This window comes from Pantoea sp. CFCC18177, assembly GCF_059412425.1.
Genome location: NZ_JBNBPL010000019.1, coordinates 57,408 through 105,253, shown reverse-complemented (window position 1 = coordinate 105,253; position 47,846 = coordinate 57,408). Strand labels below are relative to the sequence as shown.

Below are 47,846 nucleotides of genomic sequence, written 5' to 3'. Positions count from 1 at the left end.
ATCGGCACCGGTCCGTTAAGGCAGACGAGTGAAGTGAAGGTACCGCGTAGCGGCGCGAGGACCGCCAGCCCCGGTGCGGCCCCAGACGGCGTTATCGTCAGTCGTTTAACTAGCCATAAATGGCGACCATCAGGGCAGCAAACGCTGCGGATGACTATAAACCGTGGCGCGTCCCGGCTTGCTGAACCCCACCAGCGTCAAATTGCACCGTTCGGCGACTTCAACTGCAAGCTGAGTGGCGGCAGAAACCGCAAATAAAATCTCCACGCCACACATTGCCGACTTCTGCACCATCTCATAGCTGGCGCGGCTGGAGACCAGCACAGCGCCCTGCTGCCATGGCTGCTGGCTGCGATGGCCGAGCAGTTTATCCAGCGCCACGTGACGCCCAACATCTTCACAGCCACCCTGCAATTCCCCCTGCGACGACATCCACGCGGCGGCATGTGTACAACCGGTAAGATTGCCAATCGGCTGGTAGTTACGCAGTTGCGCCAGACCGATATCCAGCCTGGCTAAATCAAAGGTTTGGGTAAACGGCAGCGGTTGCAGCGGCTTGCCAATCTGATCGAGCTGCTCCACACCGCATACGCCGCAGCCGGTGCGCCCCGCCATCGCACGGCGCTGCTCTTTCAGCGCCATAAAACGGCGGCTTGAAAGCTCAATCTGCACTTCGATGCCGTTGCAGCCCGGCACCACATCCATACCGAAAATCTCTTCGGGCTTATCAATAATTCCCTCGGACAGCGAGAAACCCAGCGCAAACGCCTCCAAATCATTGGGCGTTGCCATCATCACCACATGAGAAATGCCGTTGTACACCAGCGCGATCGGCACCTCTTCTGCCAGCCAGTCGGTTTCGACGCAGGCAATATCGCGTCGTTGTCGCACCGATGCCTGCACGGCGCCTTTGATCTCACTCACACTCTGGTGACTTTCTTGTGCTTTTGCTTTCACTTTGCTCGCCTCGTGCAACAACCACATAAATGCAGTGGTATTATTTCGCTGCTATTCTCTCACTGTTAGTTGGGTCATTGTCAGCCTCGTTCCAACGCTCAGAAAAAATAAAAATGTGTAGCCATGTCGAAAGGATATTCCATGAACGTCAGCCGAAGAAGCTTCTTCAAGATTTGCGCTGGCGGTATGGCAGGGACAACGGCAGCACTGCTCGGCTTCACACCCGAAGTAGCGCTGGCGGAAACGCGACAGTACAAACTGCTGCGTGCCCGCGAAACTCGTAACACCTGCACTTACTGCTCAGTGGGCTGTGGCTTATTAATGTACAGCCTCGGTGACGGCGCGAAAAACGCCAAAGAGACCATTTTCCACATCGAAGGGGACCCGGATCATCCGGTAAGCCGTGGCGCATTGTGCCCGAAAGGCGCAGGCCTGCTCGATTTTGTTCACAGTGACAGCCGCCTGCACTTCCCTGAATATCGTGCGCCTGGTTCGGACAAGTGGCAGCGCATCAGCTGGGATGACGCCTTTGACCGTATCGCCAAACTGCTGAAAGCAGACCGCGATGCCAACTTTATCGCGCAGAACGCGGCGGGCGTCACCGTTAACCGCTGGCTCTCTTCAGGCATGCTGTGTGCGTCCGCTTCCAGTAATGAAACCGGCTACTTAACCCAGAAATTTACCCGATCGCTCGGCATGTTAGCGGTCGACAACCAGGCACGCGTCTGACACGGACCAACGGTAGCAAGTCTTGCTCCAACATTTGGTCGCGGTGCGATGACCAACCACTGGGTCGACATCCGAAATGCCAACCTGATCGTAGTGATGGGCGGTAACGCCGCTGAAGCGCATCCCGTAGGGTTCCGCTGGGCGATGGAAGCCAAGATTCACAACAAAGCGAAATTAATTGTTATCGATCCGCGCTTCACGCGCACGGCATCGGTGGCAGACTTTTACACGCCGATTCGTTCCGGTACCGACATCACCTTCCTGTCGGGGGTCCTGCTGTGGCTGATACAAAATGACAAAATCCAGCATGAGTATGTGCAGGCGTACACCAACGCCAGCCTGATCGTGCGTGAGGATTATCATTTTGAGGATGGCCTGTTCAGCGGTTACGACGAAGCCAACCGGAAATACGACAAAACCAGCTGGAACTATGAACTGGGTGACGACGGCTTTGCCAAACGCGACGACAGCCTGCAACATCCACGCTGTGTATGGAACCTGCTGAAGCAACACGTCAGCCGCTACACGCCGGAGATGGTTGAGCGCATTTGTGGCACGCCTAAGAATGACTTCCTGCACGTCTGTGAACTGATCGGCGAGACCAGCGCACGCGACCGCACCACCTCATTCCTGTATGCGCTGGGCTGGACGCAGCACTCGGTAGGCGCGCAGAACATCCGCACCATGGCGATGATCCAGCTGCTGCTCGGTAACATGGGCATGGCGGGTGGCGGGGTCAACGCCCTGCGCGGTCACTCCAATATTCAGGGTCTCACCGATCTCGGCCTGCTGTCGCAAAGCTTGCCGGGTTATATGACGCTGCCCTCGGAGAAACAGACCGATCTGCAAACCTATCTCGCGGCAAACACCCCGAAACCGACGCTGCCGGGTCAGGTGAACTACTGGGGGAACTACCCGAAATTCTTCGTCAGCATGATGAAAGCCTTCTTCGGCGACAAAGCCCAGGCCGAGAACAGCTGGGGCTTTGACTGGCTGCCGAAGTGGGATAAGGGTTACGACGTCCTGCAGTACTTCGAGATGATGTCGCAAGGCAAGGTGAACGGCTACTTGTGCCAGGGCTTTAACCCGGTGGCATCGTTCCCCAATAAACGCAAAGTGATCGATTCCCTGTCGAAGCTGAAGTTCCTGGTCACCATCGACCCGCTCAACACCGAAACCTCGACCTTCTGGCAAAACCACGGCGAGTTTAACGATGTCGATCCGGCGAAGATTCAGACCGAGGTGTTCCGTTTACCATCAACCTGCTTCGCGGAGGAGAATGGCTCTATCGTCAACTCCGGGCGCTGGCTGCAGTGGCACTTCAAAGGCCAGGATGCGCCGGGTGAAGCGTTGAATGACGGTGAAATCCTTTCCGGCATCTACCTGCGTCTGCGTGAGATGTATGCGCGCGAAGGTGGTGCGCTGCCGGAGCAGGTGCTGAACATGACGTGGCACTACCAGACGCCAGATAACCCGGCATCGGAAGAAGTCGCCATGGAGAGCAACGGCAAGGCGCTGGCGGACGTGTTGGATGACAAAGGCACGGTGCTGGTGAAAAAAGGCCAGCAGCTCAGCAGCTTTGCGCAGTTGAAAGATGACGGCAGCACCAGCAGCGGCTGCTGGATCTTCGCGGGCAGCTGGACGCCAGACGGCAACCAGATGGCGCGGCGCGACAACACCGACCCGAGCGGGCTGGGTAACACGCTGAACTGGAGCTGGGCTTGGCCGCTCAACCGCCGCATCCTCTACAACCGCGCGTCTGCCGACCCGCAGGGCAATCCGTGGGATCCGAAACGGCAAATCCTCAAGTGGGATGGCAGCAAATGGGGCGGCATGGATATTCCGGACTACAGCGCCGCCGCACCGGGCAGCAATGTCGGGCCGTTTATCATGCAGCCGGAGGGCATGGGCCGCCTGTTTGCACTCGACAAAATGGCCGAAGGTCCGTTCCCGGAACACTACGAGCCGTTTGAAACGCCGCTGGGCACCAACCCGTTACACCCGAACGTCATCTCGAACCCGGCCGCACGCGTGTTCAAGGACGATCTGGCGGCGATGGGCAAAGCCGAGCAGTTCCCGTATGTCGGCACCACCTATCGTCTCACTGAGCATTTCCACTACTGGACCAAACACGCGCTGCTCAATGCCATCGCGCAACCGGAGCAGTTCGTGGAGATTGGCGAGAAGCTGGCGAACAAGCTCGGCATCGTGCAGGGCGATACGGTGAAAGTGAGTTCCAATCGCGGCTATATCAAAGCCAAGGCGGTGGTGACGAAACGCCTCCGTCCGCTGAATGTCGATGGCAAAGTGATCGATACCATCGGCATTCCGATTCACTGGGGCTATCAGGGCGTGGCGAAAAAAGGCTTTATCGCCAATACCCTGACGCCGTTTGTCGGTGATGCCAACACGCAAACGCCTGAGTTTAAGGCGTTCCTGGTTAACGTTGAGAAGGTGTAGGAGAACGTAGATGGCTTATCAATCACAAGACATTATCCGCCGCTCCGCCACCAATGGTTTCACGCCTGCCCCGCAGGCGCGTAATCATCAGCAGGAAGTGGCCAAGCTGATCGACGTCACCACCTGTATTGGCTGCAAAGCCTGTCAGGTGGCGTGTTCGGAGTGGAATGACATTCGCGATGAGGTCGGTCACAACGTCGGGGTATATGACAACCCGGCGGATTTGACCGCCAAATCCTGGACGGTGATGCGCTTCTCAGAAGTGGAGGAGAACGGCAAGTTAGAGTGGCTTATACGTAAAGATGGCTGCATGCACTGCGCCGATCCCGGCTGCCTGAAAGCCTGTCCCTCGGAAGGGGCGATTATTCAGTATGCCAACGGCATCGTCGATTTTCAGTCAGAACAGTGCATTGGCTGCGGCTACTGCATTGCTGGCTGCCCGTTTGACGTGCCGCGCCTGAATAAAGACGACAACCGCGTGTATAAATGCACGCTGTGCGTCGATCGTGTCACTGTCGGTCAGGAACCGGCATGCGTGAAAACCTGCCCGACCGGCGCCATTCATTTCGGCAGCAAAACCGACATGCAGGCACTGGCGGCAGAACGCGTGGCGGAGCTGAATACGCGCGGCTATGACAACGCAGGCCTGTACGATCCGGAAGGCGTGGGCGGTACACACGTGATGTACGTGCTGCACCACGCCAACAAACCGCAGCTGTATCACGGCTTGCCGGAAAACCCGAGCATCAGCCCTGCCGTCACCTTCTGGAAAGGCATCTGGAAACCGCTGGCCGCCATCGGGTTTGCCGCCACCTTCGCGGCCTCGGTGTTCCACTACGTCGGCGTTGGGCCGAACCGTGTGGAGGAAGATGAGGATGAGAACCTGCACGAAAAAGAGGAGCGCGAATAATGAAAAAGCGCGATCGTCTGGTGCGTTACAGCGCACCGGAACGCATCAATCACTGGATTGTAGCGTTCTGTTTTGTCCTTGCCGCCTTGAGTGGGCTGGGTTTCTTCTTCCCGTCGTTTAACTGGCTGATGCACATTTTGGGTACGCCACAACTGGCGCGGATTCTGCATCCGTTTGTCGGTGTGGTGATGTTTGCCGCTTTTATCATCATGTTCCTGCGCTACTGGAAGCATAATCTGATCACGCGTGATGACCTGGTGTGGGCGAAAAACATCCACAAAATCGTCCGTAATGAAGAGGTGGGTGATACCGGCAAATACAACTTCGGGCAGAAGTGTGTGTTCTGGGCTGCTATCATCAGCTTAATCATGCTGCTGGTGAGCGGAATTATTATCTGGCGTCCTTATTTCGCAGGCGCCTTTGCCATTCCGCTGATTCGCGCCGCTCTGGTGGTGCATTCGGTCTCAGCTGTGGCACTGATCGTGGTGATTATGGTGCATATCTACGCGGCCCTGTGGGTCAAAGGCACCATTACCGCCATGGTTGAGGGCTGGGTTCCCGCTGCGTGGGCGAAGAAACATCATCCACGCTGGTATCGCGAGCAGCGCCAACGCCAAACACAACAGGAAAAACGTCCCTGATGAGTATTCGCATCATCCCACAGGATCAGTTGGAGAAAGGCGAAAAAAGCATGGCGGAGCAGGTTCCGCCGCTGCTTTTTCCTCGGCTTAAGAATCTGTATAGCCGCCGTGCGGCGCGTTTGCGTGAACTGGCAGCGAAGAACCCACTGGGCGACTATCTACGCTTTGCCGCGGTGATCGCCCAGGCGCAGGAAATCGTGCTGTATGACCATCCTTTGCAGGTCGATCTGCACGCACGTTTAGCCCAAAGCGCCGAACAGGGTAAACCCCCGCTCGATATCCATACTTATCCGCGTGATGCGCACTGGCAGCGTTTGCTGCATTCGCTGATCGCCGAACTCAAACCAGAGATGAGCGGTCAGGCCCTGGCGGTGCTGGAAAATCTGGAAAAAGCCTCCTCCTCCGAGCTGGAAGGGTTAGCCAGTGCGCTGCTGGCGGGCGAGTTTGCCCAAGTCAGCAGTGATAAATCGCCGTTTATTTGGGCCGCGTTGTCTATCTACTGGGCGCAGATGGCGGCTCTGATCCCTGGAAAAGCGCGAGCAGAATACGGTGAGCATCGTCAGTTTTGCCCGGTGTGCGCCAGCGTGCCCGTCGCCAGCGTGGTACATATGGATGTCGGTCAACAGGGGCTACGTTATCTACACTGTAATCTGTGCGAAAGTGAATGGTATGTGGTGCGCAGTAAGTGCTCCAACTGCGAACAGACGCGTGATTTGCACTACTGGTCGCTCGACAGCGAAAAAGCGGCCGTGAAAGCGGAGAGCTGTGGCGACTGCGGAACCTACCTGAAGATGCTCTATCAGGAGAAGGATCCCGCGGTTGAACCGGTGGCGGATGATTTGGCATCACTGGTGCTGGATGCGCGTATGGAGCAGGAAGGGTTCGCGCGCAGCAGTTTGAATCCGTTTATGTTTCCCGGGGATTAATGCGATGAATGCCCGGTTGTACCTAAATGCGCACCCTACGAAACCGTAGGGTCACCGGGCAACCGTAGGGCCGCTATTTATGGCGACCGTCAACCAGGCAATTGAAATGTCATCGTTACGGCGAGCATCAACCAGGCGACCGTCATCAATGCCGTACACCACCCTTTAACACGGAGGCGTTCAATGAAACTGATTGGCAGCTACACCAGCCCCTTTGTCCGTAAAATATCAGTGATGCTGTTGGAAAAAGGTCTGGTGTTCGAATTCGTCAACCAGTCGCCTTGGGTTGAGGACAGCCACGTGCCGCAATACAACCCGCTGGGTAAAGTCCCGGCGCTGGTTGACGACAACCATCACACCTGGTTTGACTCCTCGATCATTGCCCAGGTGATTGAACTGCGCGGAGATGCGCCAGCCATGCTACCGGATGACCCGCTGCTCTCCTTAAAAATCCGCCAGCTGGAAAAACTGGCGGATGGCGTCAACGATGCCGCCGTCATGATCGTGCGCGAACAGATGCGCCCCGGCGCTCAGCAATCGGAAGAGGTGCTGCTGCGTAACCGTGAGAAGATTTTGCGCGGCCTGGATGCCCTGGAAACTGCGGCAGCACAGGGCGAATTGATCAATAACGGCACGCTGAATCTGGCGGATATCGCCACCGGCTGCATGATTGGTTATCTCAACTTCCGCCGCGTGCTGCCCAACTGGTGCGTCAATCGACCGGCATTGGTGAAAATGGCAGAAATGCTGTTTCAGCGGGAAAGTTTTGCCCGCACCGTTCCGCCTTCCTGCTAAGTTGCCCGATGAAAACCCTCTATACCCAACTGCCTGCCATTGACAGCCTGCTGCGCGATCCCGCGTTGCAGCCGCTGTTAATGCACTCTGGCACCGCTTTTACCACCCGCCAGCTGCGCGCCATGCAACAAGAGGCGCGCGATCACATTCAACAACATCAAATGCTGCCTGACTGGCATGCTAACTGGCCTGAAGAAGCACAGCGCCGCGTGCAACAGCAGCAACAGAGTGCGCTGCGGCCCGTCTTCAACCTGACCGGTACCGTTCTTCACACCAACCTTGGCCGCGCCCAGTTAAGCGAAAGCGCCATTGAGGCGGTGACCGCCAGCCTGCGCCAGCCGGTGACGCTGGAGTATGCGCTGGATGACGCCGCACGCGGCCATCGCGACCGCGCGGTGAGCGCCCTGTTATGCGAACTCACCGGTGCAGAAGCGGCCTGTATCGTGAATAACAACGCCGCTGCGGTGCTGCTGATGCTGGCCTCACTGGCACCCGGCCGCGAAGTGATTGTCTCGCGTGGAGAGTTGGTGGAGATTGGCGGGGCCTTTCGTATTCCCGATGTGATGCGCCAGGCAGGTTGTCAGCTGGTCGAAGTGGGCACCACCAACCGCACGCATTTGAAGGATTACCGTGCCGCCATCAACGATAACAGCGGTCTGTTGATGAAGGTGCACACCAGCAACTACCAGATTCAGGGGTTCACCCATGCCGTTACCGAAGCTGAGTTGGTGGTATTAGCGGCTGAGCATCAGCTGCCGGTGATCACCGATTTGGGCAGTGGCTCATTGATCGATATGACCACGTTGGGTTTGCCCGCCGAGCCGATGCCGCAGCAGCTGATTGCAGCCGGCGTCGATGTGGTGAGTTTCTCTGGTGACAAGCTGTTGGGGGGTCCACAAGCCGGCATAATCGTCGGTAAAAAGCGCTGGATTGATCAGCTGCAGCAGCATCCGCTGAAGCGTGCTCTGCGCGTGGACAAAATGACACTCGCGGCGCTGGAAGCCACCTTGCAGCTTTATCGCCAACCGGAAAGTCTGTGTGATGCATTGCCGACCCTGCGTTTGTTGACTCGAACATCGCACGACATTTTACAGCAAGCCGAACGGCTGATGCCCGCGCTAGAGCAGTCTTATGGCTCGGAGTATACGCTGGCGATCGCCGCCTGTTCGTCGCAAATCGGTAGTGGATCGCTACCCGTTGAGCGCTTACCGAGCTTTGCCATCACCTTCAGCCCACGCGCCCCGCATGCCAGCAGCCTTGATGCACTCGCCCAACGCTGGCGCACGCTGCCCCGACCAGTAATCGGCCGTATTCAGGACGGCAAACTGTGGCTGGATTTACGCTGCCTTGAGCAGGAAGCCGCGCTGATTGAGGCGCTAACGTCATGATTATCGCCACGGCAGGACACGTCGATCACGGCAAAACCGCACTGCTGCAAGCCTTGACGGGGGTCAATGCCGATCGCCTGCCGGAAGAGAAACGGCGCGGCATGACCATTGATCTCGGCTATGCCTATTGGCCGCAGCCGGACGGCCGGGTGATAGGCTTTATCGATGTCCCCGGACACGAGAAGTTTCTTGCCAATATGCTGGCGGGTATTGGCGGCATTCATCACGCCCTGCTGGTGGTGGCCTGTGATGATGGCGTGATGCCGCAAACGCGCGAGCATCTGCAGCTGCTGGCTCTGGCAGGGCTTCCGCCGCTCTGCGTGGCGTTGACCAAAGCCGATCGCGTTGACGCTACGCGCATCGCCGAAGTGCAACATCAGGTGGCAGAGCTGACACAGCAGTTGGGCTGGTCAGCGGCACCGCAGTTTATCACCAGCAGTAGCACCCAACTGGGCATTGAGGCGTTACGTCAGCACTTGAGTGAGCTGCCTGAACCCGCTTTCGATGCGCACCGCCGTTTTCGTCTCGCTATCGACCGGGCTTTTACCCTGAAAGGCAGCGGATTAGTGGTCACCGGAACGGCATTAGCGGGCGAGGTGAGCGTGGGCGACACGCTGTGGCTCAGTGGCCTCAATCTGCCGGTGCGTGTGCGCTCCTTGCATGCGCAGAACCAGTCGGTGACGCGCGCACAAGCAGGTGAGCGTATCGCGCTGAATATCGTGGGTGAGGTGGAAAAAGCCCAGATCGCGCGCGGTGACTGGCTGCTGGCACAGCCGCAACCCCAAGGCACCCAGCGTCTCATCGTGGCGCTGCGCCTGCTGCAACCGCTTAAACATGCCTCCCAGCCCGTGCATATCCATCATGCAGCCAGCCACGTGATGGGCCGACTGACGCTGCTTGAAGATGATCTGGCAGAGCTGGTGCTCAATGAACCGCTATGGCTGGCGGAAAACGATCGGCTGATCATTCGCGACAGCAATGCGCAGCAATCCTTGGGGGGTGGCCGCGTCGTGCTGCTTAACAGCAAAAAACGGGGCAAACGACAGCCAGAGTATCTCGGTTGGCTGCAACAATTGGCTGCCGCAGAGCGTGATGATTCCAGCCTGCAAGCGCACTTCTCTCTCCATCCTGTGGAATATGCCGATCTCGGCTGGTCACGCCAGCTTCACCCCGCTGCGCTGGATGCGCTGCTGGAGAACCTCGATGCGTTGCGGCTCGGCAACACCTTGTTAGCAGCCGAACAAGCGGGGGTATGGCAGCAGCGCCTGCTGGCGTCGTTGTCGGCGTTTCATTTGCAGCATCCTGAAGTACCGGGCATCGGGCGCGATCGTCTGCGCCGTGTGGCGCTGCCGCATCAGCCACCTGAACCGGTCATCGCGTTGATTGATCAACTCCTGGCACAAGGTCACTTGCAGCATCAGCAGGGCTGGCTGCATTTACCGGATTTCAAACCGCGCTTTAATCCGCAGGAAGAGATGTTGTGGCAGCAGATCGGCCCACTTTTCAATGACCAACCGCTGTGGGTGCGTGATATTGCGGTAACCACACAGCTAGAGGAAGAGACCGTGCGTAGCCTGTTGCTCACCGCCGCTCGTCTCGGTCACATTACGGCGATCGTGCGCGATCGCTACTACCACAGCGACCAGATCCAGATCTTCGCCGATCTGATTCGCCAGCGTGACGCCGACGGTGGCAGCACCAGCGCCGCCGACTTCCGTAACCAACTCGGCACCGGACGCAAAATTGCCGTGCAGATTCTGGAGTTCTTTGACCGCAGCGGTTTCACCCGTCGCCGGGGTAACGACCACCTGCTGCGCGACGCCCGCCTGTTCGAAACCCGCGCCTGATCTTGGCGTTGCCTCGCAGTTATCACTGTAACTGCGCTGCAACGCGCATTCCTCGTTGAACAAAAATGTGCCAGGATGTAAGAACTATTCTTACATTGGAACACAACGATGGCACGTACCATGACAATCGATTTAGGCGATGAACTGCGCGAATTTGTGGAATCTTTAGTGGCGTCCGGCGACTACCGTACGCAAAGCGAAGTAGTGCGCGATTCACTGCGTTTACTGCGTGAGAGGCAAGCGGCATCGAAGCTGGAGAATTTAAAAAGTCTCATTCAGGAGGGTATGGACAGTGGAGAACCCATTCCCTGGGATGTAGATGAATTTTTACGGAAAGCCAAAGCCAGGGTCGGCATTTATGAAAAAAGAAATAGTGATAACACCGAGTGCGAATGAAGATTTACTGACTATCTGGCTCTATGGATGCTGCAATTTCGGTGAGATGCAGGCTGATCGTTATGCCATGAATATAAACAAATTATTTTCCAATCTCATGGTGAATAATTTTGGAGGCCGCCGCACAGATTATGGCCGAAATTTTTACTCCGTAATTCATAGTGAACATATCGTGATTTACCGCGTTGAACCGGAGCAGATCATCATTGCACGTATTCTCCATCAATCCCAGGATGCACCATCACATATCACTTGGGATACTTCGTTTTAAAAACAAAAAGGGACGATCGCTCGTCCCTTTAGTGCACTTCACTCTGTTACTTACTGCAGCAGAGAAATATCCGCGACCTGCAAGAACAGCGCACGCAGTTGCGCCAGCAGCGTCAGGCGGTTGATACGCACTTCGGCTTCATCGGCGTTAACCATCACGTTGTCGAAGAAGTTATCGACCGCTTCACGCAGTTGTGCCAGTTCCACCAGCGCATCCTGATAACGGCCTTCCGCGAAGTACGGCTGCAGTTTGTCACCCAGCGCCGTCACAAAGGTCGCCAGCTGGATCTCGGCGTTCTCTTTCAGCAGCGAAGCCTGCACGCTGTCGTTCAGGGTTTCGGTGGATTTAGCCAGGATGTTGGAAACACGTTTGTTGGCCGCAGCCAGCGCAGACGCCGCTTCCAGCGAACGGAAGTGCGATACCGCTTTCATGCGTGCATCAAAATCGGCAGGACGGGTTGGACGACGCGCCAGCACGGCCTGGATGGTGTCTACGCTGTGGCCCTCTTCCTGATACCAGGTACGGAAACGACCCAGCATGAAGTCGATCACCTCATCTACCACCTTGCCGTTACTCAGCTTGCTGCCGTACAGGCGCACCGCTTCTTCGGTCAGGGTTTGCAGATCCAGCGGCAGGTTCTTCTCAACGATAATACGCAGCACGCCCAGCGCCGCACGACGCAGTGCGAACGGGTCTTTATCGCCTTTCGGATGTTGACCAATACCGAAGATGCCCGCGAGGGTATCCATCTTGTCAGCGATCGCCACTGCACAAGCCACGAGGTTGGATGGCAGCGCATCACCGGCAAAGCGCGGCTGATACTGCTCATTCAACGCCACGGCAACGTCTTCGGCTTCGCCGTCATGACGCGCATAGTGCATGCCCATCACGCCCTGCGTATCGGTGAACTCGAACACCATGTTGGTCATCAGGTCACACTTCGACAGCAGGCCTGCGCGCGTCGCATGATTCACATCGGCACCAATCTGCGCGGCAATCCAACCCGCCAGCGCCTGAATGCGATCTGTTTTGTCACGCAGCGTACCCAGCTCTTTCTGGAACAGCACCGTCTCCAGACGTGGCAGGTTATCTTCAAGACGCTTTTTACGGTCAGTGTTGAAGAAGAACTCCGCATCCGCCAGACGTGGGCGCACTACCTTCTCATTACCGGAGATGATTTGCTGCGGATCTTTCGATTCGATGTTCGTGACGAAGATGAAGTTTGGCAGCAATTTGCCGTCCGCGGCATACACCGGGAAGTACTTCTGGTCACCTTTCATGGTGTAAACCAGCGCTTCAGAAGGCACCGCGAGGAATTTCTCTTCAAACTTCGCCGTCAGCACCACTGGCCATTCCACCAGCGAAGCCACTTCTTCCAGCAGGCTGTCGCTCAGGTCAGCGATGCCGCCTAATTGCTGTGCTGCGGCTTCGGCATCGGCTTTGATTTTGGCTTTACGCGCCGCGAAGTCAGCAACGACTTTACCACGCTCCAGCAGTTGTTGCGGATACTGATCGGCGTTGTCGAGGGTGAATTCCGGCTCGCCCATAAAGCGATGGCCGCGAATCACACGGTCGGACTGAATGCCAAGGATGGTGGCCGGGATCAGTTCATCGCCCAGCAGCAGCGTCACGGTATGCACCGGACGGACAAACTGCACGTCACTCGCACCCCAGCGCATTAACTTAGGAATCGGCAACTTGCTCAGTGCCGTGGCGACCATTGCCGGCAACAGCGCCTGTGCGCTTTCACCGGTAACGGATGCGCGATGCACCAGCCATTCGCCTTTATCGGTGCTCAGACGTTCAGCCTGCGCCACCGTAATACCGTTACCGCGCGCCCAACCTTCAGCCGCTTTGGTGGCATTGCCATCCGCATCAAACGCGGCAGCAATCGCTGGACCGCGTTTTTCGACTTCACGATCCGGCTGTGCGGCGGCCATATGGGCCACTTTCAGCGCCAGACGACGCGGCGCAGCAAACCAGCTGACGTCGCCGTGCACCAGACCAGCGCTGTCCAGTTCTGCGGTAAAGTGCGCAGCAAAGGCTTCAGCCAGGCTACGCAACGCTTTCGGAGGCAACTCTTCGGTGCCAATTTCCACCAGGAAAGTTTTATCGGTCATGGCTGCCTCTTACTTGTTTTTATTGCACATAGGGAAGCCAAGCGCCTCGCGGGACGCATAATAGGCTTCAGCCACGGCTTTCGTCAGGGTACGAATACGCAGGATATAGCGCTGACGTTCGGTAACCGAAATCGCCTTGCGTGCATCCAGCAGGTTAAAGCTGTGTGCCGCTTTCAAAATGCGCTCATAAGCAGGCAGCGGCAGCGGTTTTTCCAGTGCCAGCAGCTGTTGGGCTTCTTTCTCATACTGCTCAAAGCAGGTGAAGAGGAAGTCCACGTCGGCGTATTCAAAGTTGTAAGTCGACTGTTCCACTTCGTTCTGATGGAACACTTCGCCGTAGGTGGTTTTACCAAACGGGCCGTCGCTCCACACCAGATCGTACACGCTGTCCACGCCCTGGATATACATCGCCAGACGCTCAAGGCCGTAGGTGATCTCACCGGTGACCGGCTTGCACTCAAGGCCGCCAACCTGCTGGAAGTAGGTGAACTGCGTCACTTCCATGCCGTTGAGCCACACTTCCCAGCCCAATCCCCAGGCACCCAGCGTAGGGTTTTCCCAGTTATCTTCCACGAAGCGAATGTCGTGAATTGTCGGGTCCATACCCAGCTCTTTCAGTGAGCCCAGGTAAAGTTCCTGCAGGTTGTCTGGGTTTGGCTTAATCACCACCTGGAACTGGTAGTAATGCTGCAAACGGTTCGGGTTTTCACCGTAACGACCATCGGTTGGTCGGCGTGAAGGCTGCACGTACGCGGTCGCCATTGGCTCTGGGCCTAATGCACGCAGGCAAGTCATGGGATGTGAGGTGCCAGCGCCGACTTCCATGTCCAGTGGTTGAACAATGGTGCAGCCTTGGCGCGCCCAGTAATCCTGCAAGGTCAGGATCAGGCCCTGAAAGGTCTTGGTATCAAACTTTTGCATGTTGAATTCGCACGCGATACGGATCGGTTAAAAAAAGAGTGCGCCAGTATACCCTTTGACCGCGGATTGTGCAGCCGGAAATCCTGGCGCGTCTTGAGGTGAAAATGGCGCAGTTTTACCGCTGAAAACGCAACAATAAGAAAATCGTATACGATTCATAAAGGCGGCGTCACACAGACTGAAAACTCATCATTATCCATTCATTTTCAATGTGATAAACAAAAAACTTCCAAACCTCATTGCGTGACTAAAATCACCTTTTCGACCTGTTGGTCAAAAATCGCACATTGACACTTGTATAATCGTATACGAAATTGCGGTGAAACAGTTTTGTTGGGAATTTCACCATGAAGACCGCAATCGCTTACCCAGGAATGAATGCCAGCGACCGCCCGATGGGCCCGGCACCGCTGTCCGCCGCTGTACTGCACGAACCGATGTTGTTTATCTCAGGGCAAGTCGCCATCGACCCTTACAACGGGCAGATCGTCGGCAAGGACATCGCCAGCCAGACGCGCCAGGTGTTGAAAAATGTCGGCGACCTGCTGAGTGAAGCGCAGATGACCTTCGATAACGTGGTACGGGTGACGATTTACCTCACCGACCTCAGCACCTTCAGCGAAATGAACGCCGCCTATAGCGAGTTTTTCCAGTTCCCGTTCCCGGCGCGTGCCACCGTTGGTATTCAACTTAACCATCCTGACCTGCTGGTCGAGATGGAAGTCACGGCGATGCGCTAATGCATATTCATATTGAAAACGATGCCAGTGGCCCGCTTGCTCTGCACCTGTCACGGGAAAGACTGCAACAGCAGCTGGATGCGCATCCGAAACTGCGCAGCCACTTCACGCTGACAGAAAACAGCGATCCGGCGCAAACCGCCCCCTTCCTCGCTAACTGCGATCTGCTGTGGAGCGGTCGCAAGCTGGCGTTAGATGCATTCAGCACCCCGCGCCTGCGTTGGGTGCAGGTGATGTCGGCTGGCGTTGAGCAGTGGCTGGCGCATTTGCCCAAGGGCGTAACGCTGACCAACGCGTCCGGCGTCCACGGCGATAAAGGCGCGGAATTCATTCTGATGGCGGCGTTGATGTTCAACTTCGGCATTCCGGGATTTTTGCAGGATCAGGCTCAGCGCTTATGGCGCCCGACCTTCGGTGGCTGTGCGCGCGGCAAAACCGTGCTGCTGCTCGGCGTCGGTGGCATCGGCGCGGCAGCGGCCAAGCTGTTAACCGCGCAAGGCTATCGCGTGATTGGCGTCACGCGCAGCGGGCAGTGTGATGCCGACGTGGCGCGCTGCATTCGCATTGATGCCATCGACGACGTGTTACCGCAGGTGGACGTGTTGGTCTCAACACTGCCGCTGACGCCACAAACGGAGATGCTGTTTGATCGCCGCCGCCTCGATCTGCTGCCCGCCCGTGCAGGCATCGTGATTGTTGGCCGTGCTGCGGTATTTGACTACGCCGCCATGCGCGAAAAACTGTGTGCCGGAGAGTTGGCAGGCGCGGTGCTGGATGTCTATCCGCAGGAGCCTTTGCCCGCTGACGACGCACTGTGGAACACGCCCGGCGTGGTGATGACACCGCACTGCAGCCTCGACGATCACAGTGCCTACCTTGAAGGCTGTCTTGAGGTGTTTATCGACAATCTGGTGCGTTATCGCAGTGGTGACCCGCTGCGCAACCAGGTTGATGTTGAAAGAGGGTATTGAAGTAGTTGCACCAATAAAAGCCGTAAAGACGTTCATAAAACACAAGGTCATCGCTTACACATTCACCAGCACCAGGGGAACCTTATTATGAAATTTGCACGCATCGCAGTCCTTATCTCTGGCATCTCCGGCACCTTGCTGGCTGGACTCTCCAGCGCGCATGCCGCCAGCACCGATCCGATCAAACCCGCCGCCAGTGACTTCGCGGCAATGGCGCAGTGTAAAGCGCTGCAAACCAAATATCCGTCACTGAAAGGCAAAGATCTGGTGGTTGGCCTCGGTGGATACACCAAAGGCTTTGAAGCCCCTTCGGAGAAAGACCCGAGCATTATCGAAGGTCTTGATCCTTCGCTGTTTGAGCGTATCAGCAGCTGCCTCGGCGCAAAACACAGCTATCAGAGTGGCTCGTTCAACGTACTGCTGACCTCGATCTCCAACGGTCGTGCAGATATCGGCCCCATGCTGTATGTCACCGATGAACGCCTGAAGCAGATCGCCTTTGTCGCCTCAATGCAGGTGCAGGATGGCTCGATTCTGGCAAAAGGTAACCCGAAGAAAATCAACACGGTGGATGACCTGTGCGGCAAAACCGTGGCTGCGGCGGCGGGCTCATATGAAGCCAACAAGCTGGTGCCTGAGCAGAGCGCCAAATGCAGCGCCGCTGGTAAGCCGGAAGTCAGCATGTTGATGGTGCAGAACACCGACAACAGCATTCAGGCAGTGAAAAGCGGCCGTGCTGACGTCTACCTGACCGAAGCCGGTTCGGCCATCGCCATTGCTAAAGCCGACAAAACGCTGGAAAGCGGCTTCACCGTTGACTTGCCAATTATGGTTGGCTTCCCGATCGCCAAAGACAACGCCACCCTGCGCAGTGCCGTGCTGGATGCGATGAAGGTGATTCAGGAGAGCGGTGCACAGAAGAAATTGCTGGATTACTGGGGTCAGGGCAGTGCCGCTGAACGTCCGGTTGTTGCGCGTGGTTAATGCATAAACTCAGCCCGATCAATTGGGTTGCCGCAGCGCGTGCAACCCAAACGATCACGTTGGGGGAGATAACGCCTTGGATGATTTTCTTAAGTACCTGACCTTCCCTTACCTGTGGGAAGGTGCCGTCATCGCCGTACAGTTGCTGATTGGTGCGCTGGCGGGCGGCATTATAATTGGCTTTTTCCTGGCGTTGGCCAGCACCTCAAAGCACTGGTTTATCCGCGTGCCGGTGAAAACCTACATTTACCTGCTGCGCGGCACGCCGGTGCTGTTGCAGTTGATCCTGCTCTATAACGTGTTGCCAGAATTCGGACTGCGTTTGAGCCCGTTCACCAGTGCCATGCTGGCGTTGATGATCAACGAAACCGCCTTTTGCGCCGAAATCATTCGCGGCGGCATCATTGCCACCGACCGCGACCAGAGCATGGCGGCCCAGGCATTCGGCTATTCGCGTACCAAAGAGATGATCCACGTCGTCATCCCGCAAGCACTGCGCGCCATTTTGCCGACCATGGGTAACGAGACCGTTGGCCTGCTGAAATCGACCTCACTGGCGTCGGTGGTCGGCGTCAACGAACTGACCATGCGCGGCCAGGCGATTGTGTCGCAGAACTTCCTGTTTATTCCGGTATTGGTGGCCTCTGGCGGCATCTACCTGATCCTCTCGACCGCCCTGGCTGGCGGACAGTGGTGGCTGGAGAAGTTCTACAACCTCGATGAACGCGCCCGCCGCGCCCGTGCGCGCCTGGCCACCCTGCCGCCAGAAGCCGATGTCATGGCGATGCAGTTGCCGAAACGCCGCTGGGATACGCAAACCGCCGCACCGGTGCTGGAAGTGGACAAACTGTGTGTCGATTACGCGGGTAAAGCGGTGCTGAAATCGCTGTCGCTCACCGTGCGCCGTGGTGAAGTGGTTGTGCTGCTGGGTCGCTCCGGCTCCGGTAAAAGCACCCTGTTGAAATCGATTCTGGCGCTGACGCCGCGCACCAGCGGTACGATCCAGACCGAAGGCCACTTTATGGGCAGCGATGAAAACGGTCGTGCCCTGGCCGCCCGCCATTTACCGGCCAACCGTGCCAAGTCAGGTATTGGTATCGTGTTTCAGCACTTCGCGCTGTTCGATCATCTGACCGCATTAGAGAACGTGATGAGCATTCTGCTGCGCGTACAGGGCGCCCAGCCTGAAATCGCGCGCGCCAAAGCGATGCGTGCACTGAAAATGGTGGGATTGCAGGATTTCGCCGCCTCATTGCCGCACGAATTATCGGGCGGTCAGAAACAGCGCGTCGGCATTGCGCGTGCGCTGGCGGCAGAACCGCAAATCCTGCTGTTCGACGAACCCACTTCGGCGCTCGACCCTGAGCTGGTGCGTGAAGTGAACCAGACGATGCGCAATCTGGCCCAAACTGGCATCACCATGATCATCAGCACCCACGACATTGCCTTTGCGGCAGGCGTGGCGGATCGCGTGGTGTTCTTGCAGGACGGCGCGTTGATTGAAGAAGGTCCTCCGGCCATTCTGCAAAACCCGAAAACACCGGCCTTTGCCACTTTCCTCGAACACGAAAATGCCACGGAGGCTCAGCATGCCAACGCATGAACTTGCTGCTCGTGAGCGTCTCGGTGATGCGCTGTTCCGCTATATGCAAGGCCAGCCTGCCGATGCGCTGTCTGGCGAATCCGATGCCAATCAGCAGGCGCTACGCCGTTTCCGCCTGCTGCCGCGCGTCTTACAGGGCAACGAGGGGATCAGCACCGAAACCACGCTGCTGAATCAACGCTGGGCGGCACCGCTGGGCGTCGGGGCGTTTGCTGGCGACCGCATCTTTCATGAAGAAGGGTTGTTGCCGATTGCGCGCGCCTGTAAACGCCTGCAATTGCCGCTGGTGATCTCGGAAGAGACCGTCACACCGCTGGAGCAGATTGGCGCGGAGTATGATCGCTGCTGGTTGCAACTGCGTGCCGCGGGCGATGTCGGCCGCATCAAAGACTTAATCGATCAGGCTGCACAAGCCGGATTTAAAAACATTGTTCTGACCGTGCTCGCACCGGTGCATCCGGTCGCGGGTTTACAGCCTGGCGGGTTCTCGATTGGCGAGGCGCTAAAACAGCGCGGCTGGCACACCATTGGCGGAACGGAACCGGGCGTCGCCGCGTTACCGGCTTTTCCAGTGTGGCGCTGGCAGCAGATTGATGACGTCGCGGCGCACTGCGCCACGCATCAACTGCCGCTGTGGTTAAAAGGCATTTTGCATCATGACGATGCCGCTCAGGCAACTCAGCACGGCGTCAGTGGCATCATCGCCTCCAACATTGGCCTGCGCCAAAGTGCACGCTGGGCAACGCCGGTCGATCAACTGCCCGATTTGCAAGCCGTTACCCGCTTGCCGCTGCTGTTGGACGGCGGAGTGCGCTGCGGCAGCGATGCAGTGGTGGCGCGTTGCCTCGGTGCCTCCCTGTCACTCAGCGTGCGACCGATCATCAGCGCCTTAGTGGCCGGTGGCGAAGACGCGGTGTTTGATCTGCTTTCCGGCTGGATCAATGAAATCACCGCGATCAGCCACTGGTGCGGCGTCAGTGATATGGCGGCACTCAACGGCAGCTTTGTTAGCGAGGTACGCAACTGATGCAGCAACTCATTTTCAATCAGGGCGATGCCAGCGAATCACGCATCTATTACTGCGCCCACTATCTGGCCGACAGCCTCGGCTTGTTCGCCGCCGAGCAGTTGCAGGTCACCTTTACCACCAGCGCCACGGGCGGTCACACCGTGCAGGGCGGCCAGGTGCCTGCCGTTCTGAGCCGCGATGCCGATCTCACGCTGGGCGGCCCGATGGTGGTGATGAAGCATTTTCAACAGCATGGCGCAGAGCTGCAGTGCTTTTGCGCCTCGGTGGCGGCTAACCCGTGGTTTCTGGCGGCGGCGCAGGCGCAACCCGATTTTCAACTCAGCGATTTGCGCGGCAAACGCGTGCTGGATGTCGGTAATGTCGGCACCGCCACGCTGACCTTCCGCTGGCTGCTGGCGCAGCACGGATTGCAGGATCAGGTGGCGTTGATTTCCGGCAGCGGCGATCAGGCACGCGATTTCGCTGCCGTGGCCGCAGGCGAGGCCGATTACGCGCTGCACGCCATACACATGCTGGCACCGGCCATTGCTGCCGGGCAGCTGAGCAGCGTCAGCAGCCTCGCCACCCTGTGCGGCCATGTCCCCTGGAGCGCCTACATCGCGCGTGCCGATGTGTTGCTGGAGAAGGCATCAGCGTTCCACGCGTTCTCACGGGCCATCGAACAGGCACTGACGTGGATCGCGACTCATGATGCCACCGCACTGGCTGACCGCGTGCAGCACTACTATCCCGATTATCCACGCGATGCGCTGGTGACGGGGCTGGCGGCCTATCAGCACGCCCAGGTCTTCGCGCCAGGCTGCGTTATCCCGCAGCACGAATTTGAACACTTCAGCCAGCTGTTGAGCGCTATCGGCTGGCTGGATCCTTCTCAACCGGTGCCCTATTTCGCACTGGTCACGCAGGCAGGAGCAGAGTGATGAAACAGCTTATTATCAATGGTTTGGTCGTAACAGAGACCCGTGCAGAACCGGCCGACTTGCTGATTGAGAATGGCATAATCAGCGGCCTGCTGACGCCTGGCGCGATGACAGCAGGCGTGGATGAAATCATTGATGCGCAGGGATTGATCATCGTTCCCGGCGCTATTGATGTGCACACCCACTTCACTGGCTCGCATGATTTCCCACAGCAGGAGCTGCGCGAAGGTACACAGGGTGCCGCCGCACATGGCGTCACCACCATCGTTGAGATGCCGCACTCACTGCCGCCCGCCACCTCGCTGAAGAATTTCACCGCCAAACAACAATGGCTGGCAGACAACTGCTCGGTGGATTACGCCATGTGGGCCGGACTGGATGGCCGCAACGTACACGAGCTGGCGGCGCTGGATCAGGCGGGCGCACTGGCGTTTAAAGCCTTCCTGTGCAGCGGTGCGCCGAACGGCGAAGCGACCGACGAAAAAGGTCTACCACGCCTTGATGACGATGGCCTGCTGCGCGCAATGCGTGAGTTAGCCACGTTCGATGGCCTGATTGGCGTGCACGCGGAAAACCACGACATCCTGATTGGCGCAGGCAGTGAACTGCGCCGTGCCGGACGCAAAGATACCCGTGCGCATGCGCTGGCAGGCCCGGAAATTGCCGAGATTGAAGCCGTGGGCCGCGTGCTGGCGGTCGCCGAAGAGACCGGTGCGCGTTGCCATATTGTGCATGTCAGCTCCGCGCGCGCCGCTGAAACCATCGTCGCCGCCAAAATCCGGGTGCGCGCCAGCTTCGAAACCTGTCCGCACTATCTGATTCTGGATGAGGACGATCTGGTACGCATCGGCCCCAATGCCCGCTGCGGCCCGCCGATTCGCCCACGTCCGGTAGTGGATGCACTGTGGCAAGTGCTGCTGCGCGGCGATGTCGACATGATCGCCTCCGACCACTGTCCCTATACCCCTGCACAAAAACAGGCCGGTGAAACCAGCATCTGGGATGCCGGCATGGGATTAACCGGCGTGGAGACGCTGAGCCCGATGTTCTTTAGTGCCGCACACATTGAACGTGGCCTGGCCCTGACCGAATTCGCCCGCATGACCGCCAGCGGCCCAGCCAAAGCCTTCCAGCTGTGGGGCAAAAAAGGGGCGATTGCACCGGGCTTTGATGCCGACCTGGTATTTTACGACGCGCAGCAGAGCTGGACGGTGGAGGGCGCGGCGTTCCAGGGGTTGGGTAAGTGGAGCGCATTTGAAGGGATGCGCTGTCAGGGTAAAGTAGTGCGCACTCTTATTCGTGGTGTCACGGTTTACCAGGATGACCAGATGCAGGTTGAACCCGGCTTTGGTCAGTTCGTGACCCGACAGGCAGCAACAGGACAATAATCATGGCAGGAAAATCGTCAACTATCCGCCGCAAGAATAGCGCCCCGCTGGCGCAGGAATCCACCAGCGAAGAGAGCTGGCAAACAGCACGCCCACGCACTCTGGTCGATCACGCGGTCGATGCCATTCTCAGCGCGGCCTCACGCGGCTTAGTGCTGCCCGGCGACCGTATCGCTGAGCCGGATCTGGTGGCCAAACTCGGCATGAGCCGCGTGCCGATCCGCGAAGCGCTGCGCATTCTGGAGAGCCAGGGCATCGTCACCAGTGAGCCGTACAAAGGCATCCGCTTGATGGAGATTTCTCATCAGCGGCTGGAGCAGATTATCGACGTGCGCATCCCGCTGGAGACGCTGGCCTGCCGCCGTGCAATCGAAGCCGGTCGCAACGGTGCCGAACAGCTGACGCAGCTGTACCAAGGCGTGGCGCAGATGCAGACCATGATGCAAAACGATGACGTTTACGGTTTTGCCTCGGCGGATACCGATTTCCACCGCACGCTGTGCAGCTTTGCCCACAACCCGGTACTCAGCAATTTGTGGGAGTCCATTGCGCGCCAGCTGACGGTGATTTTCGGCCTCTCCACCATGGGCAAATCGATGAGCGACATCATTGAAGAGCACCAGCGGCTGATCAACGTGTTCGCCGATGGCGATATCGCGCAGATGACGGATGAGATTGAAAACCATATTCGCATTCAGGCACTGGATGTGGACTACGAAACTTTGATTATGCAGCGCCGACAGCAGCGTTCCGCTGTGGGCTGATGCTTTGTTGATTGCCTTTACACCAGGAAAACCACGATGAAGATCACCAACGTTGAGGCGTTTTATCTGCGCCTGCCGGTTATTGAGCAGCGCACAGATAGCTCTCAGGACGCGCTGCTTATCAAAATCACCACCGATGCGGGTATTACCGGTTGGGGTGAAGTGGATGGCAGCCCGTATGTCACCAAAGCCATTATCGAAGCACCCTATTCACACACCATGGTCACCGGCCTGAAATCGCTGTTGATCGGCGAAAACCCACTGGAAACCGGTCGCCTGTGGAAGAAGATGCACAAAGCCACCATCTATTACGGTCGCAGTGGAGCGGTATTACAGGCGATGGCGGGCATTGATATCGCGCTGTGGGATATCAAAGGCAAAGCGCTCGGCAAACCGATTGTAGAACTGCTGGGTGGGGCAATGCGCGACAAGATGCGCGTTTACTCCTCCAACATGTTCCAGTACAGCGTGGAAGAGACCGTGGCGCGCGCGCAGCACGCCATTGATACCGGTCATACCGGCGTGAAATTTGGCTGGGAGCCGTTTGGCACCGACGAAGCCATGGACCTGCGCTACCTCGAAGCGTTGCGCACCGCGATGGGCGACAGCGTCGATTTGATGCTGGATGTCGGCCATGTCTGGGATGCCAAAACCACCGTGCGCCGCAGCCAACGCTATGAACATCTCAACCTGTTCTGGATTGAAGAGCCACTGCATCCGGATAACTACGCCGGTTACGGCCAGGTGTCTGCCGCCTGCCAGCAACATATCGCTGCCGGTGAGCAAGAATGCTCGGTGGTCGGTTTCCAGCGCCTGATTGATGAAGGCGGGATCGACATCGTGCAAATCGACCTGACGCGTACCGGCTTTACCCAGGCGATGGAAATTGCCAGCTACGCGCACAGCCGTGGACGCAAGGTGTGTAACCACAACTTCACCACCGACATCAACACCGCCGCGTCACTGCACTTCCTGTGTGCGATTGAGAATGCGCTGGTGATGGAGTATTGCGTGGAGCCAGGCGAGATCAGCCGTTCACTGGCGAAAAATCCGGTACGCATCGCCGAAGGTTACGCGTGGCTACCTGGTGAGCCAGGCCTGGGCGTCGAGCCGAACGAAGCCGTGATTGAGAAGTTTTTAGTGCGCGATTAACCACCGTTGCGGCGCGTTTTTTGGACGACGCGCAATAAATTGCGCCGCTACATCAAATCGGTGCCCCTTTAGGGGCACATCTGAATTTCAGGTCCAAAGGTTGTTGACGCGCGGCTCACTGGCTACCCTTTTGCACAGTTCATGCACGAGGAAGCCATGTCGCAAAAAATACACTGGATCGACAACTTACGTGCGGTCGCCTGCCTGATGGTGATCGTCATTCATACCACCACCTGGTATATCACCGGCCCGCTGGCGGTGACGGGCATCAGTTGGGATGTCGCCAACCTGCTCAACTCGGCGTCGCGCGTCTGCGTCCCGCTGTTCTTTATGATCTCCGGCTACCTGTTCTTTGGCGAACGTAGCGCACAAGGGCGACATCTGCTGCGTATCGTGCTGTGTTTGCTGTTCTACAGCGCGGTGGCCTTGGCCTATATCACCTGGTTAACGCCAATCAGTGAAGGACGTTCGCTGCTGAAGCTGCTGCAAAAACCGGTGTTCTATCACCTGTGGTTTTTCTTCGCCATCATCGGCATTTACCTGCTGTCCCCATTGATTCAGGTGAAAAGCGTACAGCCGCGCTACGTCGCGTTGTTAGTGGTGGTACTGGCTGTGCTGGCCAATCCTAATACCGTCAGTCAGTCGCTGGGGCCATTTCACTGGTTACCGGTGAATCTCTACGTGAGCGGTGACAGCATTTACTACCTGCTGTATGCGTTACTGGGGCGAGCGATTGGCTGTATGGACACCGACAAGCGTGGCATCAGCTGGCTGGCCGGACTGGGGTTTGTCGCCTGCTGGATAGGCATCACACTCGGCACCAAACAGATGTTGAAAATCAACGGGGCGTTCAACGACACCTGGTATCTGTATTGCGGCCCGCTGGTGTTTATTGCGGCCATCAGTTTGCTGGTGCTGTTTAAAAATACCCTGATCAGCCGCACGCTACCGTTACTGGGGACGATTTCACGCTATTCGCTGCCAATTTATGGCTTCCATGCGCTGTTCATTCACTATTTGCGTACCCATCATTACGACGATATGTCGCGCCCGTGGCTTGATTTACCTTGGGTGTTTGGCGTCACGTTAATCGGCAGTTTGCTGCTGGCGATAGTGCTTAAGCGCGTGGATAAGCATCATCTGGTGAGCTGATCGCCCCAACGCTGATGGGCACGACGCAGCTGGCGTGCTGAGGAGAACCCGGCCGCCAGCGCGGCTTTCTCTGCCGCTTCGCCCTGCTGTTGGCGCTGGCGCGCAATCACTAATCGCAGCTGTTCATGGTATTCGCGTACGCTGATGCCAAGATGCTGGCGGAACAGGCGGGTCAGGTGGCGTTCGCTGACGTGCGCGCGCTCAGCCAGTGCCGTCAGCGACCAGTCGTTTTCGGGATGGGCAATCATCACATCCTGCGCACGATGAATGGCGGGATGCAGGTGATTGCGATAGCGCAGCCAGGGTGAAAGCTGGGGATCATCGCCGGAACGGCGGAACCACACCACCATCTCCCGCGCCACTTTAAGCGCCTGCTGCGCACCGCATAGTCGGTTGATCAGATGCAGCGCCAGATCGATACCGGCGGTGATGCCCGCGCTGGTCCAGATGCCGCAATCTTCGACGAAAACGCGGTTATCTTTCACTAACGCAGCCGGTGCTGCCGCTTTCAGGCGCGGTAACACGTCATGATGCGTGGTGCACTGCACGCCGTTAAGTAAACCCGCCTGCGCCGAGAGCAGCGCCCCGGAACAGATGCACACCAGCGTAATGCGATGCGATTGAATATCCGCTTGTTGTAGGCGTAACCAGTCACGCGCAGCGGCGGCCGCTGGGGTATCGAACCAGACTTTCGAGTCGTGCACGCCGGGCACCACCAGCAAGCTATTGTCAGGTAAGCGATCGGGTAAAGGGGCGATATCGGCGATAGTCATGCCCGTGGAGCACAGTACGCTGGGATTGGGGCCGATGTAGTGCAGGACAAAGTGGCCATCCGCCAGCTGCAAGGTTTCGGCAGGCCCGGTAAGATCGAGCGCCATCACGCCGGGTAGAACCAGGAAATAGACAGGCTGCGACATACTGGGCTCCAGGATTGGCGATGAGTTTTGCCCTCACCCTGGCCCTCTCTAACATCGCTCAGTCTGCCCCCTCTCCCGCTTGTGGGAGAGGGTTGGGGTGAGGGAGAAGGCTAAGGTAAGGCCAATTCAAGCCATAACAACACACAAGATTCGTCCATCATAGCCTATTAAAATCAAAATCCACGACCCCATCCGGCCATCACCGAGCCAAATCAGGACATCAACGGTTTGAGCTGCTGATACAGCTGCGCAAACTTCTCACGCTGCGGCTGATACGCCTGATAGCGTGCGCTATCCGGTGGATGACGCTGAACCAACTCCGGTTCCGGCCACTCACTCTGTGGATCAATCGCCCACTGCGCCAACCGTGCGGCCCCCAGCGCCGGACCCACTTCCCCGCCGTGGCAGTAATCGAGCGTTAATCCGCTGATATCCGCCAGCATCTGCCGCCAGTAAGCACTGCGCGCCCCGCCGCCAATCAGCATCACGGTTTGTGGTTGCACACCACAGGCATGCACCGCCTCCATCCCTTCTGCCAGCGCAAACCCCACACCTTCCAGCACCGCTCGCGCCAGCTCAGGCCGCCCATGCTGATGGGTTAAGCCAAAAAATGCGCCCTGCGCCTGCGGATTATTGTGCGGCGTACGCTCACCGGAGAGATAAGGCAGGAACACCACCGGCGTGACATCACCGCGCGCTTTTTCTGCCTCAGCCAGCAGTTCTGGCACATCCGCGCAGCCGGTTAAGGCGGCGGCCCAGTCGAGACAGGAAGCGGCACTTAACATCACCGACATCAAATGCCAGCGGTTTGGCAGCGCGTGGCAAAAGCTGTGGACGGCCTGCTGCGGATTGCTGAGATACCCGTCGCTGACCAGGAAATAGACGCCCGAAGTGCCCAACGACAGCATGCCCTGCCCCGGCGCGACCATGCCGACACCCACGGCACCGGCGGCGTTGTCACCACCGCCCGCTACGATCGGCACAGGGTTCATCCCCCAACGCGCGGCAACCTCAGGCGATAAAGTGCCGGTGATCTGGTTGCCCTCATACAACACGGGCATCTGGCTACGGTTAAGATCGCAGGCCTTGAGCATGGCATCGCTCCAGTCACGCCTGGCGACATCCAGCCACATCGTCCCAGCCGCATCTGACATATCACTGGCGAGCGCCCCGCTCATGCGCCAGCGCAGATAATCTTTCGGCAGCAGCACCATCGCTACCTTGCTGAATACATCGGGTTCGTTTTGTTGCACCCACAGTAACTTGGGGGCGGTAAAGCCCGGCATCATCAGGTTGCCAGTGATCTGACGCGAATCTGGCACGCGCTGTTCCAGCTCCCGGCACTGCTCACTGCTGCGCCCGTCGTTCCATAAAATCGCCGGGCGCAGCACCTGATGATCAGCATCCAGCAACGCCGCACCATGCATCTGGCCGCTCAGGCCAATCGCCTTCACCTGGCTAAGATCCTGCTGCTGCGCCAGCGCCTGCATCGCCGTATCCGTGGCGTTCCACCAGCTTTCGGGATCTTGCTCGCTCCACAACGGCTGCGGGCGGGAAACCTGCAACGGCGCCGTTTCCATCGCAACAACCTGCCCTTGTGCATCCAGTAACACCACTTTGACGCCAGAGGTGCCTAAATCGATCCCGATAACCATGTTCAGCTCCTGATGCAGTTAGAAATCATACAGATAGTGATTGACCAGGTTTTCCAGTTGTTCCTGGCGCCCGCTGCGGTGCTGCGGGTTCAATTGGTGTTGCTGAGCATGCGCCGCCAAGGATGCCAGTGAAAACTCACCTTTTAAAATTTGCTGGCCGAACTCACCATTCCAGCCGCTGTAACGCTGCGCCACGCGCTTATCCAGCTCACCTTCCTGCACCATGCGTGCCGCGACTTTTAGCGCCAGCGCCAGGGTATCCATAGCGCCAATGTGACCGTAAAACAGGTCATATTTATCCGTGCTTTGACGACGCACTTTGGCATCAAAGTTTAAGCCGCCAGTGGTGAATCCGCCCGCTTTGATGATCTCGTACATCACCAGGGCATTTTCTTCGACGCTGATGGGGAACTGATCGGTATCCCAGCCGCACTGCACATCACCGCGGTTGGCATCCACCGAACCAAAAATTCCCAACGCAATCGCTGTAGCAATCTCGTGATGGAACGAATGTCCCGCCAGCGTAGCGTGGTTAGCTTCAACGTTAACTTTGATCTCTTTCTCCAGACCAAACTGCTTGAGGAAGCCATACACCGTTGCCACGTCGTAGTCATATTGGTGTTTGGTCGGCTCCTGCGGTTTCGGCTCAATCAGCAGCATGCCCTGGAAACCAATTTTGTGTTTGTGCTCCACCACCATCTGCATAAAACGACCAATCTGTTCCCGCTCCTGACGCAGATCGGTATTCAGCAAGGTTTCATAACCTTCACGTCCGCCCCACAGCACGTAGTTTTCACCGCCCAGCGTCTGCGTGGCCTGCATGGCACTGCACACCTGGCTGGCGGCCCAGGCAAAGATTTCGGGGTCTGGACTGGTCGCCGCACCGGCACCGTAACGCGGATGAGTAAAGCAGTTGGCCGTGCCCCACAGTAGCTTCACGCCCGTTTCCTGCTGTTTTTCCAGCAGCTTGTCAGTCATCGCCGCGAAATTCTCGCGGTAGCTGCGCAGGGAATCCCCTTCTGGTGAGACATCCACATCATGGAAGCAGTAATAGGGCACGTTGAGTTTGTGGAAGAACTCAAACGCCACATCCGCTTTCTGTTTCGCCAGCTGCAATGCATCGCCACTTTTCTGCCATGGGCGATCAAAGGCACCCACACCAAACATATCCGCACCGTTCCAGCAGAAGGTGTGCCAGTAACACGCAGCAAAGCGCAGATGTTGCGCCATGGTTTTGCCGAGGATCACTTCATCAGGATTGTAGTGGCGAAACGCCAGCGGATTGGTGGATTTGGCCCCTTCATAACGAACGCGATCGAGCTGGTCGAAATAAGCGTGCATGTTTTGCTCCTTAGCATCAGACCCGAATGGTCAGCAGTGAGTCATTATTTTGCTAAGGGGTTGTCTCCAGACTCAATTACGATATTTCACACTCAAATTAAGATAATTATTAATTGTGCGCCAGCTCGCAAATACTCGCAAATTCAGATCGCGCTCAAAGAATCACAAATAAACAAAAAAACGTAATAGCCGGATAAAAATCAGTAATTGATGTTATCTGAAACTCAAGGCAACAATTCATCCGCTTGGTTCATAGCCTTACAACGACAATAGCCTCAACCTACAGGATGACCATGATGAAAATGAAATATACGCTGTTAGCTGCCTGCGCTGCGCTGGCCCTGTTTAGCCAAGCCGGTATAGCGAAAGAAGTGAAAATTGGTATGGCGATCGATGACTTACGTCTGGAACGCTGGCAAAAAGACCGCGACATTTTTGTTAAACAGGCCGAATCTTTAGGGGCCAGTGTTTTTGTCCAGTCGGCCAACGGCAATGAAGAAACGCAGATGTCGCAAATTGAAAATATGATCAACCGTGGTGTCGATGTGCTGGTGATCATTCCTTATAACGGACAGGTATTAAGTAACGTGGTAGCCGAAGCTAAACGCGAAGGCATTAAAGTGCTGGCTTATGACCGTATGATTAATAATGCTGACATTGATTTCTATATTTCCTTTGATAATGAAAAAGTCGGCGAACTGCAGGCCGAAAGCATTGTGAAGCAGGTGCCAAAAGGTAACTATTTTATGATGGGCGGCTCGCCAGTCGATAATAATGCTCGCCTGTTCCGAGCGGGACAGATGAAGGTGTTAAAACCGTACATCGACAACGGCAGCATCAAAGTGGTGGGCGATCAGTGGGTCGATGCCTGGTTACCTGAGAACGCGCTAAAAATCATGGAAAACGCCCTGACCGCTAACGGCAACCATATTGATGCGGTCGTCGCCTCCAATGATGCCACCGCAGGCGGTGCGATTCAGGCGCTGAGTGCGCAAGGTCTGGCAGGCAAAGTCGCGATTTCCGGTCAGGATGCCGACCTGGCCGCTATCAAACGCATCATGAATGGCACACAAACCATGACGGTGTATAAACCCATCACCGAACTCGCTACCGAAGCCGCGAAAATTGCCGTAGAACTCGGCGATAACCAAACGCCTGCCAGCAACGGCAAACTCAATAATGGCCTGAAGGAAGTGCCCTCACGCCTGCTGACGCCCATTCCCGTCAACAAAGACAATATCGAAAGTACCGTGGTGAAAGACGGCTTCCACAAACAAAGCGAACTCTAAGCACCGCTGCGAGGAGGACTCCCTATGCTGCTGGAAATGAAGCACATCACCAAACGTTTCGGCGCGGTGAAAGCGCTGGATGATATCAGTCTGCGTCTGGATGCAGGTGAAGTGATGTCACTTTGCGGCGAGAATGGATCTGGCAAATCGACCTTGATGAAAATCCTGTGCGGGCTCTATCCGCACGGTGATTTTGACGGTGAGATTCATTTTGCCGGCGATTCGATTCAGGCACAGACCATCCGTGATACCGAACGCAAAGGCATTGTGATCATTCATCAGGAACTGGCGCTGGTGCGCCAGCTCACGGTGATGGAGAACATTTTCCTCGGTGCCGAATTGGGCCGTTTTGGCATGGTCGATGATGAAACCATGACGCTGCGCTGCCAGCAGCTGCTGGCGCGGGTGAAGCTGGATGTGTCGCCTACCACCAAAGTCGGTGAGCTGGGGCTTGGTCAGCAGCAGTTGGTGGAGATCGCCCGAGCACTAAATAAACAGGTTCGGCTGCTGATTCTGGATGAGCCGACCTCCTCGCTCACCGAGCAGGAAACCGAAGTGCTGCTGAGCATTATCAACAACCTGCGTGAGCATGGCATCGCCTGCATCTACATCTCGCACAAACTCAATGAAGTGAAAGCCATCTCTAACACCATCTGCGTGATCCGCGATGGACAACATATTGCCACGCGTCCGGCGGCCGGTTTGAGTGAAGATGACATCATCACCATGATGGTGGGACGCGAACTGACCGCGCTCTATCCGCATCAACCGCACGATATCGGTGACACCCTGCTGGAAGTCAAAAACCTCACGGCCTGGCATCCGGTCAATCGCCATGTGCGCCGGGTGAACGATGTTTCGTTCAGCCTCCGGCGCGGTGAAATCCTGGGGATTGCCGGGCTGGTCGGTGCCGGACGCACCGAAACGGTACAGTGTTTGTTTGGCGTCTGGCCGGGCCGCTGGCAGGGCGATATCGCCATCAACGGTAGGCCCGTAAAAATCCATGACTGTCGCGATGCTATTGCGCACGGCATCGCCATGGTGCCGGAAGATCGTAAAAAAGATGGCATCGTGCCGCTGATGGGCGTGGGGAAAAACATCACGCTGGCGGCACTCGATCAGTTTAGCCATCGCCTTTCCACACTGGATGAAGCTGCCGAACAGCAGGCCATCAACGCTGCGATTCGTCGCCTGCGCGTCAAAACCTCCTCTCCCGATTTGGCGATTGGACGGCTGAGTGGCGGCAATCAGCAAAAAGCCATTCTGGCGAAGTGCCTGCTGCTCAATCCCAAAATCCTGATTCTGGATGAGCCCACGCGCGGCATTGACGTGGGCGCACGCCAGGAGATCTACCTGCTGATCAACGCCTTGGTGCAACAAGGCATCGCGGTGATTGTCATTTCGTCCGAGCTGCCCGAAGTACTGGGCCTGAGCGATCGCGTTTTGGTGATGCATGAAGGGCAAATCAAAGCCGATCTGATTAACAACAATCTAACTCAGGAGCAGGTGATGGAAGCCGCTCTGCGGAGTGAACATTATGCTTAAAACCGAGAGCACACAGAGCCTGCCGGGCACGCCCACACCGGGCAAACTTCCGCGACTGAATCTGCAAGTGTTAGTGATGCTGGGCGCGATTTTACTGATTGCGCTGTTCTTCACCTGGACCACCGACGGTGCCTGGCTGAGCGCACGCAATGTCTCCAATCTGCTACGCCAAACGGCGATTACCGGCATCCTGGCGGTGGGGATGGTGTTTGTGATCATCTCTGCGGAAATCGATCTGTCAGTGGGTTCCATGATGGGTCTGTTGGGCGGTGCCGCCGCGATTTTCGATGTCTGGCTTGGCTGGCCGCTGCCGCTCACCATCGTCGTAACCCTGGTACTGGGTCTGCTGCTGGGGACCTGGAATGGTTGGTGGGTGGCGTATCGCAAAGTGCCTTCGTTCATCGTGACGCTGGCAGGCATGCTGGCATTTCGTGGCATCTTAGTCGGCATCACTGATGGCACCACCGTCGCCCCTACCAGCCCGGCAATGTCGCAGATTGGGCAAAGTTATCTGCCTGGCGGCGTAGGGTTCGGCTTTGGTTTTGTCGGCCTAGCGCTGTTTATTCTCTGGCAATGGCGCTTACGCCTGCGACGTCAACAGTTAGGGCTGAGCCAACCCGCCGCAACCAGTACCGTGGCCCGTCAGGCGATCACGGCTGTGCTGGTGCTGGGAGCTATCTGGCTACTGAATGATTATCGCGGGGTGCCGACGCCGGTCTTGCTGCTGGCACTGCTGTTGCTGGCGGGCATGTTTATGGCGACGCGCACCGCCTTTGGTCGCCGGATTTATGCCATTGGTGGCAATCTTGATGCCGCGCGTCTTTCCGGGATTAATGTGGCGCGCACCAAGCTGGCGGTGTTTGCGATCAATGGCGTGATGGTGGCGATTGCCGGACTAATCCTCAGCTCTCGCCTGGGTGCGGGTTCCCCCTCTGCCGGTAACATTGCAGAGCTGGATGCGATTGCCGCCTGCGTGATTGGTGGCACCAGCCTCGCGGGCGGCGTGGGTTCGGTCGCCGGAGCGGTGATGGGCGCGTTTATCATGGCCTCACTGGATAACGGCATGAGCATGATGGATGTCCCGACGTTCTGGCAGTACATCGTGAAAGGCGCGATCTTGCTGCTGGCGGTGTGGATGGATACCGCCACGCGTCGCCGGGTGTAATCGCGTGGGCGATCACATTGTGGCGCAAACCATTTCTGCTGTCCTTGCAGCCGTGCTATGCAATGCGCTGAGGGTTTAAGGGAACGCGCCACCATGCATGAGAAACGTTACCGCATTACCTTGTTATTCAACGCCAACAAGGTGTATGACCGCCAGGTTGTGGAAGGGGTCGGCGAGTATTTACAGGCGTCGCAAACCGACTGGGATATCTTCATTGAAGAGGATTTTCGCTGCCGTATTGAGAATATCCGCGAGTGGCTGGGCGATGGGGTGATTGCCGATTACGACGACAGTTCGATCGAAACTCTGCTGGCCAATGTCCAGGTGCCGATTGTTGGTGTCGGCGGCTCGTATCATCAGCCGGAAGATTATCCGCCAGTGCACTACATCGCCACCGATAACGCGGCATTGGTGGAGAGTGCCTTCCTGCATCTGAAAGAGAAAGGCATCAACCGTTTTGCCTTCTACGGTTTGCCTGCTTCCAGCGGCAAGCGTTGGTCGCAAGAGCGTGAGCAGGCGTTTCGTCAGCTGGTGATGCGCGAACGCTATCAGGGCGTGGTGTATCAGGGCATGGAAACCGCACCGGAAAACTGGCAGCACGCCCAGAACCGCCTCGCGGACTGGCTGCAAACGCTGCCACCGCAAACCGGTATTATTGCCGTCACCGATGCGCGAGCGCGCCATCTGTTACAGGCGTGCGAGCATCTTAAAATCCCGGTGCCAGAGAAGCTTACGGTGATTGGTATCGATAACGAAGAGCTGACGCGCTATCTGTCCCGCGTTGCCCTCTCCTCCGTCGCCCAAGGCACGCGGCAGATGGGCTATCAAGCCGCGAAATTGCTGCACCGTTTACTGGATAAACAATCCCTGCCGCTGCAGCGCATTCTGGTGCCGCCGGTCAAAGTGATTGCCCGCCGCTCCACGGATTTCCGTTCGCTGCACGACCCTGCAGTGATTCAGGCCATGCACTACATCCGCTTTAATGCCTGCAAAGGGATCAAAGTCGAACAGGTGTTGGATGCGATTGGCATGTCCCGTTCAAACCTGGAAAAGCGTTTTCGTGATGAGACTGGCGACACTATTCATGCCATGATTCATCGCGAAAAGTTGGAGAAAGCACGCGAGCTGTTAGCCTCTTCTTCATTGAATATTAACGAGATATCTCAAATGTGCGGCTATCCGTCACTGCAATATTTCTATTCAGTATTTAAGAAGAGCTACGCCAGCACGCCCAAGGAGTATCGGCAACTTCACGGCGAGAACGTGCTGTAGCGCACGGCTAAGATCAAGATTTCGTGGCGCATTCTCGCTATACTTCCGCTGCTTCTTTAAAGGAAGATCGTCGTCTCCGGTGAGGCGGCCGGATTTCAAATCCGGTTGGGGCCGCCAGCGGTCCCGGGCAGGTTCGACTCCTGTGATCTTCCGCCACTCTCATTCTCCTCACGTAAAGCGCCGTCAATCAAAACCATAAAAATCTGCATGTTAGGTTGAAACCTTACTCTCCTGATGTCACTCTACGTCTACTCAAATCTACCCCCATTACGGGGTATATAAGGGGGTTTAAAATTACCCCACAAAATTGATACCCCCAAGAGGAGACGGAATGCCCCTAACTGACGTCAAGGTGCGCACAGCAAAGCCCCTCGATAAACCTTACAAGCTCGCTGACGGCGGCGGCCTGTACTTGCTGGTCAATCCCAATGGTTCCCGCTACTGGCGAATGAAGTACCGCGTTTCAGGACGCGAAAAGTTACTGTCTATCGGTGTTTATCCTGATGTGCCGCTTGCTATGGCACGTCAGAAGCGAGATGAAGCCAGACGCAGCCTTGCAGCGGGAGATGATCCCGGCGCGATTAAGAAGGCACAAAAGCAAGCTAGGAAAATCGCTACCGCAAACACTTTCGAGGCAATTGCGCGCGAGTGGCACAAAGCTAAAGCTGATCGTTGGTCACTGCGCTATCGCGAAGAAATTCTTGATACCTTTGAAAAGGATATTTTTCCCTATATCGGTTTCAAGCCCATTGCTGAGATAAAGCCATTAGAGTTGCTTGAAACACTCAAACGAATGGAAAAACGTGGCGCATTAGAGAAAATGCGGAAAGTACGCCAGCGATGCGGGGAAGTATTTCGTTATGCGATCATTACCGGGCGAGCTGAATATAATCCAGCGCCTGACTTAGCGAGCGCTTTAGCTGTCCATAAAAAGCAGCATCTGCCTTTCCTCACCGCTCTGGAGCTACCAGAATTTTTAAAGGATCTAGCTGGATATACTGGAAGCGTAATTACGAAAACAGCCACTTACTTAATTATGTATACCGGCGTGAGGACGCAGGAGCTACGCTTTGCCCGCTGGCAAGATATTGACCTTGAAAACGCGATTTGGGAAGTTCCAGCGGAGCATATGAAAATGCGTCGCCCTCATAAAGTTCCGCTCTCAAAACAAGCTGTATTAATTTTAAAACAGTTGCAACCGATAACGGGACAATATCCGCTCGTGTTCATTGGAAGAAATGACCAGACAAAGCCAATTAGCAAAGAAAGCATCAATCAAGTTATTGAGCTTTTAGGTTACAAAGGCAGGCTTACCGGGCATGGATTTAGGCACACGATGAGTACAATCCTGCATGAGCAGGGATTTAATTCTGCATGGATAGAAATGCAATTGGCTCACGTTGATCGTAATGCAATTAGAGGGGCTTACAATCATGCCCAATATTTAGATGGTCGCAGAGAAATGCTGCAATGGTATGCGGACTATTTAACTCAAAATGGAGAGGCATGAGATGGATTTTTTCAAAATTAAAAACACAGATTCCTTATTACGAAACCAGTATCGGTTAGAAGAAGCAGCCAAAATTATAGGTTGTGACATAAAAGATATTCTCTGGTTTGCATACAGCAAAGGCATTGAACTTTGCATGGCATTTGATGATGATGAATACGATGTATCTTGCTTCCTAACTGCACACGTTGAGAATGACTTACTAATTCAGTGCCTCGAATCTTTACCAAAAAGCAATGAGGGCTATTACTGTTTATCAGAAACTAGTTCAATACGAATTGATGAAGGTGATAAAAAGTGTGATGAGAATGGATTTATCAAATGCTATATGAAAGGCGTGTTCAAAGTAGATAGTGACTATAATGACGTTTTAGTTAAACATGAAGGACAACCAGATGAATGGCCATCTTACTTTATGCCCTCTGACGAAAGTAATTTAGAATTCGACACAGTCTTATATGTCAATTATGACGAAAGAGATAATTATTATTTATCAACTACTCTATGGATTACTAAAAATCAAATTTCCAAATTTTTAGATGCAGTGCGGGATGAAAAAGCACCAAAAAAATCTGCGAAAAACTATAAAGCCCAATCTGATGCACAAAAGCAAAAGCACGCAGTTCCAAGGGTAGAAGTCCTAATGGCTGTGGTTGCGCTTTATCATCGGGATATGAAGCTTAGACGCGAAAGTCCTGCAGCTATTACAGAGCATCTTTTTCAGCATGCGAATGAATTTTGGCCTGAAAATGGTGAGCCGCCGCTTAGCTTCGACACCATTGTTAATCTGCTGAGAACCTGTATCAAGAAAGAAGGGTTAACATTCTGATAACAAAGTGAGTGACTAATGCCTCTGCTTTTTTCTGAGCTTTAGTCACGTTTCGCCGCCCTAATTTCAATGTTTAAATTTTCCGTATTGAAGCGAGTAGACGTGAATATACGGAGAATGAACTATGACCCCTTCCACAAATATAGTGACCGCACAGCGCCCCTCTATGGACGCTTTGATCGATATGAAATTTATCACCGCAGACTGCATGTTAAGTGACAAATGGATTTACCGGCTCATTTCACAAGACCGTTTTCCCCGTCCCATAAAAATTGGCCGTATGTCACGTTGGCGTGCAGCCGATTACTACGGGTGGCGCGATCAGCATGAAACGGGTTCCGTCGATAAATTTGAGGATATGAGAAGGCAAGCAAAGAAACTGCAGCAGGCGAGTAATCAAGCGGCTTGAGAGGAAGCCGCGCAAAGAAAAATCAGTCTCACATACGAAGTTGCGCGCTGTTGCGCTTATTAACCGTTAGGATCAATTCCGCGTGATTGCAGCTCTTTACGCAATACACGTTTTATCCATGCAGCCAGAGCGGTATCACCATCTTTACGCATTTCTGTTTCTAGCTGCTGTCGAAATTCATCGGTTAATCGCATCTGGAATGGAGGTGAACGTTTTTCTTGTGGTGTTGACATGGTAATTACCCTAACTTATGATGACCTACATGGTAATTACCATTGTAGTTATCATAATCCAAAAAAACAATGCCCGCCTGTGCTGCAACACGTAACGGGCATCTAACCAAACATGCGAGGAGCAATAATATGGCTAGATCAAAGTCTACCTGGATATTTGCGGCAATCAACCGCTCTCAGTTGTCTTGCCGTCCCATCATGTTGCGCATTACAGCGCGTGATGAAAGCAGCGCTCGCCGCCGCATGGCTGCTGATTACATCCTGATTTTTGCAGGCCGCTTGCCTTACGCAGGAGAACGCCATGCGTGAATATCCTCAAAGCGGCGAGCGTTGGAAACATTGTCAAGGCTGGACAGTAATTGTGTTGCGTCTTTCTGCTGCGCCAGCATCCGTCGCAGCAGCCAACCCTGAATTCAGCCATGAGGTGCTGTACCGCTATGACAGCGACAGCCAGGTAACCTCTTCACCACTGGCGTGGTTCGAGGAAAACTATACCCGCATCTGCGCCGCACCTCGCGCATTAGCTGCGCCTTCCGGCGAAGGCGGTGTGTTCAACCCGCTTAGTTTGCATCCCTCGGTTAAATACACACGCTGGCGTGACTTCAATACAGAGCGGGAATCCGAACTAGAAGAAGATCACTACTCAAAGTTTCTTTGATTCCACGCTTTTAACGCACTGACGGAGTAATCCATGAATATTTTCAACGGGCACAACGGTGCTCAGGGCAACGCTTTGCCTGAAAACAGCCAATTTGACGCTTTCACCTATGGTTTGTCAGAAAATTCCTTTGAAAAACTGGCGCGGGCGAAAGACGCCTGCGACCTGTTGCAGCAACTTTTCGCACAGCATCCACAGAATGACGGTATTCCGTTTGGCAGCAATGTTCCCGGCGTGGCGGCGCTGATGGACTATCTCTATTGCGACCTGGCGGACGTAACTGACCAGTGCAGCCCGCTGATGGGAGCACGCAAATGAATGAGCCACAAGTTTCAATCTTCCCCGCGGAACTGACAACTGCTCTCTATCGTCGCGCTATCGCAACAGCCTGGCGGGAAAAGATGATTACTGAGATAGGGTGCGAAATATACGGATCGCATCGCCTGACGGTTGAACGCATCGAGATGGCTATCGCTCTGCATATTGAAAGCGCAATGGTTAATGAGCATGGCGAGGCGCATGGTGCAGCGGTTGCTCTGGCAATGCTCACCGACATGATCGAGCCAACGCTGCTCATCGCACCGCCAGTGCTTACAGTGCGTGGTTGCGAAGTTATGACGATGCTGTATCGCACACTGCCTGCTGAATTCGACGATTTTTGTGACACCGGCGTGTCGCTGTACCGGCATTAAGGAGGCGTTATGACTCAACGATCCGTATCAGAGATCGCTGCCGCTGCTCGCGGCCGCTGGCCGGTCATTTTTCAGGTGCTCGGCGTAAATGTACCTGACGGCGGCAGACACGGCGCCTGCCCCAAGTGCACAGGCAAAGACCGTTTCCGTATGGACGACCTTGAAGGACGAGGAACGTGGATTTGCAGCCACTGCGGCAACGGCGACGGCCTTGATTTAGTAAAGCTGGTGACAGGTAAAGGAGTGAAGCTTGCGGCACAGGAAGTGGCTCAGATACTCGACCTGCGCGACGTGCAGGATATGCAGGTTAAGCCAGCCAGGCAAAAAGCCCCAAAAAGAGACATGGCCGTCACTGTGGGAGCACTGATGAAGACTAGCCATACAGGCGACAGCGTCTACCTGACGAATAAAGGCTTTGCCAATTATCCGGCATGCCTCACCGGCAGCGCACAGCGCGTCAGCGGTATGGAGTTTCCGGCCGGTTCACTGTTGTTACCTCTAACCACGGCAGATAGCGCTATAACCGGCGCTCAATTGATTGCGCCTAACGGTGACAAAATTCTGCTGCCCGGAAGCACCATGAAAGCCGCGTTTCTGGTGCTCAGCCCGCTACCACCAGAGCCGCCGGTGCAGGTAGTGATAACCGAAGGCTACGCCACCGCTCTGACAGTAAGCCAGCTAACCGCCGGATGCGTTGTAGCTGCCATTTCGGCAGGCAATCTGCCAAACGTGGCGCTGGCACTGCGGGCGCGCTGGCCGGGTGTGAAAATCGTCATTGCCGGTGACAACGACTTTCAGGACGGCGGTGAGAACCCCGGCAAAGCGTTTGCAGAGAAAGCAGCAAAGGCCGTTGGCGGCTGGATAAGCCTGCCGCCCGGAGAAATGAAGGCCGACTGGAACGATTTTCATCGTGAACACGGTGTGACCCGCGCCCGTGAAGCCTTCCGCAACGGGCTGGTGCTGTGCGGTGAAGGCCGCACACAGCTACCGCACGGATTCCGGCTGACGCAGGAATATCTCTGGTACGAAAAGCAGGTGCAGCGTAACGGCGAGACGGAAATCCAGAACGTTAAAATCTGCAACCCGCTGCGCGTCACGGCGATTACCTGCGACGCCGACGGCGGCAATTTTGGCCGCCTGCTGGAGTGGGAAGACACATGGGGCGAGCGCCGCCGCTGGGCGATGCCGATGGAGATGCTGAGCGGCAGCGGCGAAGAGTTACGCCGCGTGCTGCTGGTCAATGGCCTGTCCTACATCAGCACCACCGGCGAAGCCCGCGCCCGCCTGATGGAATACATCTCGCTGTGCAAGCCAGAACGTCGTGTGACATGTGTTAGCCGCACCGGCTGGCACGGGCAGGTTTACGTTTTGCAGGATGAAGTCAGCGGCGAGGGTGCAGACGGTGTCATTCTCCAGACCACATCCGTACAGGGGCGCGACTTTCGTGTGTCTGGCACGGTGGAGGAATGGCGCGAGCAGGTTTCGCGCTACTGCACCGGCAACTCACGCGTCGCGTTTGCGGTCAGCCTCGCTTTCGCCGCCCCACTATTGCGGTTGGTTGGTATGGACGGTGGTGGCTATCACCTCAAAGGTGAATCAACCGACGGCAAAACTACAACGATGAAGGCAGCGACCTCGGTCTGTGGTGGGCCAGATTACTGGCAGACGTGGCGCGCAACCGGCAACGCGCTGGAAGGCTGCGCCAGCCGACGCAACGACGCGGCCATGATGCTCGATGAGATTCGTGAAGTTGACGGGCGCGAAGCGGGCAATATCGCCTACATGCTCGCAAACGGCCAGGGTAAAGGGCGTGCTGGTACGGACGGCGAACTGCGCACCCGTAAGCAGTGGCGACTGCTGTTTTTCTCGACCGGCGAACTGTCCCTGACCGAGCACGCGGCAAAAGCCGGTGAGCGTACCTTTGCCGGGATGGAGGTGCGAATGATCCAGATACCAAGCGACTCGGGTAAGTTCGGCGTGTTCGAGGAGTTACATGGTTTTGATAGTGGTAAGGCACTGGCCGAGCATCTGGAATGGGCTACAACCAGCTACTACGGTGCGCCGTTTCGTGAATGGTTAAAAGCGCTGACTGCCGACCTGAACGGGCTAACGGCGCAGGCTAAAACGTTGATGAAGGAATACACCGCCGCTCTGACGCCACCGGATGCAGGTAATCAGGTTGGACGTGCAGTGAACCGCTTCGCCCTCGTCGCAATGGCCGGAGAACTGGCAACCCGGCTTGGCATTACCGGCTGGCCGGAAGGTGAAGCGCTCAGAGCGACACGCGTCTGCCTCAGTGCCTGGCTTAAAGATCGTGGCCACACTGCCAACCAGGAAGATATTGCCGCGCTTGAGCAGGTGCGCAGCTTCTTCACTGCGAATCAGTACAGCCGCTTCGCGGATTGGCACGACGATCGCAACCGTCCGGGCAATATGGTGGGCTGGCGCAGGGTAGACAAAGGCAATACCGCGCAGGGAACGGAAGCGACGACGACGTTCTACGTCATGCCGTCCGGCTGGAAAGAAATCTGTAAGGGCTTTGACCCGCGTAAGGTAGCGCGCCTCTGTGCGGATCGGGGCTATCTGCTGGCGGCCAATGACGGCAAATTGCAGACCAGCATACGCCCGCCAGAGATGAACGTGCGCAGGCTGTACGTCTTTAACAGCGAGGTGCCGGGTTAAGGCTTTGCGTGAGTCTTATTAATAACGGGTAACAGAGGTAACAGGTGTAACAACGGCATCAGGTATGGGCTGGCCTTGTTACACCTTACTGAAAGTAAATAGGTAACAGGTGTAACAGCAGCATCCGGCCTGTTACCCGCTGTAACCCGTCGTGTTACACCAACGAAATTTATAAATTCATATGCAATTCAATGCTGTAACCCGTGTTACATCAGTTACACCACCCAAATGACAGAGAGATTGCCAGAGCAGTGTATCTGCATTTTTCCCTGGCTGGCCGATGTTGCAGGCAAAAGCCGCGACTTTGTCCTGTGGTGGGGCATCAGACACAGTGAGCATGAATTGTTTTACCAGCCACAGCAGAATGTCCTCAGCCTTTACAGAGGGAGAGAAATCACTATGACCACCGACGTTATCGCAAAACGTATTGAACAATTCAGCCGCGAAAAAGCAGCACATACCGCGCAAATGCTTAAGCTCAACGACGTTAATGCATCGATCACCCGTTGCGAAAAAGAGCGCAGCGAAGCCATTGAAAGCGGGAAGGAAGCGGAGAGTGACTGGCGCACGCGCTTTCGCAGCCTGCGTGGCGCTATCACGCCAGAAATGCGCGCACAACATAGCCAGCGCATTGCCAGCCGAGAACTGGCCGAAGAGTTTACAGCCCTGATTGGTGAGTTGGATCTGGATAAACAGAGCGAGATGCTCAAGGCAGTGGCTACAGCCCGTTCTTACGTAAATGCACATCACACGGCCTTTACTGAATACGCTGAAAGCCAGTGGAACGCGGCAATGCGTAACATCAGCCCAACGCTGCTGCGTGCTATCAAGCTCAAGCATATGGCATTAAAACTCAGTGACCAGGGAGAATACTCTTCACTGACATATGAGCATCCGGAGGTGATTTTGAGCCGCCTCACAGGTGAGACGCTGACAAAAGCGGCTGCTGGCGTGCAATTTGATATGGAAGGTGAGCCAGTATTGTCACAAATAGGACTCAATCGCCCTGCGCTGACCGGCGTTGATATGCGTCTCTATAACAGCCCGGGAGCCGTTCATAAGCTACGACATGAGCTGAAAGAAAAGCTTGCGCAGAAGGAGAACAATCAATGATGCGCTGCCCGTTCTGCCGCCATTCGTCACACGTTAAAAGCAGTCGCTACCTGTCTGAACAGGTGAAAGAAGCTTATCATCAGTGCACGAATCTGGAGTGTTCCAGCACATTCAAAACGCATGAAAATATCGTGAAGGTGATCACCCGCCCACCTGAGCCAGAACAGATTTCCGCCCCGCCGCCGCCAACGCCACAACGGCAACCACAGACGCTGGGGCGCTACGGTTCCGCCTTCCGACACTGATCACAAATACTCTGCAATCCCTGCCAACCGGCGGGGATTTTTTTGTCTCAACTCTAAAGATTTTCTGCATGTTGGCGAGTATAAAGAGGTATGCATGCATAGGGTGCATGGATTTGCATGCGGATTTTATCAGCCAAAGACACCTACGGAAGCCCAACTGGCGCAGCCTGAGCACCATCATGCACCTGCATGAAAAGTGATGCATAAAGCGGGCAGGCGTGGCGGGGATAGCATTGCGCGCAAGGGTGTTGAGGTTACAGATGTATAACTGGAATTGCCATTTTAAAGGATTGAAAGAATGTCATATCAAATCCAAGCTGTATGCCCTTGTTGTAAGTTACAAGCTACTAATGACCTGAATAAAATAGAGGAATTTTTCGGCTTTAGAACTATGGAAAATGAAAGGCTAATCCCACAATCGTATTGCCGTAGATGCAGGGGATTGCGTTGTTCTCCTTCCGAAAAGAAATGTGGGGCAAATTAATTATAATTTACACGGTCTATCAAATCATATGATAGACCGTTTTAAATTAATCAAATCAATCTTCATCTTTGACATTTGACGCTGAAACCTTATTGGGTCTAGCATCGATTATAACAAGGTTCTTCCCTTCTTTTATTTTAAGCTCTTTAAACACAGCGATTAATCTATTCAACTCCTCATCAGTAAAGTACAGAATTACTTTTATTGATTTATTTGTCTGATTTGCCTTCTCATATACTTTAACTTGATTGGCTAAATTTTGTTTTAACTTGGTGTTACTCGCTAATTTAAACTCAACTAATGTCTTGTCTTTAGATCCTCGCGATACTTTGTAATCAACAGGCCCCCTACCATTGTCAACTTCACTATTAACATCAGATACCGAAGCATACCATGTAAGTCTAAACATTAATTGCAAGTCTGACTCACGCTTGATAGGGTTTCCTTTCAGATAAAAAACCTTATAGCCATTATTATTTTCAATTACTTGTTTTAAATACATAACACGATTATAGGATTCTTCTAGAGTATCATGTTTATCATGGAAAAAATTGTTGTTATGCTCAAAAATTGAATCAATGAGTTTTTGAACCTTATTTATAAAAACACTCTCTGATTCAAGAACTTTCTCCATACTCTTTTCATGTGCAGAGCGACTTTGCTTCTCTTTCATTTTAATGTAATAGTCGATGAAAGTAGGATTATCTTTAATAACTAAATCTGCAGCCGCTTCAAAATCCTTTTTCTTTGCATTATCAGGAAGGCACCTATTGAAATATTCACTAAGTTGATCTCTTAACTGCTCATTAGGAATACTATTACAAATATCTCTAAAATCAGCAATCATATCATTGCGGTTAATCCAAGTATCATCTTTGGTGAGAATGTCTCTCGGTGTCAGCAGCACAAAGTCACCATTATAAGACGGCAATTTAAACTTTTTGTTTACCCACGTTCTTGTGTCATAGTTAAAATGGACCTTTTCTACATTGAAGTCCTTGAGGTACTTTTCACTTATGTTTTTTGTAGAAAACTCTTGTGTATATTCCAACAAAAAAGACTTAATTAAATTAGTAGTAAAATCGCTTACACTATCCTTACCTACTCCACTTTTAATAAGGCATAGTTTTTCTAGATGACTGCCAGACGTGATTTCTTCTTTGCCAAAATTTGACAGTATATTGGAGAAGCTTGCATTTAAAGCTTTAGCAAAGTCTGGTCCCAACCCACTTCCACCATTACCAACAATACTGTAGCCAAACCAATTTTGCTTAACTTCGGGAAAAAGGAACCAGCTACTAATAAGACCGGCACTAAGCTTTTTTCCCTCGGAAACATCCCTTAGAAACGCTACATAGTTGATTATCTCATGATGTAACTTCTTGTACTGATCATTATCACTATTAAACAATAAAAATGGGTCGATAAATAATGGAAGATCATTAATTAATGAGATATTAAACGCACCATAATCTTTAATTTTTTCAGACGCCACTTTAAAAAAGTCAGAAAAATATACATTTATCTTAGGCATAGACGGTTCTCCTTAACTTTAATTATCTTCAAGTTGCTGTGTGAAAGGGTTTAAAACATAAAAAACCATTAATAATGAACAGATTTAACCCTAAAATCAAAAAAAATTAAATACATAAAATTCAACAAGATAGATAACACTTGGTTAATTTCGCTAGATTTAACAAAGAAAAAACTAATCATTCGTTAGACATTGTTATCCAAGTATTAGTCTCTAAAGTCCTACAGAAAAGCATGAAGCTTCGTTGTTGCTATAAAGTCTTGAACACTACCTAATGTGGGTACTTCTGGGGGTATCAATTAAAATAAAAACAAATAATCGTTGTAGATCATAAGGTTAACTCAAAATAGCACTCCTGTGATCTTCCGCCACTTCCTTATCTCGTTTGATTCCCAAAAGATGAACTTGAGCAACCTGTAAGTCTTCATTACAAGTTGGACTTATCAGCTTGCCGATGTACAGCAAGTTTGGCTCTTTACTTCTGCAATTGCCTCCGCCATGTTGCAACCTTAATAACATTGCGGAGCCCCCATGCTCATCCATCCCAACGACAAGCTCACCTTCTGCGGCGATCCGCGTGCGGAAGAGTTGCGCCAACGGCTGCAACAGCCGGATGCGCCCAAAGTGATTGCGGCGTCGTTATCCAAGCAGTTGGATCGGGAAAGCCGCACCCATCACCACGCGGCGGGCCAGCTTTACTGCCTGAAACAGGGGATGATGACGGTGAACACGCCGTCGGGGATTTTTGCCAATCCACCGCGCTTGGTGGGTTGGATTCCGCCGCACTTTGAACACGCGATTATCGGGCCAGGCCGGGTGCTGGGCTGGACGGTGTTGGTGGATGAAGCGCTGACCGCACCGCTGCCCAAGCGTCCGGTGCTACTCTCCTGCCCTTCGGTGCTGGAACCCTTGGCCGAGCGGCTGGCAAGCTTGTCGCCTGATAGCTGGGGCAGCGAGCGCTATAACCGCTTGTGCGATGTGTTTCTGGATGAACTGTACGAATCCACTGAACATGCCTTAACGCTGCCGCTGCCTGAAGAGCCGCGACTGCGGCAGATTGCACGTCTGCTGATGGACGATCCCGGGGATGCGCGCACCGGGCCGGAACTGGCACAGTGGGCTGGGCTCAGCCCGCGCAGTTTGAGTCGCCACTGGGCCAGCGCGGTGGGCATGAGCTTGTCGCGTTACCGCCAGGTCTCGCGGCTACTGAAATCACTGGAAGGGCTGGCTGCGGGTAAAAGCGTGCAGCAGGTGGCCTGGCAGGTTGGCTTTGATAGCGTCAGCAGTTATATCAGCGCTTTTCGCAGCGCATTTGGTTCGACGCCGGGCAAATACCTTACGCCGCCTGCCGCGTCTGCGCTTGCAGCATCAGAAGACTCGTAGGCCCATCAATCTCTGGCAGGCTGTGCTGATATTTACGGCGAAACGCACCGGGCGGCAGATGGTACATGCGGCGGAAGGTGCGACACCACGTCTGCTGCGACTCAAAACCATATTTGATCGCTATCTCCATCAGCGGCATGTTGCTATTCACTAAGGCAATCGCCGAGGCCGTGAGTTTGCGCTCTCGAATATAAGTCCCTAACGCAATGCCAGTGTGGCTGCGGAACAAACGCTGCAAGTGCCACTGCGAATAGCCGACGCGTCGCGCCACGGTTTCCAGAATCAATCGCTGTTCAATGTTGTCTTCGATCCACTGCATCAGTTGATGCATACAGGCTGCGTGAATATCCATCTTTCCTCCTGCGGGCGGTTAAACACGTCAGCAGCATTATAAAAAAGCCTTCTCTGGCTATGTTTAGTATTAAAGCCAATAAATAACGAAATCTCGCCAATGTGGCGCACAGGTTGCTGAAGTTGGGTGCTTGCGACTTAATCTATCATGTAATAATGTAAGTTACATGATAAACACGGAGCAGGAGAGAAGATGAACAGCATGATCACCCCGGACGTATGGACATGTGTAGCGATTGCACTGGCGGCGGCCAGCATCGCGATGACCATCACCCAAACCGAATTGTTTGCCGGACTACGTGCCTGGACGGCCAAAAAGCACGCGCTACTTGGCCACTTGTTTCACTGCTTTTACTGCATGAGTCACTGGACAGTGCTAGTCGGCATGCTGATTTATCGCCCTTACCTGCTGCACAGCGATATGGCGGTGATTGATTGGGTGATGACGGCGTTTATTACCTTAACCCTGACCACCTTTATCAACGGTCTGATGTTCAAAGTATTCCAGGCAGCAGTGACCACGCACGTGATGAAACATAACGCGCAGATCACCTTACAGAAGCAGGATTAAGACTCATCACTGCACAGCGGATGGGGCTCGGCTTCCAGCCCCAGTTTTGCCATTTTGCTGAGGTAATCATCGGCAATATCGGCCACGGTGATTTGGCTAAAGCGATTAAGCAGCACCACTTCCGCTTCGTTGAGTGCCTGGTCGAGACGCTCATCAACCGCATGCTCCACCAGACACGGCGAGGGATCGGCAGCAGGCCCGATGCTGAACAGCGCCGGTGAGCCAATGGCCTGATAAACATCGAGCAGCGTTATCGCGTTTAGCTCTACCCGAAGCTCCCAGCCACCGCCGTGCCCTTTCTCCGACACCACATAGCCTTTTTCGCGCAGCCCGGACATCATGCGGCGTACCACCACCGGATTAGTGCCCAACATTTTGGCCATGGCTTCAGACGTGGCGCGTTTAACGTGCCGATCGAGATGAATCAGCGCGTGCAGGGAGCGGGACATTCGGTTGTCGCGGGGCATGGAGGGTTCCTCTAAAGTTCACGACACTCTAGCAAACGCGCCAGGCTGCAACAATTTATCCCGCTTTCTGCACCAGGCTCGCTTGCCAGTCACTGAACAGAGTCAGCCAGTTTTTGGCCGGAATATTCTTTTTCAGTGCGGTGCCGAAACCGTGCCCGCCCTGCTGGAAAAGATGCATCTCCACCTTCACATGGTTTTTACGCAGGGCATCAAACATCTGTAACGTGTTTCTGGGCGAAGCCGTGCCATCATCCAGCGCCTGCGCAAGGAATGTCGGCGGAGTGTTGCCGCTTACACGGTCTTCCTGTGAATACTGATCAATGTCAGCCTGGCTGATATCTTTGCCGTACATCGCCGTGCGTGTGCCCACATGTGTCACGCCATTTTTCAGTGACAGCACCGGATAGATCAGTGCGGTGAAATCGGGCCGTGCGGA

The 47,846-nt window shown here is 54.9% G+C and carries 46 protein-coding genes and 1 tRNA gene (1 of these 47 only partly in view); 36 read left to right on the top strand and 11 right to left on the bottom strand.

What is annotated here, in order from left to right; all coding sequences use genetic code 11:
• Nucleotides 1–129: 129 nt before the first annotated feature.
• Nucleotides 130–915: a formate dehydrogenase accessory sulfurtransferase FdhD gene (fdhD, locus tag ACPUC8_RS18490; RefSeq protein ID WP_439654605.1), complete on the bottom strand. Its 786-nt coding sequence runs from the start codon at nt 913–915 to the stop codon at nt 130–132.
• A gap of 183 nt (nt 916–1,098) precedes the next feature.
• On the opposite strand from fdhD, the gene fdnG reads away from it, so the two are divergent.
• From fdnG to ACPUC8_RS18445, 9 genes are all read left to right on the top strand, one after another.
• Nucleotides 1,099–4,146: a formate dehydrogenase-N subunit alpha gene (gene fdnG, locus ACPUC8_RS18485; protein WP_494926973.1), complete on the top strand. Its 3,048-nt coding sequence runs from the start codon at nt 1,099–1,101 to the stop codon at nt 4,144–4,146.
• Between the two features lie 10 nt (nt 4,147–4,156).
• Complete coding sequence (gene fdxH, locus ACPUC8_RS18480; protein ID WP_039328480.1) at nt 4,157–5,056, top strand: formate dehydrogenase subunit beta; 900 nt, start codon at nt 4,157–4,159, stop codon at nt 5,054–5,056.
• Entirely contained in the window at nt 5,056–5,697 is a 642-nt protein-coding gene (gene fdoI, locus ACPUC8_RS18475) for a formate dehydrogenase cytochrome b556 subunit (RefSeq protein ID WP_039328479.1), read from the top strand. The genes fdxH and fdoI overlap by 1 nt, the downstream gene beginning before the upstream one ends.
• Nucleotides 5,697–6,623, top strand: coding sequence for a formate dehydrogenase accessory protein FdhE (gene fdhE / locus ACPUC8_RS18470; RefSeq protein ID WP_283228750.1), 927 nt, complete (start codon nt 5,697–5,699; stop codon nt 6,621–6,623). The genes fdoI and fdhE overlap by 1 nt, the downstream gene beginning before the upstream one ends.
• Nucleotides 6,624–6,806: 183 nt before the next feature.
• Nucleotides 6,807–7,418 (top strand): glutathione S-transferase, encoded by a 612-nt coding sequence (locus ACPUC8_RS18465; protein ID WP_494926972.1) that lies wholly within the window; start codon nt 6,807–6,809, stop codon nt 7,416–7,418.
• Nucleotides 7,419–7,426: 8 nt separating this feature from the next.
• Nucleotides 7,427–8,806, top strand: coding sequence for an L-seryl-tRNA(Sec) selenium transferase (gene selA / locus ACPUC8_RS18460; protein WP_494926971.1), 1,380 nt, complete (start codon nt 7,427–7,429; stop codon nt 8,804–8,806).
• Nucleotides 8,803–10,653, top strand: coding sequence for a selenocysteine-specific translation elongation factor (gene selB, locus ACPUC8_RS18455; RefSeq protein ID WP_494926970.1), 1,851 nt, complete (start codon nt 8,803–8,805; stop codon nt 10,651–10,653). The genes selA and selB overlap by 4 nt, the downstream gene beginning before the upstream one ends.
• Nucleotides 10,654–10,761: 108 nt before the next feature.
• A complete protein-coding gene (locus tag ACPUC8_RS18450; protein ID WP_039328474.1) occupies nt 10,762–11,049 on the top strand; it encodes a type II toxin-antitoxin system ParD family antitoxin in 288 nt (95 codons plus the stop codon).
• Nucleotides 11,012–11,320 carry a type II toxin-antitoxin system RelE/ParE family toxin gene (locus ACPUC8_RS18445; protein ID WP_494926969.1) on the top strand — a complete coding sequence of 103 codons (309 nt, stop codon included), beginning with the start codon at nt 11,012–11,014 and terminating at the stop codon, nt 11,318–11,320. Before ACPUC8_RS18450 ends, ACPUC8_RS18445 begins: the two co-directional genes overlap by 38 nt.
• A 50-nt stretch (nt 11,321–11,370) precedes the next feature.
• Here the strand turns inward: ACPUC8_RS18445 and glyS are convergent, their stop codons facing one another.
• Both glyS and glyQ read right to left on the bottom strand, forming a co-directional pair.
• Nucleotides 11,371–13,440 carry a glycine--tRNA ligase subunit beta gene (glyS, locus tag ACPUC8_RS18440; protein WP_039328472.1) on the bottom strand — a complete coding sequence of 690 codons (2,070 nt, stop codon included), beginning with the start codon at nt 13,438–13,440 and terminating at the stop codon, nt 11,371–11,373.
• 9 nt (nt 13,441–13,449) lie between these two features.
• On the bottom strand, nt 13,450–14,361 hold the full coding sequence (gene glyQ / locus ACPUC8_RS18435; RefSeq protein ID WP_008105242.1) for a glycine--tRNA ligase subunit alpha: 912 nt from the start codon (nt 14,359–14,361) through the stop codon (nt 13,450–13,452).
• 347 nt (nt 14,362–14,708) lie between these two features.
• On the opposite strand from glyQ, the gene ACPUC8_RS18430 reads away from it, so the two are divergent.
• The 10 genes from ACPUC8_RS18430 to ACPUC8_RS18385 all read left to right on the top strand — a co-directional run bounded on the left by ACPUC8_RS18430 (nt 14,709) and on the right by ACPUC8_RS18385 (nt 25,065).
• A complete protein-coding gene (locus tag ACPUC8_RS18430; protein ID WP_039328470.1) occupies nt 14,709–15,101 on the top strand; it encodes a RidA family protein in 393 nt (130 codons plus the stop codon).
• Nucleotides 15,101–16,072 (top strand): D-2-hydroxyacid dehydrogenase, encoded by a 972-nt coding sequence (locus ACPUC8_RS18425; RefSeq protein WP_494926968.1) that lies wholly within the window; start codon nt 15,101–15,103, stop codon nt 16,070–16,072. The genes ACPUC8_RS18430 and ACPUC8_RS18425 overlap by 1 nt, the downstream gene beginning before the upstream one ends.
• 87 nt (nt 16,073–16,159) lie before the next feature.
• On the top strand, nt 16,160–17,056 hold the full coding sequence (locus tag ACPUC8_RS18420) for a transporter substrate-binding domain-containing protein (RefSeq protein WP_494926967.1): 897 nt from the start codon (nt 16,160–16,162) through the stop codon (nt 17,054–17,056).
• A 76-nt stretch (nt 17,057–17,132) separates the two neighbouring features.
• Nucleotides 17,133–18,659: an amino acid ABC transporter permease/ATP-binding protein gene (locus ACPUC8_RS18415; RefSeq protein WP_039328466.1), complete on the top strand. Its 1,527-nt coding sequence runs from the start codon at nt 17,133–17,135 to the stop codon at nt 18,657–18,659.
• On the top strand, nt 18,646–19,686 hold the full coding sequence (locus ACPUC8_RS18410; protein ID WP_039328465.1) for an alpha-hydroxy acid oxidase: 1,041 nt from the start codon (nt 18,646–18,648) through the stop codon (nt 19,684–19,686). Before ACPUC8_RS18415 ends, ACPUC8_RS18410 begins: the two co-directional genes overlap by 14 nt.
• Entirely contained in the window at nt 19,686–20,609 is a 924-nt protein-coding gene (locus ACPUC8_RS18405; RefSeq protein WP_494926966.1) for an ABC transporter substrate-binding protein, read from the top strand. The genes ACPUC8_RS18410 and ACPUC8_RS18405 overlap by 1 nt, the downstream gene beginning before the upstream one ends.
• Entirely contained in the window at nt 20,609–21,997 is a 1,389-nt protein-coding gene (locus ACPUC8_RS18400) for a dihydroorotase (protein ID WP_494926965.1), read from the top strand. Before ACPUC8_RS18405 ends, ACPUC8_RS18400 begins: the two co-directional genes overlap by 1 nt.
• A 2-nt stretch (nt 21,998–21,999) precedes the next feature.
• Entirely contained in the window at nt 22,000–22,761 is a 762-nt protein-coding gene (locus ACPUC8_RS18395) for a GntR family transcriptional regulator (protein WP_039328462.1), read from the top strand.
• A 36-nt stretch (nt 22,762–22,797) separates the two neighbouring features.
• Nucleotides 22,798–23,913, top strand: a complete 1,116-nt coding sequence (locus ACPUC8_RS18390) for a mandelate racemase/muconate lactonizing enzyme family protein (protein WP_039328461.1) — start codon at nt 22,798–22,800, stop codon at nt 23,911–23,913.
• A 156-nt stretch (nt 23,914–24,069) separates the two neighbouring features.
• Nucleotides 24,070–25,065: an acyltransferase gene (locus ACPUC8_RS18385; protein ID WP_494926964.1), complete on the top strand. Its 996-nt coding sequence runs from the start codon at nt 24,070–24,072 to the stop codon at nt 25,063–25,065.
• Here the strand turns inward: ACPUC8_RS18385 and ACPUC8_RS18380 are convergent.
• From ACPUC8_RS18380 to xylA, 3 genes are all read right to left on the bottom strand, one after another.
• Nucleotides 25,050–25,982, bottom strand: a complete 933-nt coding sequence (locus ACPUC8_RS18380) for a GlxA family transcriptional regulator (protein WP_494926963.1) — start codon at nt 25,980–25,982, stop codon at nt 25,050–25,052. The genes ACPUC8_RS18385 and ACPUC8_RS18380 overlap by 16 nt on opposite strands.
• Before the next feature lie 212 nt (nt 25,983–26,194).
• Nucleotides 26,195–27,637 carry a xylulokinase gene (gene xylB / locus ACPUC8_RS18375; RefSeq protein WP_494926962.1) on the bottom strand — a complete coding sequence of 481 codons (1,443 nt, stop codon included), beginning with the start codon at nt 27,635–27,637 and terminating at the stop codon, nt 26,195–26,197.
• A gap of 18 nt (nt 27,638–27,655) precedes the next feature.
• Nucleotides 27,656–28,978 carry a xylose isomerase gene (gene xylA, locus ACPUC8_RS18370; RefSeq protein ID WP_039328457.1) on the bottom strand — a complete coding sequence of 441 codons (1,323 nt, stop codon included), beginning with the start codon at nt 28,976–28,978 and terminating at the stop codon, nt 27,656–27,658.
• Between the two features lie 296 nt (nt 28,979–29,274).
• On the opposite strand from xylA, the gene xylF reads away from it, so the two are divergent.
• The 8 genes from xylF (at nt 29,275) to ACPUC8_RS18330 (ending at nt 36,997) form a co-directional block, all read left to right on the top strand.
• On the top strand, nt 29,275–30,267 hold the full coding sequence (gene xylF / locus ACPUC8_RS18365) for a D-xylose ABC transporter substrate-binding protein (protein ID WP_494926961.1): 993 nt from the start codon (nt 29,275–29,277) through the stop codon (nt 30,265–30,267).
• A gap of 24 nt (nt 30,268–30,291) precedes the next feature.
• Nucleotides 30,292–31,812, top strand: coding sequence for a xylose ABC transporter ATP-binding protein (locus tag ACPUC8_RS18360; RefSeq protein WP_494926960.1), 1,521 nt, complete (start codon nt 30,292–30,294; stop codon nt 31,810–31,812).
• Nucleotides 31,805–32,977, top strand: coding sequence for a xylose ABC transporter permease XylH (gene xylH / locus ACPUC8_RS18355; RefSeq protein WP_039328454.1), 1,173 nt, complete (start codon nt 31,805–31,807; stop codon nt 32,975–32,977). The genes ACPUC8_RS18360 and xylH overlap by 8 nt, the downstream gene beginning before the upstream one ends.
• Before the next feature lie 93 nt (nt 32,978–33,070).
• Nucleotides 33,071–34,249 carry a D-xylose utilization transcriptional activator XylR gene (gene xylR / locus ACPUC8_RS18350; protein ID WP_039328453.1) on the top strand — a complete coding sequence of 393 codons (1,179 nt, stop codon included), beginning with the start codon at nt 33,071–33,073 and terminating at the stop codon, nt 34,247–34,249.
• 61 nt (nt 34,250–34,310) lie between these two features.
• Nucleotides 34,311–34,405: transfer RNA gene (locus tag ACPUC8_RS18345), tRNA-Sec, on the top strand.
• Between the two features lie 175 nt (nt 34,406–34,580).
• Complete coding sequence (locus tag ACPUC8_RS18340) at nt 34,581–35,759, top strand: tyrosine-type recombinase/integrase (protein ID WP_494926959.1); 1,179 nt, start codon at nt 34,581–34,583, stop codon at nt 35,757–35,759.
• Between the two features lies 1 nt (nt 35,760).
• The gene (locus ACPUC8_RS18335; RefSeq protein WP_494926958.1) at nt 35,761–36,588 is read left to right on the top strand and encodes a hypothetical protein; all 828 of its coding nucleotides are present in this window, start codon (nt 35,761–35,763) and stop codon (nt 36,586–36,588) included.
• A 124-nt stretch (nt 36,589–36,712) separates the two neighbouring features.
• The gene (locus tag ACPUC8_RS18330; protein WP_494926957.1) at nt 36,713–36,997 is read left to right on the top strand and encodes a helix-turn-helix transcriptional regulator; all 285 of its coding nucleotides are present in this window, start codon (nt 36,713–36,715) and stop codon (nt 36,995–36,997) included.
• Between the two features lie 59 nt (nt 36,998–37,056).
• Here the strand turns inward: ACPUC8_RS18330 and ACPUC8_RS18325 are convergent, their stop codons facing one another.
• On the bottom strand, nt 37,057–37,230 hold the full coding sequence (locus tag ACPUC8_RS18325) for a hypothetical protein (RefSeq protein WP_162873165.1): 174 nt from the start codon (nt 37,228–37,230) through the stop codon (nt 37,057–37,059).
• 129 nt (nt 37,231–37,359) lie between these two features.
• On the opposite strand from ACPUC8_RS18325, the gene ACPUC8_RS18320 reads away from it, so the two are divergent.
• The 7 genes from ACPUC8_RS18320 (at nt 37,360) to ACPUC8_RS18290 (ending at nt 42,620) form a co-directional block, all read left to right on the top strand.
• On the top strand, nt 37,360–37,539 hold the full coding sequence (locus ACPUC8_RS18320) for a host cell division inhibitor Icd-like protein (protein WP_494926956.1): 180 nt from the start codon (nt 37,360–37,362) through the stop codon (nt 37,537–37,539).
• A complete protein-coding gene (locus ACPUC8_RS18315; protein ID WP_494926955.1) occupies nt 37,532–37,888 on the top strand; it encodes a hypothetical protein in 357 nt (118 codons plus the stop codon). The genes ACPUC8_RS18320 and ACPUC8_RS18315 overlap by 8 nt, the downstream gene beginning before the upstream one ends.
• Before the next feature lie 33 nt (nt 37,889–37,921).
• Complete coding sequence (locus ACPUC8_RS18310) at nt 37,922–38,206, top strand: hypothetical protein (RefSeq protein ID WP_494926954.1); 285 nt, start codon at nt 37,922–37,924, stop codon at nt 38,204–38,206.
• Complete coding sequence (locus tag ACPUC8_RS18305; RefSeq protein ID WP_494926953.1) at nt 38,203–38,580, top strand: DUF5375 family protein; 378 nt, start codon at nt 38,203–38,205, stop codon at nt 38,578–38,580. Before ACPUC8_RS18310 ends, ACPUC8_RS18305 begins: the two co-directional genes overlap by 4 nt.
• A gap of 9 nt (nt 38,581–38,589) precedes the next feature.
• The gene (locus ACPUC8_RS18300; protein WP_494926952.1) at nt 38,590–41,262 is read left to right on the top strand and encodes a DUF927 domain-containing protein; all 2,673 of its coding nucleotides are present in this window, start codon (nt 38,590–38,592) and stop codon (nt 41,260–41,262) included.
• A gap of 399 nt (nt 41,263–41,661) precedes the next feature.
• Nucleotides 41,662–42,375, top strand: coding sequence for a capsid size-determining scaffold Sid (gene sid / locus ACPUC8_RS18295; protein ID WP_494926951.1), 714 nt, complete (start codon nt 41,662–41,664; stop codon nt 42,373–42,375).
• Nucleotides 42,372–42,620 carry an ogr/Delta-like zinc finger family protein gene (locus tag ACPUC8_RS18290; protein WP_494926950.1) on the top strand — a complete coding sequence of 83 codons (249 nt, stop codon included), beginning with the start codon at nt 42,372–42,374 and terminating at the stop codon, nt 42,618–42,620. The genes sid and ACPUC8_RS18290 overlap by 4 nt, the downstream gene beginning before the upstream one ends.
• Before the next feature lie 539 nt (nt 42,621–43,159).
• Here ACPUC8_RS18290 and ACPUC8_RS18285 read toward each other — a convergent pair.
• On the bottom strand, nt 43,160–44,638 hold the full coding sequence (locus tag ACPUC8_RS18285) for a DUF8370 family protein (RefSeq protein WP_494926949.1): 1,479 nt from the start codon (nt 44,636–44,638) through the stop codon (nt 43,160–43,162).
• 531 nt (nt 44,639–45,169) lie between these two features.
• On the opposite strand from ACPUC8_RS18285, the gene ACPUC8_RS18280 reads away from it, so the two are divergent.
• Nucleotides 45,170–46,021 carry an AraC family transcriptional regulator gene (locus ACPUC8_RS18280; protein WP_052205911.1) on the top strand — a complete coding sequence of 284 codons (852 nt, stop codon included), beginning with the start codon at nt 45,170–45,172 and terminating at the stop codon, nt 46,019–46,021.
• Here ACPUC8_RS18280 and ACPUC8_RS18275 read toward each other — a convergent pair.
• Entirely contained in the window at nt 45,975–46,373 is a 399-nt protein-coding gene (locus ACPUC8_RS18275) for a helix-turn-helix domain-containing protein (protein ID WP_039328451.1), read from the bottom strand. The genes ACPUC8_RS18280 and ACPUC8_RS18275 overlap by 47 nt on opposite strands.
• A 192-nt stretch (nt 46,374–46,565) precedes the next feature.
• Here ACPUC8_RS18275 and ACPUC8_RS18270 point away from each other — a divergent pair, with 192 nt between their 5' ends.
• Nucleotides 46,566–46,943 (top strand): hypothetical protein, encoded by a 378-nt coding sequence (locus ACPUC8_RS18270; RefSeq protein ID WP_039328450.1) that lies wholly within the window; start codon nt 46,566–46,568, stop codon nt 46,941–46,943.
• On the opposite strand, the gene ACPUC8_RS18265 is transcribed toward ACPUC8_RS18270, so the two are convergent.
• Together ACPUC8_RS18265 and ACPUC8_RS18260 are read right to left on the bottom strand one after the other, a co-directional pair.
• Nucleotides 46,940–47,410, bottom strand: a complete 471-nt coding sequence (locus ACPUC8_RS18265; RefSeq protein WP_039328449.1) for an Rrf2 family transcriptional regulator — start codon at nt 47,408–47,410, stop codon at nt 46,940–46,942. The two genes, ACPUC8_RS18270 and ACPUC8_RS18265, sit on opposite strands and share 4 nt — an antisense overlap.
• Nucleotides 47,411–47,465: 55 nt before the next feature.
• On the bottom strand, nt 47,466–47,846 hold the 3' portion of the coding sequence (locus ACPUC8_RS18260) for an alpha/beta hydrolase (protein ID WP_331436246.1). The gene runs 369 nt beyond the window's last position; the window shows 381 of its 750 coding nt (coding positions 370–750); its start codon lies beyond the right edge, outside the window; its stop codon occupies nt 47,466–47,468.

Excerpts from the sequence above, each read along its gene's own strand:
- fdxH (WP_039328480.1), top strand. The coding sequence starts at position 4,157 with ATGGCTTATCAATCACAAGACATTATCCGCCGCTCCGCCACCAATGGT.
- fdoI (WP_039328479.1), top strand. The coding sequence starts at position 5,056 with ATGAAAAAGCGCGATCGTCTGGTGCGTTACAGCGCACCGGAACGCATC.
- fdhE (WP_283228750.1), top strand. The coding sequence starts at position 5,697 with ATGAGTATTCGCATCATCCCACAGGATCAGTTGGAGAAAGGCGAAAAA.
- ACPUC8_RS18465 (WP_494926972.1), top strand. The coding sequence starts at position 6,807 with ATGAAACTGATTGGCAGCTACACCAGCCCCTTTGTCCGTAAAATATCA.
- selA (WP_494926971.1), top strand. The coding sequence starts at position 7,427 with ATGAAAACCCTCTATACCCAACTGCCTGCCATTGACAGCCTGCTGCGC.
- selB (WP_494926970.1), top strand. The coding sequence starts at position 8,803 with ATGATTATCGCCACGGCAGGACACGTCGATCACGGCAAAACCGCACTG.
- ACPUC8_RS18450 (WP_039328474.1), top strand. The coding sequence starts at position 10,762 with ATGGCACGTACCATGACAATCGATTTAGGCGATGAACTGCGCGAATTT.
- ACPUC8_RS18445 (WP_494926969.1), top strand. The coding sequence starts at position 11,012 with ATGAAAAAAGAAATAGTGATAACACCGAGTGCGAATGAAGATTTACTG.
- glyS (WP_039328472.1), bottom strand. The coding sequence starts at position 13,440 with ATGACCGATAAAACTTTCCTGGTGGAAATTGGCACCGAAGAGTTGCCT.
- glyQ (WP_008105242.1), bottom strand. The coding sequence starts at position 14,361 with ATGCAAAAGTTTGATACCAAGACCTTTCAGGGCCTGATCCTGACCTTG.
- ACPUC8_RS18430 (WP_039328470.1), top strand. The coding sequence starts at position 14,709 with ATGAAGACCGCAATCGCTTACCCAGGAATGAATGCCAGCGACCGCCCG.
- ACPUC8_RS18425 (WP_494926968.1), top strand. The coding sequence starts at position 15,101 with ATGCATATTCATATTGAAAACGATGCCAGTGGCCCGCTTGCTCTGCAC.
- ACPUC8_RS18420 (WP_494926967.1), top strand. The coding sequence starts at position 16,160 with ATGAAATTTGCACGCATCGCAGTCCTTATCTCTGGCATCTCCGGCACC.
- ACPUC8_RS18410 (WP_039328465.1), top strand. The coding sequence starts at position 18,646 with ATGCCAACGCATGAACTTGCTGCTCGTGAGCGTCTCGGTGATGCGCTG.
- ACPUC8_RS18405 (WP_494926966.1), top strand. The coding sequence starts at position 19,686 with ATGCAGCAACTCATTTTCAATCAGGGCGATGCCAGCGAATCACGCATC.
- ACPUC8_RS18400 (WP_494926965.1), top strand. The coding sequence starts at position 20,609 with ATGAAACAGCTTATTATCAATGGTTTGGTCGTAACAGAGACCCGTGCA.
- ACPUC8_RS18395 (WP_039328462.1), top strand. The coding sequence starts at position 22,000 with ATGGCAGGAAAATCGTCAACTATCCGCCGCAAGAATAGCGCCCCGCTG.
- ACPUC8_RS18390 (WP_039328461.1), top strand. The coding sequence starts at position 22,798 with ATGAAGATCACCAACGTTGAGGCGTTTTATCTGCGCCTGCCGGTTATT.
- ACPUC8_RS18385 (WP_494926964.1), top strand. The coding sequence starts at position 24,070 with ATGTCGCAAAAAATACACTGGATCGACAACTTACGTGCGGTCGCCTGC.
- ACPUC8_RS18380 (WP_494926963.1), bottom strand. The coding sequence starts at position 25,982 with ATGTCGCAGCCTGTCTATTTCCTGGTTCTACCCGGCGTGATGGCGCTC.
- xylB (WP_494926962.1), bottom strand. The coding sequence starts at position 27,637 with ATGGTTATCGGGATCGATTTAGGCACCTCTGGCGTCAAAGTGGTGTTA.
- xylA (WP_039328457.1), bottom strand. The coding sequence starts at position 28,978 with ATGCACGCTTATTTCGACCAGCTCGATCGCGTTCGTTATGAAGGGGCC.
- xylF (WP_494926961.1), top strand. The coding sequence starts at position 29,275 with ATGAAAATGAAATATACGCTGTTAGCTGCCTGCGCTGCGCTGGCCCTG.
- ACPUC8_RS18360 (WP_494926960.1), top strand. The coding sequence starts at position 30,292 with ATGCTGCTGGAAATGAAGCACATCACCAAACGTTTCGGCGCGGTGAAA.
- xylH (WP_039328454.1), top strand. The coding sequence starts at position 31,805 with ATGCTTAAAACCGAGAGCACACAGAGCCTGCCGGGCACGCCCACACCG.
- xylR (WP_039328453.1), top strand. The coding sequence starts at position 33,071 with ATGCATGAGAAACGTTACCGCATTACCTTGTTATTCAACGCCAACAAG.
- ACPUC8_RS18340 (WP_494926959.1), top strand. The coding sequence starts at position 34,581 with ATGCCCCTAACTGACGTCAAGGTGCGCACAGCAAAGCCCCTCGATAAA.
- ACPUC8_RS18335 (WP_494926958.1), top strand. The coding sequence starts at position 35,761 with ATGGATTTTTTCAAAATTAAAAACACAGATTCCTTATTACGAAACCAG.
- ACPUC8_RS18330 (WP_494926957.1), top strand. The coding sequence starts at position 36,713 with ATGACCCCTTCCACAAATATAGTGACCGCACAGCGCCCCTCTATGGAC.
- ACPUC8_RS18325 (WP_162873165.1), bottom strand. The coding sequence starts at position 37,230 with ATGTCAACACCACAAGAAAAACGTTCACCTCCATTCCAGATGCGATTA.
- ACPUC8_RS18320 (WP_494926956.1), top strand. The coding sequence starts at position 37,360 with ATGGCTAGATCAAAGTCTACCTGGATATTTGCGGCAATCAACCGCTCT.
- ACPUC8_RS18315 (WP_494926955.1), top strand. The coding sequence starts at position 37,532 with ATGCGTGAATATCCTCAAAGCGGCGAGCGTTGGAAACATTGTCAAGGC.
- ACPUC8_RS18310 (WP_494926954.1), top strand. The coding sequence starts at position 37,922 with ATGAATATTTTCAACGGGCACAACGGTGCTCAGGGCAACGCTTTGCCT.
- ACPUC8_RS18305 (WP_494926953.1), top strand. The coding sequence starts at position 38,203 with ATGAATGAGCCACAAGTTTCAATCTTCCCCGCGGAACTGACAACTGCT.
- ACPUC8_RS18300 (WP_494926952.1), top strand. The coding sequence starts at position 38,590 with ATGACTCAACGATCCGTATCAGAGATCGCTGCCGCTGCTCGCGGCCGC.
- sid (WP_494926951.1), top strand. The coding sequence starts at position 41,662 with ATGACCACCGACGTTATCGCAAAACGTATTGAACAATTCAGCCGCGAA.
- ACPUC8_RS18290 (WP_494926950.1), top strand. The coding sequence starts at position 42,372 with ATGATGCGCTGCCCGTTCTGCCGCCATTCGTCACACGTTAAAAGCAGT.
- ACPUC8_RS18285 (WP_494926949.1), bottom strand. The coding sequence starts at position 44,638 with ATGCCTAAGATAAATGTATATTTTTCTGACTTTTTTAAAGTGGCGTCT.
- ACPUC8_RS18280 (WP_052205911.1), top strand. The coding sequence starts at position 45,170 with ATGCTCATCCATCCCAACGACAAGCTCACCTTCTGCGGCGATCCGCGT.
- ACPUC8_RS18275 (WP_039328451.1), bottom strand. The coding sequence starts at position 46,373 with ATGGATATTCACGCAGCCTGTATGCATCAACTGATGCAGTGGATCGAA.
- ACPUC8_RS18270 (WP_039328450.1), top strand. The coding sequence starts at position 46,566 with ATGAACAGCATGATCACCCCGGACGTATGGACATGTGTAGCGATTGCA.
- ACPUC8_RS18265 (WP_039328449.1), bottom strand. The coding sequence starts at position 47,410 with ATGCCCCGCGACAACCGAATGTCCCGCTCCCTGCACGCGCTGATTCAT.